The sequence below is a fragment of the Micromonospora sp. WMMD1082 genome, from assembly GCF_029626175.1.
GTDB lineage: Bacteria > Actinomycetota > Actinomycetes > Mycobacteriales > Micromonosporaceae > Micromonospora.
The window spans coordinates 1,320,288-1,377,958 of sequence record NZ_JARUBM010000002.1 but is presented as its reverse complement, the minus strand read 5'-3'; the positions used below and the strand labels follow the sequence as shown (position 1 = coordinate 1,377,958).

52 protein-coding genes (2 of these 52 cut by a window edge) are annotated in these 57,671 nt (G+C 67.8%); 34 read left to right on the top strand and 18 right to left on the bottom strand.

Annotated features, from left to right (window positions below; genetic code table 11):
- Positions 1 to 429, top strand: the 3' portion of a protein-coding gene (locus O7615_RS06455) for a hypothetical protein (RefSeq protein ID WP_278176399.1). 129 nt of this gene lie to the left of the window's left edge; 429 of the gene's 558 nt are visible here — the last part of the coding sequence; the start codon falls outside the window, past its left edge; it ends in the stop codon at positions 427 to 429.
- Positions 430 to 764: 335 nt separating this feature from the next.
- Here O7615_RS06455 and O7615_RS06450 read toward each other — a convergent pair whose 3' ends face one another.
- The 4 genes from O7615_RS06450 to O7615_RS06435 all read right to left on the bottom strand — a co-directional run bounded on the left by O7615_RS06450 (position 765) and on the right by O7615_RS06435 (position 5,826).
- Positions 765 to 1,667 (bottom strand): GNAT family N-acetyltransferase, encoded by a 903-nt coding sequence (locus O7615_RS06450; protein ID WP_278176397.1) that lies wholly within the window; start codon positions 1,665 to 1,667, stop codon positions 765 to 767.
- A 322-nt stretch (positions 1,668 to 1,989) separates the two neighbouring features.
- Positions 1,990 to 3,681: a hypothetical protein gene (locus O7615_RS06445; protein WP_278176395.1), complete on the bottom strand. Its 1,692-nt coding sequence runs from the start codon at positions 3,679 to 3,681 to the stop codon at positions 1,990 to 1,992.
- Positions 3,682 to 4,346: 665 nt separating this feature from the next.
- Complete coding sequence (locus tag O7615_RS06440; RefSeq protein ID WP_278176394.1) at positions 4,347 to 4,685, bottom strand: helix-turn-helix transcriptional regulator; 339 nt, start codon at positions 4,683 to 4,685, stop codon at positions 4,347 to 4,349.
- A complete protein-coding gene (locus tag O7615_RS06435) occupies positions 4,669 to 5,826 on the bottom strand; it encodes a tyrosine-type recombinase/integrase (RefSeq protein ID WP_278176393.1) in 1,158 nt (385 codons plus the stop codon). The genes O7615_RS06440 and O7615_RS06435 overlap by 17 nt, the downstream gene beginning before the upstream one ends.
- A 197-nt stretch (positions 5,827 to 6,023) precedes the next feature.
- Here O7615_RS06435 and O7615_RS06430 point away from each other — a divergent pair, with 197 nt between their 5' ends.
- The 9 genes from O7615_RS06430 (at position 6,024) to O7615_RS06390 (ending at position 11,759) form a co-directional block, all read left to right on the top strand.
- Complete coding sequence (locus O7615_RS06430; RefSeq protein ID WP_278176392.1) at positions 6,024 to 7,010, top strand: DUF932 domain-containing protein; 987 nt, start codon at positions 6,024 to 6,026, stop codon at positions 7,008 to 7,010.
- A 1-nt stretch (position 7,011) separates the two neighbouring features.
- On the top strand, positions 7,012 to 7,632 hold the full coding sequence (locus O7615_RS06425; protein ID WP_278176391.1) for a hypothetical protein: 621 nt from the start codon (positions 7,012 to 7,014) through the stop codon (positions 7,630 to 7,632).
- A gap of 92 nt (positions 7,633 to 7,724) precedes the next feature.
- On the top strand, positions 7,725 to 8,189 hold the full coding sequence (locus O7615_RS06420; protein ID WP_278176390.1) for a hypothetical protein: 465 nt from the start codon (positions 7,725 to 7,727) through the stop codon (positions 8,187 to 8,189).
- Positions 8,186 to 8,518, top strand: a complete 333-nt coding sequence (locus tag O7615_RS06415; RefSeq protein ID WP_278176389.1) for a hypothetical protein — start codon at positions 8,186 to 8,188, stop codon at positions 8,516 to 8,518. The genes O7615_RS06420 and O7615_RS06415 overlap by 4 nt, the downstream gene beginning before the upstream one ends.
- 25 nt (positions 8,519 to 8,543) lie before the next feature.
- The gene (locus tag O7615_RS06410; protein WP_278176388.1) at positions 8,544 to 8,963 is read left to right on the top strand and encodes a hypothetical protein; all 420 of its coding nucleotides are present in this window, start codon (positions 8,544 to 8,546) and stop codon (positions 8,961 to 8,963) included.
- Positions 8,963 to 9,628 carry a hypothetical protein gene (locus O7615_RS06405; protein WP_278176386.1) on the top strand — a complete coding sequence of 222 codons (666 nt, stop codon included), beginning with the start codon at positions 8,963 to 8,965 and terminating at the stop codon, positions 9,626 to 9,628. The genes O7615_RS06410 and O7615_RS06405 overlap by 1 nt, the downstream gene beginning before the upstream one ends.
- Positions 9,625 to 10,023 carry a hypothetical protein gene (locus O7615_RS06400; protein WP_278176384.1) on the top strand — a complete coding sequence of 133 codons (399 nt, stop codon included), beginning with the start codon at positions 9,625 to 9,627 and terminating at the stop codon, positions 10,021 to 10,023. The genes O7615_RS06405 and O7615_RS06400 overlap by 4 nt, the downstream gene beginning before the upstream one ends.
- Positions 10,024 to 10,233: 210 nt before the next feature.
- On the top strand, positions 10,234 to 10,878 hold the full coding sequence (locus tag O7615_RS06395; RefSeq protein WP_278181995.1) for a hypothetical protein: 645 nt from the start codon (positions 10,234 to 10,236) through the stop codon (positions 10,876 to 10,878).
- A gap of 521 nt (positions 10,879 to 11,399) precedes the next feature.
- The gene (locus tag O7615_RS06390) at positions 11,400 to 11,759 is read left to right on the top strand and encodes a hypothetical protein (protein ID WP_278176383.1); all 360 of its coding nucleotides are present in this window, start codon (positions 11,400 to 11,402) and stop codon (positions 11,757 to 11,759) included.
- Between the two features lie 320 nt (positions 11,760 to 12,079).
- Here O7615_RS06390 and O7615_RS06385 read toward each other — a convergent pair whose 3' ends face one another.
- Positions 12,080 to 12,544 carry a DIP1984 family protein gene (locus O7615_RS06385; RefSeq protein WP_278176382.1) on the bottom strand — a complete coding sequence of 155 codons (465 nt, stop codon included), beginning with the start codon at positions 12,542 to 12,544 and terminating at the stop codon, positions 12,080 to 12,082.
- 279 nt (positions 12,545 to 12,823) lie between these two features.
- Between O7615_RS06385 and O7615_RS06380 the strand changes: the two genes are divergently transcribed.
- Together O7615_RS06380 and O7615_RS06375 are read left to right on the top strand one after the other, a co-directional pair.
- Positions 12,824 to 14,749, top strand: a complete 1,926-nt coding sequence (locus O7615_RS06380; protein ID WP_278176381.1) for a hypothetical protein — start codon at positions 12,824 to 12,826, stop codon at positions 14,747 to 14,749.
- Positions 14,750 to 15,015: 266 nt separating this feature from the next.
- The gene (locus O7615_RS06375; protein WP_278176203.1) at positions 15,016 to 16,662 is read left to right on the top strand and encodes an IS1634 family transposase; all 1,647 of its coding nucleotides are present in this window, start codon (positions 15,016 to 15,018) and stop codon (positions 16,660 to 16,662) included.
- A 187-nt stretch (positions 16,663 to 16,849) separates the two neighbouring features.
- On the opposite strand, the gene O7615_RS06370 is transcribed toward O7615_RS06375, so the two are convergent.
- Positions 16,850 to 19,411: a tetratricopeptide repeat protein gene (locus O7615_RS06370; protein WP_347405074.1), complete on the bottom strand. Its 2,562-nt coding sequence runs from the start codon at positions 19,409 to 19,411 to the stop codon at positions 16,850 to 16,852.
- Between O7615_RS06370 and O7615_RS06365 the strand changes: the two genes are divergently transcribed.
- Positions 19,403 to 19,555, top strand: a complete 153-nt coding sequence (locus O7615_RS06365; RefSeq protein WP_278176380.1) for a hypothetical protein — start codon at positions 19,403 to 19,405, stop codon at positions 19,553 to 19,555. The two genes, O7615_RS06370 and O7615_RS06365, sit on opposite strands and share 9 nt — an antisense overlap.
- A 146-nt stretch (positions 19,556 to 19,701) precedes the next feature.
- On the opposite strand, the gene O7615_RS06360 is transcribed toward O7615_RS06365, so the two are convergent.
- From O7615_RS06360 to O7615_RS06350, 3 genes are all read right to left on the bottom strand, one after another.
- Positions 19,702 to 20,106, bottom strand: a complete 405-nt coding sequence (locus O7615_RS06360; protein ID WP_278176379.1) for a hypothetical protein — start codon at positions 20,104 to 20,106, stop codon at positions 19,702 to 19,704.
- 361 nt (positions 20,107 to 20,467) lie between these two features.
- The gene (locus O7615_RS06355) at positions 20,468 to 21,361 is read right to left on the bottom strand and encodes a DUF2637 domain-containing protein (protein WP_278176378.1); all 894 of its coding nucleotides are present in this window, start codon (positions 21,359 to 21,361) and stop codon (positions 20,468 to 20,470) included.
- On the bottom strand, positions 21,358 to 24,114 hold the full coding sequence (locus O7615_RS06350; protein ID WP_278176377.1) for a BTAD domain-containing putative transcriptional regulator: 2,757 nt from the start codon (positions 24,112 to 24,114) through the stop codon (positions 21,358 to 21,360). The genes O7615_RS06355 and O7615_RS06350 overlap by 4 nt, the downstream gene beginning before the upstream one ends.
- Positions 24,115 to 24,409: 295 nt before the next feature.
- Here O7615_RS06350 and O7615_RS06345 point away from each other — a divergent pair, with 295 nt between their 5' ends.
- The 3 genes from O7615_RS06345 (at position 24,410) to O7615_RS06335 (ending at position 27,727) form a co-directional block, all read left to right on the top strand.
- Positions 24,410 to 24,571, top strand: coding sequence for a hypothetical protein (locus tag O7615_RS06345; RefSeq protein WP_278176376.1), 162 nt, complete (start codon positions 24,410 to 24,412; stop codon positions 24,569 to 24,571).
- A 632-nt stretch (positions 24,572 to 25,203) separates the two neighbouring features.
- Positions 25,204 to 26,565: an IS4 family transposase gene (locus tag O7615_RS06340; protein ID WP_278175131.1), complete on the top strand. Its 1,362-nt coding sequence runs from the start codon at positions 25,204 to 25,206 to the stop codon at positions 26,563 to 26,565.
- A 151-nt stretch (positions 26,566 to 26,716) separates the two neighbouring features.
- On the top strand, positions 26,717 to 27,727 hold the full coding sequence (locus O7615_RS06335) for a DUF5954 family protein (RefSeq protein ID WP_278176375.1): 1,011 nt from the start codon (positions 26,717 to 26,719) through the stop codon (positions 27,725 to 27,727).
- Between the two features lie 68 nt (positions 27,728 to 27,795).
- On the opposite strand, the gene O7615_RS06330 is transcribed toward O7615_RS06335, so the two are convergent.
- The 7 genes from O7615_RS06330 to O7615_RS06300 all read right to left on the bottom strand — a co-directional run bounded on the left by O7615_RS06330 (position 27,796) and on the right by O7615_RS06300 (position 37,206).
- Positions 27,796 to 29,868 carry a BTAD domain-containing putative transcriptional regulator gene (locus O7615_RS06330; RefSeq protein ID WP_278176373.1) on the bottom strand — a complete coding sequence of 691 codons (2,073 nt, stop codon included), beginning with the start codon at positions 29,866 to 29,868 and terminating at the stop codon, positions 27,796 to 27,798.
- A gap of 1 nt (position 29,869) precedes the next feature.
- Entirely contained in the window at positions 29,870 to 31,750 is a 1,881-nt protein-coding gene (locus O7615_RS06325; protein WP_278176372.1) for an Hsp70 family protein, read from the bottom strand.
- Positions 31,751 to 31,971: 221 nt separating this feature from the next.
- Entirely contained in the window at positions 31,972 to 32,676 is a 705-nt protein-coding gene (locus O7615_RS06320) for a GNAT family N-acetyltransferase (RefSeq protein WP_278176371.1), read from the bottom strand.
- A gap of 17 nt (positions 32,677 to 32,693) precedes the next feature.
- On the bottom strand, positions 32,694 to 34,187 hold the full coding sequence (locus tag O7615_RS06315) for an APC family permease (RefSeq protein ID WP_278176370.1): 1,494 nt from the start codon (positions 34,185 to 34,187) through the stop codon (positions 32,694 to 32,696).
- 47 nt (positions 34,188 to 34,234) lie between these two features.
- Entirely contained in the window at positions 34,235 to 34,984 is a 750-nt protein-coding gene (locus O7615_RS06310; RefSeq protein WP_278176369.1) for a GPP34 family phosphoprotein, read from the bottom strand.
- Positions 34,985 to 35,212: 228 nt separating this feature from the next.
- Positions 35,213 to 35,488 (bottom strand): hypothetical protein, encoded by a 276-nt coding sequence (locus tag O7615_RS06305; RefSeq protein ID WP_278176368.1) that lies wholly within the window; start codon positions 35,486 to 35,488, stop codon positions 35,213 to 35,215.
- 473 nt (positions 35,489 to 35,961) lie between these two features.
- Entirely contained in the window at positions 35,962 to 37,206 is a 1,245-nt protein-coding gene (locus tag O7615_RS06300) for an IS256 family transposase (RefSeq protein WP_278176367.1), read from the bottom strand.
- Between the two features lie 483 nt (positions 37,207 to 37,689).
- On the opposite strand from O7615_RS06300, the gene O7615_RS06295 reads away from it, so the two are divergent.
- The 16 genes from O7615_RS06295 (at position 37,690) to O7615_RS06220 (ending at position 53,142) form a co-directional block, all read left to right on the top strand.
- Positions 37,690 to 39,027, top strand: a complete 1,338-nt coding sequence (locus O7615_RS06295) for a hypothetical protein (protein ID WP_278176366.1) — start codon at positions 37,690 to 37,692, stop codon at positions 39,025 to 39,027.
- 33 nt (positions 39,028 to 39,060) lie between these two features.
- Positions 39,061 to 39,936 (top strand): DMT family transporter, encoded by an 876-nt coding sequence (locus O7615_RS06290; protein WP_278176365.1) that lies wholly within the window; start codon positions 39,061 to 39,063, stop codon positions 39,934 to 39,936.
- A gap of 412 nt (positions 39,937 to 40,348) precedes the next feature.
- Positions 40,349 to 41,248, top strand: coding sequence for a hypothetical protein (locus O7615_RS06285; RefSeq protein WP_278176364.1), 900 nt, complete (start codon positions 40,349 to 40,351; stop codon positions 41,246 to 41,248).
- Between the two features lie 7 nt (positions 41,249 to 41,255).
- On the top strand, positions 41,256 to 43,223 hold the full coding sequence (locus O7615_RS06280) for a hypothetical protein (protein WP_278181993.1): 1,968 nt from the start codon (positions 41,256 to 41,258) through the stop codon (positions 43,221 to 43,223).
- Entirely contained in the window at positions 43,223 to 44,260 is a 1,038-nt protein-coding gene (locus tag O7615_RS06275; protein WP_278176363.1) for an enolase C-terminal domain-like protein, read from the top strand. Before O7615_RS06280 ends, O7615_RS06275 begins: the two co-directional genes overlap by 1 nt.
- The gene (locus tag O7615_RS06270) at positions 44,260 to 44,703 is read left to right on the top strand and encodes a hypothetical protein (protein ID WP_278176362.1); all 444 of its coding nucleotides are present in this window, start codon (positions 44,260 to 44,262) and stop codon (positions 44,701 to 44,703) included. The genes O7615_RS06275 and O7615_RS06270 overlap by 1 nt, the downstream gene beginning before the upstream one ends.
- Entirely contained in the window at positions 44,700 to 45,356 is a 657-nt protein-coding gene (locus O7615_RS06265; protein WP_278176361.1) for an HAD family hydrolase, read from the top strand. The genes O7615_RS06270 and O7615_RS06265 overlap by 4 nt, the downstream gene beginning before the upstream one ends.
- On the top strand, positions 45,353 to 46,144 hold the full coding sequence (locus O7615_RS06260) for a methyltransferase domain-containing protein (RefSeq protein ID WP_278176360.1): 792 nt from the start codon (positions 45,353 to 45,355) through the stop codon (positions 46,142 to 46,144). Before O7615_RS06265 ends, O7615_RS06260 begins: the two co-directional genes overlap by 4 nt.
- Positions 46,141 to 46,899 (top strand): creatininase family protein, encoded by a 759-nt coding sequence (locus O7615_RS06255; RefSeq protein WP_278176359.1) that lies wholly within the window; start codon positions 46,141 to 46,143, stop codon positions 46,897 to 46,899. Before O7615_RS06260 ends, O7615_RS06255 begins: the two co-directional genes overlap by 4 nt.
- Before the next feature lie 26 nt (positions 46,900 to 46,925).
- The gene (locus tag O7615_RS06250; protein WP_278176357.1) at positions 46,926 to 47,675 is read left to right on the top strand and encodes a phytanoyl-CoA dioxygenase family protein; all 750 of its coding nucleotides are present in this window, start codon (positions 46,926 to 46,928) and stop codon (positions 47,673 to 47,675) included.
- 124 nt (positions 47,676 to 47,799) lie between these two features.
- Positions 47,800 to 48,465, top strand: a complete 666-nt coding sequence (locus O7615_RS06245; RefSeq protein ID WP_278176356.1) for a Sua5/YciO/YrdC/YwlC family protein — start codon at positions 47,800 to 47,802, stop codon at positions 48,463 to 48,465.
- Positions 48,466 to 48,723: 258 nt separating this feature from the next.
- The gene (locus O7615_RS06240) at positions 48,724 to 49,251 is read left to right on the top strand and encodes a DUF6244 family protein (protein WP_278176355.1); all 528 of its coding nucleotides are present in this window, start codon (positions 48,724 to 48,726) and stop codon (positions 49,249 to 49,251) included.
- A 191-nt stretch (positions 49,252 to 49,442) separates the two neighbouring features.
- Positions 49,443 to 49,841: a hypothetical protein gene (locus O7615_RS06235; RefSeq protein ID WP_278176353.1), complete on the top strand. Its 399-nt coding sequence runs from the start codon at positions 49,443 to 49,445 to the stop codon at positions 49,839 to 49,841.
- A 15-nt stretch (positions 49,842 to 49,856) separates the two neighbouring features.
- The gene (locus O7615_RS06230; protein WP_278176352.1) at positions 49,857 to 50,300 is read left to right on the top strand and encodes a SitI3 family protein; all 444 of its coding nucleotides are present in this window, start codon (positions 49,857 to 49,859) and stop codon (positions 50,298 to 50,300) included.
- A gap of 53 nt (positions 50,301 to 50,353) precedes the next feature.
- The gene (locus O7615_RS06225) at positions 50,354 to 50,656 is read left to right on the top strand and encodes an NUDIX domain-containing protein (protein ID WP_278176351.1); all 303 of its coding nucleotides are present in this window, start codon (positions 50,354 to 50,356) and stop codon (positions 50,654 to 50,656) included.
- Positions 50,657 to 52,305: 1,649 nt separating this feature from the next.
- On the top strand, positions 52,306 to 53,142 hold the full coding sequence (locus O7615_RS06220; protein ID WP_278176350.1) for a hypothetical protein: 837 nt from the start codon (positions 52,306 to 52,308) through the stop codon (positions 53,140 to 53,142).
- Positions 53,143 to 54,321: 1,179 nt separating this feature from the next.
- Here O7615_RS06220 and O7615_RS06215 read toward each other — a convergent pair.
- Both O7615_RS06215 and O7615_RS06210 read right to left on the bottom strand, forming a co-directional pair.
- Complete coding sequence (locus tag O7615_RS06215) at positions 54,322 to 55,593, bottom strand: hypothetical protein (RefSeq protein ID WP_278176349.1); 1,272 nt, start codon at positions 55,591 to 55,593, stop codon at positions 54,322 to 54,324.
- Between the two features lie 287 nt (positions 55,594 to 55,880).
- Positions 55,881 to 56,570 (bottom strand): 4'-phosphopantetheinyl transferase superfamily protein, encoded by a 690-nt coding sequence (locus tag O7615_RS06210; protein WP_278176348.1) that lies wholly within the window; start codon positions 56,568 to 56,570, stop codon positions 55,881 to 55,883.
- A 251-nt stretch (positions 56,571 to 56,821) separates the two neighbouring features.
- On the opposite strand from O7615_RS06210, the gene O7615_RS06205 reads away from it, so the two are divergent.
- Complete coding sequence (locus tag O7615_RS06205; RefSeq protein ID WP_278176347.1) at positions 56,822 to 57,097, top strand: helix-turn-helix transcriptional regulator; 276 nt, start codon at positions 56,822 to 56,824, stop codon at positions 57,095 to 57,097.
- A 130-nt stretch (positions 57,098 to 57,227) separates the two neighbouring features.
- Positions 57,228 to 57,671: the 5' portion of a hypothetical protein gene (locus tag O7615_RS06200; RefSeq protein ID WP_278176346.1), read on the top strand. The gene runs 306 nt beyond the window's last position; 444 of the gene's 750 nt are visible here — the first part of the coding sequence; it begins with the start codon at positions 57,228 to 57,230; its stop codon lies off the right edge, out of view.

The following is a 57,671-nucleotide window of genomic DNA, read 5'->3' as shown; positions in this document are numbered from 1 at the left end:
GTGGACTTCACCACGATCAACACCGCTGTCTCAACCCGTCTCGCGGTCGAACGCCGGTGCTCGCTGTGCGGCGACCCGATGGGGTATTGGGTGGCGTTCCTCGGCGGACCCCGGGCCGCTGAGCTGATGCGCTACGCCGACCCGCCGGGACACCCCGACTGCATGACCGCCGCCCTGTCGCTGTGCCCACACATCGCGCTTGGTCGGCACCGCCGCGCCCGCGCCGACCGGCCCGGGGCAGGCATCATTCCACCGGGGTCGCACGGCGACAAACCCGACCGGTACCTGTTGGGCGTCACCCGCGCCTACCGGACCCGGTTCGTCCCCGAACACGGGATCGCCGTGTACCTACCGGCCCCGTTCAAAACCGTGCACACCTATGTGTACGGCCCGGACGGGCGCATCCACCCGGCCGCCGACACCCGGTAGGCCACGCCCCGGCGGCGGGCGTCAGATTCGCCGCAGAAACCTCGATCGGCTCGACCCGATCGTCTTGATCCGCCGGTAGAGGCAGGAAACATTGTTAGTGACGGCGCGGCCCGGGGTCGTAGCCCCGGCCGCGTCGCCCGCCCAAACACAACCTGGAAGGGGTGCCACAACCGGTAGTACCGGGATATTCGAACCCCGGGAATAGGTCTCGCTTGAACGGGCTGCGCCTTGATGCGCTTGCTTCTTGACATTGAGTTGGGTGTGGAGGGCCAGTTGGCCCTGCCCTCCACACCGCTCACATATTGGTCAGTGGTGGGCTGGCCTGTTCTTCCTGGTCAGATCAGGTCGATGCGTTCCTGGACGATCGGGTAGCCAGCTTTGGCGAAGGCGGCGGCCATCGGGTGGTTGGTCTGGTCGGTGGCGGCCACGATGCGGTCTGCGCCTTCGTTGGCGAGCATGTGGGTGGCTTCGACGAGGAGGTCGTAGGCGTATCCATGGCCGCGGTGCTCGGGCACGACTGCGATGTAGCCGATGACCGGGTCGCCGTAGTTGCGGCTGGGGACGCTGAGGCCGACCAGTTCTCCTGCAGGGGTGTAGGCCAGACGCCACCAGTCGCGTGGGCTCGGCTTCCAGCGTAGGTAGTTCAGTGCTTCCTGGGCGGCCGCGTCCAGCCCGGAGCTGGTGATGGTCCGGCGTGCGTGGGCGTCGAGACTGCCCTGGTGGATCCGGCGGAAGACGTCGAAGATCGCTGCGTCATCGGGTTCGGGCCGAAATTCGAGGCGGCCCGGACGTTGGGGCACTCCGCAGTTCGGGGTCCATCGGTACCGGTAGCGCTCGACCAGCGGTGACAGACCGGCGGCCGTGGCCGCGTCGATGCGGGACTGGGCCTGTTGCCGGACCGCGGGGTCCTCGCGCCAGCCGGTGGGCAGCAGCAGGGAGTACTCGGCGTGTAGCGGCGCCGTGCGCAGTAACTGCACTGCGGCGTTTTGGTCGGTGAAGTCGAACCAGTCCAGGGCCAGCGGTTTGTCATCTTTGGGGCCGGCCCACCAGGCGGCACGGGCCACCACGACGTTGTCGCGCAGGGCAACCCAGGTCCACTCCGGGCGGTACTGGCTGGCTGCGGCCATGTCGGTGTAGGTGTCGCCGAACGCGGCGAACCCGACGAGCCCGGGATCGGGCAGGGATTCGAAGAGATCTTCCTCGCCGGCGGCGAGGGGACGTATGACCAGGTCGGTCATGTGAGTTCCTTCCGGGTAGCGATGTGCTCCCGTTCAGATCCTCGACGCCCTCGCAGTCGGGTGGGAGCACGTGACTGTCATCGTGGCCACGGTTCCCACCTCCTTTATGCAATCGAGGGCGCCAGCGAAGGCTAGCAGCATGATCGAATCGATCACAACGGCGATTGTCGAAGGCGGCTGAGCGTATCCAATCGTGCGGGCCAACGGTGGTCGACAGATCCGGTCGGGCTTCCCTCTGGGGCATCCGACCACCCCATCGCCGTGCTCTTCATCCGTCGCAAGAGGTCGACGGTTTGCCAGGCAACTTGGAGACCGGCTCCCGTCATCTGCCGGACGCTCGGGTAGCGGCGTAGCCGGTCCAGTTACCTCCGGCGAGTCTGGTCCACTTGACCGCTGTGGTGGGGTGGATGCCGAGGATCCCGGCGAGCATTGCTGGTGGGATCTCGGCTGCGAGTTGGATCAGTGCGGCTTGTCGCATGGCGCGGACTTCGATGCCGATGCGTCGTAGCCGGGTCGAGATGGCTCTGGGGGTGGCGTGCTTGCCTGCGCGGGCGCTGGGGAACAGCCACTGGTTGGGCAGGTGCGCGCAGGTCCCGACGCGGCGACGGTGTGGCAGCTTGGTGATCAGTGAGGCGAACGGCTCGGGCAGTTCGAGCCGGTCCGCGCCGAACGCGACCGTGACCGTGCCTTCGGCTGGGTGTATGTCGGCGGTGGTGAGCATAACGATCCGGCTGATCGGCTGGGCGTAGAGGACGACGAGAGCGGCGACGACGCGGTCAGCGATGTCGAGGCTGCCGTCGTGCACCAACTGTCTGGCGATGCTCCACCGCTGCTCGGCATCGGCGGGGGCAGCCAGAGCTCCCCGCCGGCTGGGCGGTAGCTGCAGCGTGCCAGGTAGATGCCGGCGGCGCTGTGCCCAGGTGAGAAACGAGCGGATGTGGCTGCTGGTGGACGGCGTTGCGGCGAAGAACTCGTCCAGGTCGGCTTGCTGGCAGGTCGCCAGAGCGCGGTCTGCGCGGTGCAGGTGGGTGACGAAGTCGGTGACCTGTCCGACGGTGGCGCGGGCGTGGTAGATCGGCGCGGTCAGGTCGGCGCCGGTATCGACGGTGCGGCGGAGCCGGGCCAGCAGGCGCCACCGTATCCAGGTATGTAAAACGCGTCGGTCGGGCTCGCCGCAGCCGCCGATGGTGTCGGTCAGTTCCGAGGTGAGCCGGTCGAGGAGCCGGTGCGGGTCGGTGGGCAGTGCCCCGGCCGCGACCAGCAGGGCACGCAAATGCTCCAGGTCCTGGCCGGCGGGTAGCGCATCCAGCGCGGTATGGCTGCATTCGAGCCGGCCGTGGTGCAGGTCGGCGAGGATCGCTGTGGTGCGGGGCCGGTTGAGCCAGGCTCGGGTGGCGACCGGTTCGGCAGCCAGGATCGCCTGGCGGAGCCGTCGTAGTGGTTCGGCGGTCTGTTCGGGTAGGAGCGGGTCGAGGGTGCGGCGCAGCGCGCACCGGTCGCAGACGCCGAGGCCGTCGACATGCCGTACCGGCGCGGCTGGATTGTTGCAGTCGGCGCACCGTCGGTCGGCTCTGCAGTGGTGGCATCGACCGCGGGCGTCGAGGATGCGGTCGGTGCGCTGGCAGGCGGCGCAGTCTCCACGCCGACGATGAACGTCGCGGCGGCATCGGCTGCACATCCGCTCACCGGCACGTCGGTAGGGTCGTGTGCAGCTGGGACAGGTGCGAGCGCATGGTCCACAACGCACACCAGTTGTGGAGGCATGGCCGTCCGGCCCGGCGTGGGTGCCGCAGCCCGTGCAGACCAGCCGGGGTAGACCGGCGACCTCGACGCCGGCGAGCGCGAGGATGAGCCTGGCTAGCGGCAGCGGTGGCTGCCGCAGCTCGGCCGGGATCGCTTCGATGTGTGCGGCGAGCAGCCGTCGGTCCAGCGGGCGCGGCGCGGCGTCCCGGACAATCGCGGTGAGCGCCTTGTCGGAGAGCATTGGGGCGAGGGTGACACGGATGGTGGCCACGATCGCTGCCGTGACGGTGGTGTCCCGGTCGCGCTGTCGCCGCCGATTGACGCAGTTCTGGCAGAGGTGGCCGGACGCGTCGCGTGCGTAGGTCCGGCGAAGCTGACCGCACCTGCTGCACGGTCGCAGGAGGCGGCCATGGCAGCTGCCGCACAGCCAGCCGCCGCCCGCCCGCATATGTGGTGCACGTGACTGCCCACACAAGACGCAGGCGGGATGGCGAGGGCCGATCCGCTGAGCACCGGCGTCGGCCAAGTGTTCAGCCAGCCGGTGCAGGACCGGCACGGGACTGGTCGGCCCGTCGGTCAGCGACTCCGGATGCGCTGCCAGATGCTCGGCGAGCCGCCTCAGCGCACGTGGCGCTGCGGCCGCCATGGTCACGGCGTGTTCGATCGCCGCAGCGTCCAGGTGCGGCTCGACTGCGACGACAGCGACGACGATCTTGTCAAGGTGCTGCTGCACCGTGGTGGCCGCCTGCTTCCGCCGCGCACACCGCTGGCACCAGCGCCGCCCGTCCGGATCTCGGCCGTCGAAACGGCCCGCCTGTCCGCAGCATTCACATACGCCGCTGCGCCGCTTGGCGCAACAGTTCGAACAGATCCGTCCTCGCGGGGTGACGCCGCGCAGCCGCACCCTCCGCCCGCACCAGGCGCACGGCTCACCGCTCACTGGACCCGGCGGATCTCCGCCCGCCGCGGGCGGCGCTCCCGCACGGTAGCCGGCACCTCGCCGCCGCCGGTCGCGGTCGCCCGCGCCTTGGCCGCCTCGACGACCGGTTCGATCAGGTCGGCCGGTGTGCAGTCGAGGATGTCGCACAACGCGACCAGAGTGCGCAGGCTCAGCCGCTCCGGAGTCTGCGCCACCAGCCGATACACCTGCGCCGCGGACAGCACGACCCCACGCTCGGCCAGCAGCGGCGCCAGGTCGGTGGTGGAGAACATGCCCTGCGTCGCCATCAGCGTGCGCAGGTTCCACCGGTACCCCAACTTACGAACACGAGCCATCCGCCGCGCCCCCTTTCATCTCGTCCCGTCCGGCCGGTCCTGGCTCGAAGGCCCGATCCAGCGCACGGCGCAGCGCGGTGTTCTTGAAATCCGAGCCGACGCTGGTGTAGATCGCCGTGGTCGACCCCCACGAATGACCGGCCTGCTGCTGCACGAACAGGTGGTCAAAGCCGTCCTCCAACAGATGCGTCACATACGAGTGGCGCAGGCAGTGCGGGCTGAGGATCGGAGCCAAGTTCAGCGCGTCACGGTAGGCGGCGAACCGCGCGTTGATGTGCTCCACCGAGACCCGCCCGCCCCGCTCGGTCGGCCACAACGCGGTGCCCGCCACGCGGTAAAGCGGCCGAATGTCAGCCATCCACTCGCCGACCGCCTCCGCCGCCCAGCCCATCGTGGTCAGCACCGTGCGCCGACGCGGCGGGCTGCCCCGCATCGCCTTGCCGAACCGCACCGACAACGCCCCGTGCCGACCGAACTCCGGCGCCGCCGCGTTCGCTGACCAGTCCGCCGTGTCCAACTTGGACGCCTCGCGACGGCGCAAGCCCCACCCGTAGACCACCTTGAACAGAGTGGCGTCGCGGTACGCGGCCAGCCAGCCCTTACGCCCCGACTTCGCCGTGCGTTCCACCTCGGCGTCGCAGTGGTCGAAGAACGCCTGCAGCTCGTCCCGGCTCAACGGCCGGTTCCCCGGCCGCGCCTCGGTCTCGCTGCGATGCACGGCGGTGTTCCACTCGTGGAAGACCTGCACCGGGTGCGTACCGAACTGCCGCTGACACACCTCGTCCCAGCCGTAACACTGCGCGGTCACATACCCCAGGAACATCGAGACCGCGTTCTGGTAGCTCCGCACCGTCGAGTGCGCCAACCCACGGCCAACCAGGTCCGAGCTCCACTCCTCGACATCGACCGGCGTCCACTGCCACGGGTAGTCGTTCGTGAATCCCACGAACCGGCGTACCTGCAGCGTCCGCTGCTCGATCGTGTGCGCGCTCAACAGGCGTGAGCGCTGCTGCGCCGCCCACCCCGCCAGCATCGCGTCCAGCACCGCCTCCTCCGGCTGCAAAAACCGAACGCCCGAGGCCAGCACCGCCGACGCTGCGCCAGGCAGCGACTCCACCACGGGCTGGCGCTTGGCACGCACCGCCGCACCTCCGAACGAAGGGAAGACAGACGAACGCATCGTTCATCCAATGCAAACGAGGTCCACCCGCCCAGGTCACGGCCACCAGAACATTGACCACCAACCCGAAAGCTCACCCGCTCGGAATCCCTTTGCCAACAACGACAACGAACACCGAACCCCTCGAATCATTCATCCAATGCAATAAAGGAGAGATCGTGGCACACGAACTGGAAACGTTCGCCAACGGCGAGACCGCGTTCGCCTCCGCGCGGTTGTCGGCCTGGCATCAGCTCGGCACCGTCACCGAGGCGTGCATGACCGCGCAGGAGGTCATGAGCAAGGCGTGGCTCGGCGGCTGGGAGGTCCGCAAGATCGCCCTTCAGGGCATCGAGGTCACCGAGCGTGGGGTGACGAAGGTCGACTGCCCCGACAAGTACATGACCGTCCGCACCAACCCGGTCACCGGTGAGGTCGAGTACCTCGGTGTGGTCGGCGAGGACTACTCGGTGGTGCAGAACGAGCAGGTCGCCGAAACCCTCAACCTCCTGGTCGATCAGTCTGGCGCGCACTTCGAGACCGCCGGCTCCATGCGTAGGGGTCGCAGCGTCTTCGTGACCATGAAGCTGCCGCAGGCGATGCGGATCGCCGGGGTGGACGACATGGACCTCTACCTCGCCGCCACCACCTCCCACGACGGCACCGCCGCGCTGCGCCTGGACGCCACCCCGGTCCGGATCGTGTGCGCGAACACGCAGGCCCTGGCCTACCAGCGCTCGCGCGCCTCGTACACGTTCCGGCACACCTCGAACGTCGGCGCCAAGATCGCCGAGGCGCGGCAGGCTCTCGGCCTGATGTGGCGCGCGTTCGCCGACTTCGAGACCGAGGCCGAGAAGATGATCAACGAGTCGTTGACCCTGGGTGAGTTCGAGAAGATCGTCGCGCAGGTGTGGCCCCTGGACGAGGACGCCTCCGACGTGGGGAAGAACCTTGCGAAGCAGCGTACGAACACGCTGCGGTACTTGATCCGGGACGCGGACACGCAGAAGGCGATCAAGGGCACCCGGTGGGCTGGATACCAGGCCATCACCGAGTACGTGGACCACTTCGCCCCCGCGAAGACCGGCCTTGCTCGGGCGACGCGGGCGCTGACCGGTGCCGGTGCGGACGTCAAGGCCCGCGCGTTCGAGTTGCTGGCGGTCTGAGGTGGGCCGGCAGTGGGGCCGGCGCGGGACCAACCCGCCCGGCCCCGGCGCGCACCCCGCCGCCGGGACCGCCGACACCACCACCGAGCCCACCGAGCCGACCGTGGCGCCGCTGCATGCACCGGCGGTCACCGCCGAGGTGGTGATCGAGCTGGCCAACGAGATGTGCGCGACCTTCGCGGCGGCCGAGGTGGCCCGCGCGATGGCCGGGCACTCGGCCAGCGAGGCCGAACACGCCCACCTGTCCGCTCGGGCCGCGCAGTGGGACGCCCTGGTCAACGAGCGGTGGCCGGCGCTGGTCGAGGCAATCCGAACGGTGCTGCCGAGGGTGGGGCAGGTAGAGCGGTTCCTGCCGGTCCGCCCGCTAACGAACGGCCATGTCGAGTTGCACGTGCACGACACGGCGGTCCGTCGCCTCGTCGTGCTGCTCACCGGGGCGCAGGCCCTCGCCGTGGGCGCGCACCTCACCGCGCACGGGGCCATCGCTCTCGACCGGATCGGCCAGAAACTCGACCCCGGTCTGCCTCACGTGAAGGCCGCCCCGCCGTTCGTCACGCCCGGATTCACCGGCCAACCGGCCACCCCGAACGGTGCCGCCGGACCACCGGCCACCCATCCCTGACCGCCGCGACGGATGCCGCGCGGCCCGGTCCGACCCCGGGGCCGCGCGGCACCACCGGCGACACCCATTCGACTCGTCCATGGAGCATCCGCATGCATCCTGACCAACTGTTCGACCTCGCCGCCGAGTTCGCCCACGCCATCGGCAACGCCGAACGCTTCCACGCCCGCGCGGCCGTCGCCACCGGCGACGACCGCGCCGCCCACCGGAAAGCGGCATCGCGGTGGGAGGGCACCGCCGCCTACCGACGCGAGCAGCTGCGCGCCGCGCTGCGCGAGGCACTACGCGGCACCGTCCACGCCGTGCCGGACGAGCGGCTGCCCGTCGCCACCTGGCAACAGGCCCGCGTCGAGGTCCGCGCCACCACCCTCGACGGCACCCGCACCGTACGCGTGCGCTACACCCCGGCCCAAGCCGCCGCCGCTGGAGCCGCGCTCATCGCCTGCGCCGCCCTCACCGACCACCCGAACGGCAGCATCCTCGCCAGCATCCTCCCCGCCTTCCCACCCACCCCGCCGGCCGACGAGCCGCCCAGCGACGAGGGGAAGCCGGCATGACGCCCTGGATCGACCCCTCGCAAGACACCGACGGCCTCGGCGACAGGCAACGCACCCTCAGCGGCCCGCAGCTCGCGGACGCGCTGGCCCAGCTCGACTCGGTCGACCCCGTCTGCGCCGAGGTGATCGGCCGGCTCAACCTGCGCGTCTACCCCGCCGAGCCCACCGACCGCACCAGCTACGTGGTGCTGGACGTGCACGGCGTCTCCATCGGCGTGAAACGCCGCACCGCCGACCTCTACCTGCACGCCGACACCACCGAGACCAGCGACCGCCTCATCGCCTTCGAGGTCAACGGCGGCGGCGAGATCGACCACCCCACCAGCTAGCCCTCACCCCGTGAACGGAGTTGTGATGTACCGGTCCCTGGAGTACGGCGACACCGCCCGGGTGATCAAGCCGTCCGACGCCACTGAGTACCGCCTCGGCGCCGTCACCGACGTCCGCTATTCCACCCCGCACACCACCTACGCCCGCCGCTACACCCTCCGCTTTCCCAACGGCGTCGAGCGCACCTACCCGGCCGCGAAGGTCAGGCGAGCCACCCGGGCGGACGACCGGGCCGCCCTGGAGGCCGCGTTCACCACCGCGTGCGTGGCGTTGCGCGATGCCTGCCGCATCGCCCACGACTACGACGCCGACCTCAGCAACGGAACGGCGAGCCTGCTGCGGCGGGTGGTCGACCTCGCGAGCCTGCGTCTCGGGCTGACCCTCGACCCGGCCAACCCCGCCTGGCCGCAGCCCACCCGCAACCAGGATGGAGGCGACCAGTGATGCCACCGCACTCCCCGGACCCCGAGGAATCCGGCCCTGGCCCCGAGGCGGTAGCCCTCGACGTGAGCATGGCGCCGGTCCCGGGGTCGCTCTACTGCCGCCGCTGCCGTCGCGCGCTCAACCTCCGCTTCAACAACCTCGGCATGGTCGTCGAGTATCTGCACGCGGCCGAGCAGCGCGGCCAGCGCAGCGACCATCGGCCCGAGCCGGTGCCCATCACCGAGATTGCCGACCCGATCATCGAATGCGACTTCTGCACCGCACCCGACGCCGCCTGGATCTACCGATGCGCCAACCAGGTCACCGACGCCCGCCGAGTCACCGCCCGCGTGGTCGCCGTAGGCGACTACCAGGTGCGGCACCACGCGGCGCGGGTACGCCGCACCGACACCGAGCACGCCTTTACCCAGGCGTGGGGCGAACGCTGGTCGGCATGCCAGGGCTGCGCGGACCTCATCGAAGCCCGGGACCTGTACGGGCTGATCGGCCGGGTGGTCGAGTCCCTGCCCGCGAAGCTCACCCGAGGCAAACACCTGATGCGCACCCGGGGCCAACTCCACGAGCGGTACTCTGACGTGTTCGACACCCTGGCCCCCGGCCGAGGCCGCATCGCCCCCGGTCACCCGCTCGGCATCTGGACCCACCCGGCGGGGGAGGCACCATGACCACCGACACCACGGGGCGGCCCGGCTGGCCCGCCTTGACTCACGCGAAGGCCCGCCGCCGGATAGGGCCGGTGTGCGGCACAGACGGCGTGCCCTTGAGCCGCGTCACCCAGGACCCGCACCTCGTGACCTGCCCCGATTGCGAAGGACTGGCCGACATCGACGCCCTTCCCGACGATGCGACAGCGGGTGACCCACGGGTGATCGAGTTGCTGCGGGAGGCGAAGGGCGGCGCGTGCCGCAAGATCGACGGGGTGCTGGTGGACGCGACCACCGCCGCCGCGATCCTGACCGTGTACGACGCACTCAAACCCGCCACCCGCGCGAAACTGGCCGCACTGCGCATCGACCACATGGCGCAGGTGGCGTGGAAGATACTGCGCCCACGGGAGTAACGAGGTGGGTCGGTGGCCGGCGGGCACACCCGAGGGTGCGCGCAAATCCCGACCGGCCACCTCGCCCACTCCGGGCCGCCTGCGGACACAACGCCGCTTCTACCCAAGCCGGGGCGTGCCGCCGATACTACGGCGAGCCGTATCCGCCTCGACGGCACGGCACCGCCACCGAGCCACCACCGGAGGAAGGACGAGGGCGTGGGACGACGCATGATCGGCGGACGGATCGCCCTAAACCGAACCGAAGTCGCCGCGTTCACCGGTGCGGCCTACACCACGGTCAACCACTGGCACCGCCACCGCGCTCGGTTCGGCTTCCCGGAAGGCTTCCAGCACGACCGCCGCGAGTGGTTCTGGCTCGACGACATCGAGGCATTCCACACCGCGCACCAGGCCGCGAAACGCGCCGCGCTGACCAAGGTCGACCGCCGCGGCGACCCCGAAGACCTCGTCGGCTCAGGCGCGGCGGCGAGGGTTCTCGGCTACAGCTCGTACCGCAACCTGCCCGACACCCTGCTCAACCGCCCCGACCGCATTGAGCATCTGCCGGACGGGCGAATCCGCCGCCTGTGGTACCGGCGCACCGTGTGGGCCGTAGCCGACGCCCGCACCGGACGACAGTCCACCGGCCGCACCCCCGGCACCACCGGTGCCCGCAAACCACACCCCTACGCCGACGACCCTCGGCTACCCGCCGCCATCGCACTCCTAACCGAGGCCGACCGCACCGGGCGCAACCGACGCGGCCTCGGCATCGTACTCGCCGAACAGCTCGGCATCACGCAACGCACCGCGCAACGACTGCTTGCCGCCGCCTGCGCGGCGGACGGTAGCTCCTCCGGGCCAACCGTCTGAGTACCGACAGGTGCCGCCGAGCCAGGTCAGTCCGGCCCCGGCGGCACCCGTCCTACGAGAGCTGTTCAGTCTTCGTCGCCGGCAGCAGCGCGAGGTGCCGGAACCTCAATCAGGTAGCGGGTGAGGTCTCGGTCGGCGGTGGCGGCGGCGCGAAGCAGAGCGGCGGCGGGGGCGGGGGCCTGCACCGGGTTGAGGCTCAGCTGTAGATCGCTCTTGGGCAGGCTGCGGACCTTAAGGAACAGTCACCCAATGTAGACGAACACCTCGCGGCAGAAGCGGATGCAGGGCAAGGCGCTGACTTGGCGCACTCCGCGTGGCGTTGATGACGGACACGACCTCGACGAGCGCCGGCACGTGGCCGGCCTCAGCCTGGGCGATACGGCAGGCCGCCCAATCATGACTACGTCGGGGTGCCACCGACCGGGCAGCCCACCTCACCTCCTGCTACGAGTGTTCGGCGGAAGAGTGTGGCCCTGGTAGACGGGTTCGCTGCCTGCGAGCCGAGGCGGGACGATGTATGGATGACCAGACCGAACGAAGAGACGCAGGCCGAGGTCGGTTGGTTCTGCGTTCGCTGCGTCTTTCGGGTGGGTGGCGACTCGGCGAGCCAGGTGTACGAGGAACGGCTGACGCTGTGGCGCGCCGAGGCTTTCGACGAGGCGATCGCGCTGGCCGAGGACGAGGCGCTCGGGTATGCGGCCGAGCAGTCCGACATGGAATTTGTGGGACTTGCCCAGGCATACCGGCTGTTTAGTGAGCCCGGGCATGGGGCGGAGGTCTTCTCTCTGGTTCGGGCCAGCGCTCTGGGGCCGCCGGCCTACCTGACGAGGTTCTTCGACACCGGCGAGGAGCGACAGGCCGACACTGATCCCGGCACCTGACCGGGCGCACCCCTGTTTCCAGCGAGCTTGCCCGGATCTCGCGACTGCGGCAGATCAGTGCGGGCATCGAGCGTTGTAGCGAACGATCTGTACCTATGGGGGTTGCGGTAGGCCCCTGTCCCACCCTCGCCGTCGTGGATCTGCACTTGGTGGTGTGCTGTGCCCTGTGCGCCGTCACCTGTGTGCTGTGCTGGGCCTGCGTTGTGTGCTGGGGAGTCGAACCCCTGCGCCTGCCCTCGGCGCGCCAGGAGTGAACCGGAATACCCGCCGGCTCTCGGGTTCGTGCACGCCTCCACGTCGGCTACCTGCTCCGCAACCTCTCAGTCCAGCAGGTCGACCTCCCAGTTCGTACGTTGGATCACCGTGTCGACCTCGCGGAGTTGCCGGGCGAGGTCGTCGGCCTGGCTGCGCAGTTGCGCCACCGGCAGGGCCGGGATCATCTTCAGTTCCGACCGCAACTGCCGAAACCCGCGCTGCCCCTCCCCGGCAGCGGCGTCGGCGGCAGAGGTGACCATGCGGTGCCGCAAACGAAGCACGTCGCGACGTGCCAGCGCATCGGTGAGTGTGCCACCGTCAACCGGGGTGGCAGCGTTGGTGCGGTTGATTCGTCGAATTAGCGTCTCCAGCTCACCTAGCACCTCGCCGGCTTCCGCCAGGAGGGCCACAGCGTCCTCAGCAGGCGTCTCACCCTCCTGGTATCGAGCGCTGCCGACGATGCGGGCACGGAGCTGTTCGGCACGACGCGCCGCATCCGCGCGCAGCGCAAGAGCCTCAGCAAGCTTCATGGGCACCAGTATGACCAGCGAAGATCAATCCCGCCTTCCAATTCAAAGACGGCAAGAAGGAGAAGCAAGGGCAGTGCGCCGGTAGCGGCAGATCAGTGCGCGTCAAACTGGAGCCTGCGGCCCGTCGGGATCGAGCCCATGGCGAACGTGTGGTCCAGTGTGACGACCGGCTGCCTCGACCCCGAACGGGTGGCTGTGCGGTGGTGGCTACCGTGGTGACTACAGCTACGACAGCAGGGTCATTGTCGTGGCAACACCCCTCTGAACGGAACGCCCATAATGATCGACCACAACGTCAGCGACCACTGGTCCGATGACGGTCCCGATTGGCCGAAATCCCTGGTCTCATCGCTCGACCGCCGTCACGGCCTCAGCAGCGTTTTGCCGCTCACGGTCATCGTCGAGGAGATCGCCGAGTGGGTCGAGCTTGCCAGCGGCACCGACGCGTGGAAGAGGCGCTACAACCGCGACTCTCTCCAGTTTGACCTCGACGAATCGGTAGCTGCGGTCGGCGCAACCCTCAGCAATCACATCGCAGGGGAGTTGTCCGCATTCCGAGCAGCCCTATTGCAGCTCTCCACGAGCCCCTCGGCGGTACTCGCCCAGCCGCCCGGCACTCGTACTGACGCGGCCTGGACAAACCTGCTCTCCACCGCGCGGGATCTTCTCGCCGAGCTCGGCTCGGACGATGCGGCACGCGCCAGCTGGGACGATCTGGTCGTGACCGCGCAGGATCGGACCCTGGCGCGGCGAGAGTATCGCCCTATCGCTGAGCTTCTGTTCGAGCAACTGCAGCGGCGGGGCCTCAGCGCGGAGAGGGCCTTCCGCGATCTCGTGTCGATCGTGGCCTTCGGCCGCGACCCTAACGATATCCCCATCGGCGAGAAGGACGTGCCCCTCGATCAGCGGCTGACGAACGCGCGTACCTTCGTCGGCACACCTGCCCAGGTCGAACCGATCGTTGTCTGGTTGGGCTACCAAGGACGCCTTCATCTTCATCTCTCTGCCGGGCGTGTGTCCTTCCTCGACGCCCACTGGGCCGTTCCGAACGCCGAGCCTGGCGGGCAGGACTTCGCCCACAAGGCAGAGCTCTCGGAGCTGGTCCGGGACGGCCTTATGTTCCAGGTTGCGAAGATGGTCGACGAGGAGTCCGACGTCGACATCCTTGTGCGCGTCGACCTCGGCAACACGACCGCTGCCGGTGCAGTCTCGCGCGCCGTCGACATCGTGGACACCATCCTGAATGTGTCGATCCACAACGCTGGCGGGATCCGTCTGCGGCTAGCTCAGCACGCCATCATTCGCTCGGGGAAACCCGGCTCTGTTGGCTTCTCAGCCGTTTGGCGTGAGACCGGTTTCCCCGACGACCACTATGGAGCTGGGATCACCGCTGATGCGATCGAACAACATGGACCGCGGATCGCCGAGGCACTTGCCCGAGTAGAACTCCCCAAGTTCCTGGCTGCGGCCATCGAAGTGCAGACGACAGCCGATCACCCCTTCAGCCGCGATATGGCGCTGCGGAAGCCGTCGGAAGCCGACATCAGCAGCGTGATTCCGCTCTCGGACCGAGTGGTGCAGCACATCGCTGCACACGCGGCCATGGACCCGAACAAGCTCTTCGCACTGCTCGGAGAGCACTGGCCGCATGCCCGATGGCTCACGGATCTTCGGCGCGCAGCGGGGATGTGCCTACTCGGCGGTGGTCGGCGCGATGAGCTGCTCACCGAGCTCACGGTCGAATGGTTTTCCAGCCGACCGAAGCAGCCGTGGATCCTGCTTCTCGCCGATCGAGCCGACGATTTCCTGTCGCTGTGCCGCCTTATGCATGAGCGCGCCTGGATCGCGCGAATGTTCACCAGCATTGGCGAACACGCCACCTACAGCGCCCTCATCCATGAGTACACGGCCGAGGGCAAAGTGCTCGAAGCGCGCCGCCGCCGCGTTCGCAACGCATTGGTCCACGGAAACCCCGCGAGCTTCGCGGTGGTGCAGTCCGTCCGTGAGTATGCCGACTTCCTCGGCGGCAGCGCCCTCAACCGCAGTCTCGAGTCCTTCGTCGAAGGCACACCACCCGCCGCAGCTCTGGCGATCAGAACGGACGAGTTCAACGCAATGCAGGGTGGCCAGGATGCCGCAAGCTTCTGGCGTGCTCGGATCGCTGCACAGAACCATTCAGGCGCGACGTATGGCACCGAGCCGTGATCATTTTTTTCCTCGACGGTTTCGTGTCACCCTGACTCCCCGTGATCGTAGAATTTTCGATACGTAGGAGCGCGCTCTTGCCGGCATGGCGGATGACTGGCACCAGTTGTCGTGGACAGTCAGCGTCACGGCCCGTATCCGGTATCTCAAGGCTCCTGAGTTTGGTCACCGCCTCGCGGCGCGACGGGGTGTAGCGCTCTGACCTGGGGTGTTGGGTGCTGGTGGGATGTTTCTGAGGCACTAATTGGTGTCTTACGCTCGGGTTCGTGGCGTGGATTCGGCGGGTGCGGACGGCTTCGGGCGCGACGGCGGTGCAGATCGCCGAGTCCGTTGGCGGGCGTCGGCGGATCGTTGCTCATGTGGGCTCGGCGCGTACCGAGGCTGAGTTGGGGCTGCTGTTGTCGCGGGCCCGCGAGCTTCTCGCCGATCCCGGGCAGGGTGAGTTCGAGCTCGGTATCGAGCCGGTCGCGCCGAGGGCGACGTTGGTCGGCCCGGCCGGTGACGCGGCGCTGTTGGACGCCGACGGTTCACCGGAGCGTGGGCCAGCGGCGGTCGCCGCGCCGCGGGTGGTGTCGACGGCGTCGCGGGTGCTGTACGACGTGCTGGCCTCGGTGTTCACAGCCCTGGGGTTCGACGCGGTGGGTGACAGGGTCTTCCGGGACCTGGTGATCGCGCGGATCGTGGAGCCGACCTCGATCCGAGACACCGGCCGGGTGCTGACCGACCTGGGTTGTAAGCCGGCCAGCGAGAAGACGATGCGCCGCACCCTGACCCGCGCCCACACAGGCGCATACCGCGACCAGATCGCGCAGTTGTGCTTCGCCCACGCCATGAGCAGCGGCGATGTCAGCCTGTGCCTGTACGACGTGACCACGTTGTACTTCGAGGCCGACAAGGAGGACGACCTGCGCAAGGTCGGATACTCCAAGGAACGACGCGTAGACCCGCAGATCGTCGTCGGGCTGCTCGTCGACCGGCACGGGTTCCCGTTGGAGATCGGCTGCTTCGCCGGCAACAAGGCCGAGACGCTGACGTTGCTGCCGGTCATCCGCCAGTTCCAGGCCCGCCACCAGATCACCGGCATGGTCATCGTCGCCGACGCCGGCATGCTCTCGGCGACCAACCTACGCGAACTCGACGAGGCCGGCCTCGGCTTCATCGTCGGCTCCCGCACCACCAAAGCGCCGATCGACCTGGAGTCCCACTACCGCTGGCACGGGGACTACTTCACCGACGGGCAGATCATCGACACGATCACCCCCCGCACCGGCACCAACCGCGACAACGACCCCGCCCTCAAAGCCGAACCGGTGTGGAACCCACGAACCCATACATCCTCGTGGCGGGCGGTGTGGGCCTACTCAGCCACCCGCGCTGTCCGGGACAACAAGACCCTCAACGCCCAAGAGGCAAAGGCACGAGCCGTCATCGCCGGAGAGAAGACGACCCGAACCCCGAGGTTCGTCACCATCAACGGCAACACCCGCACCCTCGACGAAGCGTCACTGGCCAGAGCACGCAAACTCGTCGGGCTCAAGGGCTACGTCACCAACATCGGCCACCACGTGATGAGCCCCAGCAACGTGATCTCCAACTACCACGACCTGTGGCACGTCGAGCAGTCCTTCCGCATGTCCAAAACCGACCTCGCCGCCCGACCCATGTTCCACCACACCAAAGACGCCATCGAGGCACACCTGACCATCGTCTTCACCGCCCTGGCCGTCACCCGCGAAGTCCAGAACCGCACCGGACTCGCGATCCGCAACGTCCTCCGTCAACTACGCCCACTACGATCCGCGACCCTCGCGATCAACAACGCCACCCAGACGTTCCCACCCCAAATCGACCCCGACCAGCAAGCCATCATCAACGCCCTCACGCCGAGCGGACCTCAGGCACTAACGAAATGACCAAACTCAGGCGGTATCTCAAGGCTCGTGTAATCCATCAACTAAAGCCACCGCGTAACGCATCAACCGAAGCCGGACAGATGGCCTGGCAGTGTCCTCCGTCGACCGGTGTGCGACACGCGTCCGCCAACTGATCTGCGACACCTCAGCGCGCTGATCGCGGCATGAGAGTGAACAGCGACTTTCGCTAAATATTCAATCGGAGGTCGGCAATCTGGTTCCTCGTGGTGCGGGTGTCAGCGTGATCCGACCCAAGAATGCGTTCCTGCTCTGCAAGCAGAATCCGGTACATCCGTAATGCAAGTGACTTGTCGCCGCGTGCGGCGAGCCAGTATGCCACATTCTCCCTCACGGTCAGCGTAAGGTAGTCACTTCTTCCAAGTTCTTTGATCGCGAGCCGTAGGGATCTCATGGCGTTGCTTACCGCGTCATCATAGGCACCCACCCTGCCTTGCCAAAGCGCCAAAGAATGAAGCGTTGTAATCAATCCCGGATGATTGTCGCCCCATGCATCCGACTGATTATTCAGCAACTCCGACAGTGCATCTATAGCGCCCCTGATGTCCCCCGCCGTAGCTAGCCAGTGAGCGCGGTTATGCCGTGCAGTAAAGGTTTCCTGATGAACGGCCCCGTGGGCTCGCACATGACGCTCCACCAAGTCAGAATGCAGGGAGAGCGCGGTTGCCGCATCACCCTGCTCTCCATGAAGCCGCGCAAAAGTCGCCTGCACCCTCAGGGTTAATGGATCATGCGGCCCCGATACGCGTCGAGAGTCTTCGAGGGCGACTGCAGTCAGCTTAATCGCCTCCTCTATCTTTCCAGAACGCCCCAGGCAGTCCGCAAGGTTATGCCGAGTAGTCAAGGTCTCGGGATGAGCAGATCCCAATATCGACGTGCGGTCTTTTACTAATTCAGAGAACTCTAAAATGGCGGCATCGAGATCACCCACCTCTCCTAATAATCTGGCGAGCGTGTTCCGAATCCTCAAGACTTCGGGATGGTTGTCTCCTAGTAGTCTTTCAGATTTCTGGCGGACGCCATCAGCTACGCGAATCGCGTCTTCGCAGTCACCCACCCTGCCCCGCCAAATAGCAACCAGGTGCTCGGTTGCGAGTGTCTCTGGATCTTGGGGTCCAAGAATCCGAATTCTGGCTGCCAGCACCTTCTCGTAGGATGCCAAGGCACCAGTAGAATCACCGCTACGACCTCTCGCGCGAGCAAGGTTGCTTCGCGCAACGAGAGTATCATGATCGTCTGCGCCAAAGATTCGCTCAAAGTCGTCGACGATCGTTTGGTAAGCTGCAACTGCTCCATCATTATCGCCGGTCTCGCTACGCCAGTGGGCGGCGTTGCTCCGAGTTGTTAAAGTTCGACGGTCGTCCGATCCCAGCAGACGTGAGAAATCATCGACGAGCAGAGCGAGGGCTTTTGCGGCACCTGCCGAGTCCCCAGCTTCGCCCCGGCAGGTGGCTAAATTGTTGCGGGTCGTCAGAGTGTCTGGATGGTCGACGCCGAGCACTTGTGAACGTTCGCGAAGGATTGCCTCGAATTCAATGATCGCGCCAGCGAGATCTCCAGCCCTTTGACGGAATGTTGCTCGGTTGTTGCGCATGGTTAGCGTATCGGGATGAAGATCTCCCAGCAGTGATTTCGCCTTCTTGTACAGTGAATCGAAGTAACCGAGGGTGGCCGCAAGCTGACCGGTGCTCCCTAGGCTGATTCCAGCCACGTTTAGTACCGGATGTAGATTCGGACGTAAGAGTGAATTTCCCGAATTTTTTAATAGCGCGTTCGTGTTGCTGCGTCGTGCTTGTTCCCGGGCGGCGTCGCGTTCGGTTTCCGGCCAGGATTCGAATAGGGCGTCTGCCGCTGCCTGGGCCGAAGCAGGGGTGGTCTCAGGTGGCGTGTTGTCGCGGACCGCTCGTTGCACGAGGGCGTGGACGCGCAGCATCCGGCCGTCGTCAGCGAGGGTGGCGAGGCTAAGCTGCCGCAATACGTTTAGTGCGTCCCGGACATCGTCGTCGGTCTGGCGGGTGCTAGTAATGCAGTAGCCGAGGGCGGCAGATGTGGTGAATAGCTCGGTAGGGATGCCGTTGGGATCCAGCAGGGCGGCCATCCCCAGGAGGGCTTGGGCGAGGCCGGCGGTGAGACGGTCGGCGCGTTCGATAGATAGTTGCCAGGTCGCGGCGACGATGGCGCGGTGCTGATCGGGCAGTGACAGCGGTGTGAGATCCGGCAGTTGCCGGGTGGCGTATCGGCGGCGGTAGCCGGTGCAGGTGAGATTCCGATCAATCATGTAGGCGACAGCCTGGGCCAGCGCGAGCGGTAGGTGACCGAGGCCTGCCGCCAGCCCGTCAGGATCGTCGTTAAGGTTCGGCAGGCCAACGAGTTTCGCGTTTAGGTAGGCGACCGATTCCTCTGGGGTAAAGAGCTCGACATCAATGACCTCGCGGCCGGCGATCAGGCCGGCGTCGCGGCGGCGTGTGGTCACCACCGTACGCCCGGCGCGAAGGTCATGCGGTGGCCATAGGCCCCTCAGATCATCGGGATCGATTAAGTCGTCCAGGACCACCAACCATCGTCGACTCGTGGTAGCCAACCAGGTCATGAACCGTTCCGCAGCCTGTTCCGGGTCGGTGTTGCCGAACCCCGTGGCCTCAGCAATGGCCTGCGCATAAGCGGCGATGATATTGCTCCGGGAGGTTGCGGTCACCCAGACCAGCAAATCGACATTGCCGTCTTGCCACATCTGGTGGGCAAGGTTTGCGGCCAGCTGGGTCTTGCCAACACCGCCCAGGCCGACCAGTACCTGGCAAACAACCGCCGTATCTCCTTCGGCGACGGCGGCGGCCAGAGCAATATCCGACGGCCTGTGCTGGCGGCAGTCCGCTAGCGGCGGGACTACCCCAACCCGACGAGGCCACTCGATCTGCGGTGGCCCGGCCAGCTGGACTGGCCCGTAGAAGTTTCCAGCCGCGCCATAGTTAGCGGCAACCGTGACCGGGAAGAGATCGGAACGTGTGCCGGCAGGGGGTGACCTCAGCCCGCTGCCGGCGGCGCTGGGGGGACCGAGGGCCCTTGATGGAACGTCACCGGCGCCTGGAACTCGCCCACCGCACCGTTATTGGTCTCCACGGTGATGTTGAAGGCCTTCGCGGCTGGTGGGTCTGCCGCTGCGAGCAGACGTCGCGCGGCGCCCAGGATTTCGGCGTTCTCGGAGGCGCCCGATGCGAGAAGCTGGTCACCGAGACCAGCACGCCATACATCCGGCTGCGTCTCATCTGCCTGCAACACCTGCCACACGTCCTCGCTATCGCCGAACCATCCCCTCAGAGCCTTCTTCAACCCGGCATAGGCGTCCTGCACCGCAGCGGTCGCGGTATTCGTCACCCCTGCACTCGCACCCGCTGCCAACGCCGCCACGATCAACTCAATACCCGACATCAACAGCCTCCGGCTACTCGTGTGAGACCCTGTCGGGGATCACTGTCTGCTGGATTGATCGGCTCCATGCCGCCATCTTGCCAAAGTGAATCGACCCGAGATGCCCGCCGAACGGTTAGCCCGCTTCGAGCCACTTCCGCACTAACATCGGCAGATCCGCACGTCGAGGGATCGGCCGGGCCTAGCAAACCCTCACGCAACGTCACCGATCTGGGTCGCTGTCAAGTTGAGGGGACAGCCGTCGTGCATAGGCTGAGCTTGGTGCGGGCGCATTTCCAGCTTTACCTACCTCTGCGCTCGTACCTGTATGCCGACAGCGGCCTTCTCTCGGGTCTGATCCTGTAGTGAGGTGCCGGCACGCTCACGCCGATGGGGTGGGGCGAGAGCCATTGACCGATCGTGCCTCCCGCCGCAGGGTGGCGAGGAGCTGCGACACGGCGCTGTTGCGGATCGAGTGGCCGTTCTGGCGTAGGCGGCGTGCGAGGGCGTCTCGGCTGACGGTCTGGCGGTCGCGGATCAGCTCGTCGCGGGCTGCGCGGGCGGCTACCAGTAGCGGTGCCAGGTCCATATCGGTATCGCCCGCGTCGTCGGACGAGTCGTGATCGTGGAGTGCGGTGTCGAGGTCATGACTCGTCTCACGGACGTCCGGTATGGGGTCGCCTTGCAGGCGGTTGGCGCTGTCGGGAGCTTCATCGAGGCGTGACGTGTCGGCATGGATGGGAAGGTGTTCGGGTAGCGGTGTCCGGTCGGTCGGTGGGGATTCGCTGGTGTCGGGCGAGGGCTGTACAGGGGCCGCTGCAGCGTGTTCGGTTGGCGGCGGCTCCGCTGGTGCCTCGGCCGGGGTCTGGTGCGGTTGGTGTTCGGCTTCGCGGCGGCGGGCGGCGAGTTCCACCAGGGAGACCGAGGCGACGATGATCAGCCCGTCCACCGACAGTGGCAGGAGGTAGGGCACGGTGCCGGTTTCGCCGTAGCGGGCGACGACTCCGACCATGTGGTGGTAGCTGATCCATGCGGCGATGGCGGCGATAGCCGAGGCGGCGGCGACCCGGATGGCGCCGAGTGAACGCCGGTGCACGGGTACCCGGGTGACCAGTTCGACGGTGATCAGCAAGGCTAGGGGTGGCCATGCTGCGATGGCTTGGGAGATTGGGTTCGGTTGGGCGTGCAGGATGTTGGCGGTGACGGAGGCGGCTACGCCGAGGGCGAGGGTCGCCCGTACCGCCCACTGCATCCGCTGGAGCCGGCTGTCGGTCATGGCCGTTCTCCTGGGACGGGGGCGGCGTGCCGGAGTTGGCGTGCGGCGACGCGGCGGGTGGCTTGTGTTGGTTCGGTGTCGCCGAGGTCGGTCAGGTGCTTCTCCAGTCGGCGTAGGGTGCGCCGGGCGGCGTCGGGTCGCTGTTGGCGGCCGTGGATGCGCATGATGCGCTGGTACAGCTCCTCGTTGACCGGGTCGAGGTCGACGGCGTGTTCCAACGCGGTGACGGCGTGGTCGGGATGGTCGGGTTCGAGGATCTCGGCGATGCGGGTGTAGGCGGTGAGGATCTGGTGTCGGTAGCTGGTGGCGTAGTCGACGGCCCAGGGGTGGTCGTGGCCTTCGGCGAAGTCACCTGCGTACAGCTCGGTTGCTCGGTGTAGCGCGGCGAGAACCATCGCGTCGTCGTCGCTGCTGATGGCTTGGTTGATGGCGGTGAGCATCTGCCAGAGGTCCACGGTGACGGTCTGCGGGTCGAGGTGGTATCTGCCGGTGGCGGGGTCGTAGACGATGAACATGGGCTCGTCGTGGCCGGTCGCGGCGCGCAGGACGCGTCGGGCGGAGGTGATGTCGGTGCGGATGCGTTTGACAGCGGCTGCCGGGTCGACGTCGGGGTGTAGGTCGGCGGTGAGTTGGTCGAGGGTGCGGCCGGCGGGGTGGGCGGCGAGCACGGCGAGGACGGTGTAGGAGCCGCTGCGCATGCCCGTGGTGATGGGGCCGGCGGTGGTGGTGGTGACGGTGATCGGGCCGAGCACCCGGAGGCGGACCAGGGCCGCCGCGTCGTTGGGCTGGGCCGGTACCGGCTCGGTCGTCTCGCCGGCCCCCGCGGCGGCCGGCGGGATCTCGGCGGGCGGGTCGTCGACGTCGGTGCCGGCCTCGGGGCGGGCGAGGGTGTCGGTGAGCATGGTGAGGATCGCGGCGAGGTCGTCTGCGCCGAGGGTGGACAGCTTCGCCAGCGGATACCGGGTGTCGGTGGTGGTGCCGTCGTCGGTGACCTCGACGGCGGGGATGTCGTCGTGCGGGCCGAGGATGACCGGGTGCAGGTCCAGGGCCTCCCGGTGGGCGGCGATGGCGTGGAGGCGGGCGGCGTGCCGGCTGGTGGACTCGATCAGCAGCACGTACGGCGGCTGGGTCTCGGCGTGGTCGGTGCGGGCGTTGAGGCCGGTGATCGTGTCGGCGTCGAAGGTGTCCAGCAGCCGCCGCCGGCTGATCATTTCCTCTTCGGCGTGGGTGATGGCGGCGGCGGTGTCGGCGAGGATGACGAGTCGTTCGCCGTCGTAGGCGGTGCCGTCGGGGTCCAACCCCACCGCCGGGGCGTTCTCGGGTAGGAGCCGGGTGAGTAGGCCGATGGTGGTGACGACGACCGGCCGCAGGACGGCGGTTCCGGTCGCGTTGGTGGTCAGGACGGCGGCGAGGATGGCGCGAGCCGCTGGTAGCGCCCCGGGACCGTGGAGCGCGATGCCGGGGCCGGGGAGGTGGAACAGGCTCACCTCGACGGCGTCGGCGTCGGTGTCGACGCCGACCGGTGCCGGGACGCCGTGCGTGACGCGGTCGTTGGTGTCGAGGCGGCGGCTGCCGATCGTGGCCAGTAGCGGTGGCGGGGGTGGTGGCGGTGCGGTGCTGGTCGGCGCAGAGAGTATGAGCCGGGCGTGGCGGCGTCGTTGCAGGCGTAGCAGGCCGGCGACGGAGACGACGGCGGCGGCTAGGCCGAGGCTGATCCAGCCCCGCGCTGGCAGCGCGACTGCGCCCTCGTTGTCGGACTGGTCCTGGTGCGGCTCGGCGTGGCGTCCGGGCGTGGTGCGACCAGCCGGGTCGCCCGGCGCGCTCGGTACGCCCGTACGCGGTGATGCTGACGGCCGTGCCTCGGGCGTCTCCCGGGTTGACGTCGGCGACGCCGCCGGGTTCACAGCCGCAGGCGGGGAGGCGTCCGGCGCATCCGAGGTCGGCCCCTGGGAGACAGGTGCTCGGCGCGTCGGTTCCGCCGGCTGGGGCGCCGGTGCGGCCTGGTGGGCGGGAAGATCGAGGTTCCATCCGACGTGGATCACATCCGGATCGGTGAGCACGGAGCCGTTGGTCTGCGGCTGTCCCCGGTTGAGCTGGTAGATGTCCCGCCAGCGGTGCGCGTCACCAAGATGCTCGGCGGAGAGATCCCACAATGTGTCTCCGGGAACTACACGGACAGTCATGCCCAGGGCCTCACTGGTGGGGGCAGTCACTCCGACACTGCCTGAGTGATGGGTCGGCGGAGCAACCGAACTGGCAGGCGCCGTCGCAGCCTCCGACGATGCCGTGGGCGCGGCCTCGGCCGGCTGGCTGTGCGCGCCGGGACCAGGGGTGTCTTCGCACGCCGATCGTGGGTCTTTGGGTGAGGTATCGGTGTCTGCCGCTGTGCGGTCGTGCGCGGCGACCGGAACAGCGGCACTGGTGACCGCAGTGGTACCCAACAACGCCGCCGCGACTGCCTGCACCGGGCCAGGCATACGCAGGTCAAGCCGCCACCGCAGGCGAGCGGCAAGGTAGCGGTAGCCGTGGTCAGCGACGGCAGCCGCGAGAAGCGTCCACAGCAGCCACGCGCCAACCTGCCCCAACATGATCAAGAAGCCGGCGGTCAGTGGCTGGTGCACCCACGCCCACACCTGGTCCGCTGAGACATCGTCGACCGTGAGCCATCCCGCCCGGTAGAGCAACAGCAGCGGCGCCACTGCGAGACCAACGGTGACAACGCGTACGACGGCCGTCGAGACCCCCGTTGCCATAGCCCGTCTCCCTCCGACGTTCCGACAGCTGGTCACACCGACCGTAGGAGCGCGCGGCGCCGTTGCCGTCGTGGAAGGACCTGACAGCACCTCACAAGTGCTTACACGGCCTTACAACCGCAGGTCACAGGCCACCTGCTGGTGCGCACGCATCGGCCATCGGTCAGCAGCCAGGCGGGTATTGGACGAGGGGTGTCGGGTACGTCCGGTGCTGCCACCGGTATCCGGCTGCCCTTGACTCACGGGCAGGAAATGGGTGTTGCCGTTCTGTGGGCCCGTCCGGGACGCTTCAGGCGTGACGGATGAGCAGCGTCTGCAACAGATGATCGATGAGTTGCGTCGGATGCGTGAGCGGTGCGAGCCCAAGTCACATCAGAATCCTCGCTACCTGCGCTACTCGAACGCGGTCTCCGCGCTTCGTTGGCTCATCGACGATCTCGCCCGAGAGTCGGCGTAGCGGATGCTTGTCGCTGGTGTCGCGGCGGCTCACGTCGACCCTGCTATCGCGTCCGTGTGGCTTGCGGTCGTGCATGACCTGGCGAGGGAGACCGGTGCTCGTGTGGTCGGGCCGGTGGAACCGCCCACGGTAGGCCGCAACCACTACCGCGTACGACTGCACCTTGACGCAGCACGCTGCCGGTTGCTGCTGAATGCGCGCCTGCCTCTGGTGGCCGCAGCCGACGATACGAATCCGCAGGCCCTCGCCACGGCGTTCCGCGACGTTCCCCACGCCGACCTGTTCCGGACAGTTGGCCTGCCCGTGGCTGCCCCGGGGGAGTTGGAGGAGCCGCTGACCGAGGCACTGCTGCCAGTCTTGACGACGACGAGAGGCGGGACGTCGCATACCACCGTCCGGCGCGAGTCGGAGATGTTGTCTTCAACTGGTTCGACTGACCGCCTCGCGGCCGGCGTCGTAGGGCTGCCCGTAGGACGTGGAGCAGTCTCGGCAGACGACTTGCACTAGCACCAATGCCGCTCAGTTAAGGGGGCGGGGCGTGTGTCAAGGGGTGTGGTGGTAGACGAGGACGGCGGGGTCTCGGTATAGAGGTTTGTCACTCCAAGACAGCCTCTGGACCGGGAGCCCCGCCGTTGGAACAGTCTGCCATCACGTCCACGATCACGGTGGCTGCGGGGCGGTTCGCGCCGGGTCATCTGGGTGAGTTGACGCAGCAGGTGCCGTTCGAGATGGTCGATGCGGTGCTGGCCGAGGCCGGTGGTGTGCAGTCGCGGGTGCGGGATCTGCCGTCGCGGGTGGTGGTGTATCTGCTGCTCGCGGCGGGGTTGTTCGCTGAGGTCGGTTACCGGCAGGTGTGGGCTCGGTTGGTTGCCGGGCTGGACGGGTTGACAGTGGCGCTGCCGACGTCCTCGGCGCTGTCGCAGGCTCGCCGGCGGGTCGGGGACAAGCCTCTGGTGGCGTTGTTCCGGCTGCTGTCGGGTCCGCCGGCGGGGGCCGCCCGGTGGCGGGGTCTGCTGGTGTGCGCGATCGACGGCACCAGCATGTTCGTGCCCGACACTACGGCGAACTTGAGGGTCTATCCGCGTCAGGCGGGCAGCCACGGTGGGTCGGGGTATCCGATGCTGCGGCTGGTCGCCGTCGTGGCGTGCGGCACTCGCGCTGTCATCGACGCCGTGTTCGCGCCGATCAGCATCGGTGAACTGGGCTGCGCCGGCCGGCTGCTGAGCTGCCTGCGCCCAGGAATGCTGCTGCTGGCCGATCGTGGGTTCGCCGCCCGTCAGATGATCGAACAGTTCGCCGGCACCGGCGCTGACCTGCTCATCCGCGACAAGGACGACCGGCGGCTGCCCGTCATCCGCCGCCATCGCGACGGGTCCTGGCTGTCTGTCATCGGCGCGATGACGGTCCGGGTCGTTGACGCCGAGATCGTCGTGAGCATGAACGGTAAACGCCACGTCGGCCGGTACCGGTTGATCACCACCCTCACCGACCAGCGCCGCTTCCCCGCCCTGGATCTGGTCACCCTCTACCACCAACGCTGGGAGATCGAGACGGCGTACCTGGAGCTGAAGTCCACCCTGCTGGGCGGACGGGTCCTGCGGGCACGGACCCCGAACGGGGTAAACCAGGAGGTCTACGCCCTACTGGCCGCCTACCAGGCGGTCCGGCTGGCGATGGCTGACGCCACCGCCAGCCAACCCACGACCAGCCCCGACCGGGCCAGCTTCACCATCGCGCTGCACGCCGCCCGCGACCAGATCATCCACGCCGCAGGTGTCATCGCCGAGACCACCATCGACCTCGTCGGCGCCATCGGCCGCGCAGTCCTGGCCGACCCACTGCCCCCACGCCGCACCCGAGTCAGCCCTCACGTGGTCAAACGAGCAATCTCCAAACACCGCGCCAAAGGCACCATCGACCGCACCAACTACCAAGCCACGATCAACATCAACATCCTCGCCACAGCAGGGTTGACGACCGGCCCAGAACCCTAACTGAGCGGCATTGGCACTAGCACTCGCCCCTACCTCTGCCCAACGACGGCACGTGATCGCAGCCTCGATGTAGAGGGAGTGCCGACGTTGGTGGAGGAAGTGTGGTGGTGGCGGGGCTGCGTTTCGGCGATCGGGGACTCACACTGCGTACATGGTCTATCGCGATGGGCGGGTGCCCGATCACCTGTTGATCAACATTGAGCGGCGGGATGATCCCGTGTCGGCGGTGTCGGAGGATGATGCCCGACGCCGCTCGGTCGCCTATCCCAGGTTGATGTGGGGTGCGCCGATCTTCGGCTGTGCGGGGGAGGTGGACGGCCGGTGGCGGATCGTGGGGCTGGACGCCGAGGAGCCGCAGCATGCCCGGGACAGCCTGGCGTCGCATTTGCGGCGGCTGCTCAGCGAGACGCCGGACACTGCTGAGCACGCGGCCGTGCGGGCGGCGTACAAGACGGCGTACGAGGTGCTCGACTGGGAGCCGGTCAACGAGCTTGCCGTCGGCGGTCGTCGTTACCGGATCATCCGGGCGCAGCCGTTCATCCGGATGGGCCCGGACGGGCCGGAGCCGCCTCGACCCACCGACGCGGATCCGTACCCGCCGGGCGAGGCACAGCGGACCACGTCGCCGGTGAACGGGTTCGTGATCGATCCGGCCGCTGGTACCGGGCTCACCGACGGGCTGGTCCGGATGGAGATGGTCACGGCGTCCTACCAGGCGGAGTCCGTCCCCGAGGACGTGCGTGCCGATTCCCGTCGGGCGGTGGCGACGCATCCGAACGTGGTGCTGCTTCCGGTGGGTTTCACCGTCGGGGGGTACGTGGACGGTAGGTGGCGGCCCCGGTCGTTGGCCACGTACCCGACGCCGCAGGCGGCCCGGGACGCGGAGTCGTTCACCATCGCCGACATCCCGCGGGACGAGAACACCTCGATGGAAGACCTCATGGAGGCGTACGCCCGTGCCCGCGCGGCGCACCGTCCCCCACGTACCGACGACTTCGAGGTGGGTGGTGTGCGGTGCCGGGTGACCCGGGTCGAGACGTTCATCCGGTTCGGCCCGGACGGCCCGGAAGGGCCTCGCCCGTCGGACCGTGACTCGTTTCCGCCGCCGGCGAGTCAGGTGCACCAACTCCGGGCGCAGGGCCTGATGCCCGATCCCGACTGATCCGACCACAGGTGTCCGGCCACGACTGCCGCTCACGCCGATGACCGCGATCGGCTGCTTTGGCGTAGCTACACGTGCTCGGGCCCGTTCGGTGACACCACCGGCGGGCGGTGGAGGGCGCCGCCGTCGAGGCCGGCGTGGGTGAGGGTCCGCTGGTAGCGGTGGTGCAGCTCGGCGGCGGCCTCACTGTCGCCCAGGGCGGTGAGAGCGTGCATGGCGTGTGTGTGCAGGTCAGTGTTGTAGGGGTCGATGCGGATGCCGTCTTGTAGCAGCGTGAGGGCGTGGTGTGGGTCCGGTTCGGCGGCGGCGAAGCAGACGCAGACGTCGATGATGTTCCGGCGGATCGTTTCGCGGATCGGGTCGAGCCAGGGCCAGATGCGTCCGGTCGCGAGGTCGGCGGGGTAGGCGTCGAGGATGGCCTGCCAGGCGCTGCGGGTGTCGTTGATCGCGGTGGCGGCGTGGCGGATGGCGGTGTTCAGGTGCCACAGGTCGACGTCGATGTGCTCGGGGTGGAGCCGGTAGCGGTCGTCGGTGTGGTCGATGACGTGCAGCCCGCTGGCGGTCCGGATCGTGGCGCGTAGGTCGCTGAGTGTGGTGTAGAGCCGTCCGCTGAGGGAGTGGCGGGGCAGTCCTGGCCAGATGGCGTCGGTGAGCTGGCCGGTGTCGGCGCCGGCCGGGTGAGCGGCGAGGTAGACCAGGACGTGAAGGGCGGCGCTGCGGCGCACGGCAACGGGCTCACCGTCGATAAGCAGTTCGGGATCACCCAGGACGCGCAGGCGCAGCCGATGGCCGAGGGCCGGGGACATGCGGCGGGGCTGGTGTCGGGTGGCCTGCCGGGGCAGCCGCCGCTGCGGTGACACCGCAACGGGGCCCGGAGGGCTCGGGGCGGTCGGGTGGGGTGTCGGATCGGGACCGGCGATGACGGCGAGCAGGTCGGTGGCGGCCACCTGGTCCAGGACGCAGAGCTGTGGTCCAGGCGCATCGGGGCGGTGTGGGCCGTGTAGGTGGCCTGCCGGGTCGGCATGCCAGGCCGGCCCAGCCAGCGATCCTCCCAACACGACCGCCACAGCGGTGGCGCTGGCATCGGCGAGTCGCCTCAGGTCATGTCCGTCGCCGTCGGGTTCGCTGAGAAGCACGATCCTGGGATGAGTGCTCGCCCCTTGCGTGTCCTGGTGCTGATCGGCGGTGTTCACAGCAGCGCAGGAGCCGCCGGGTGCGACGAGCTGGACCGCGTCGGCGATGCTGTCGACGGTGGTGAGCGGCAGACGGCGGCCGAGGGTTTCGGCGGCCGGGCCGAGGAGGTTGGAGAGTGTGGCCCTGGTGGTGATCAGCTGTGGGCGCGCCTGGTGATGTTGCCCGGTTAGGAGGGCGGTGACCAGCAGTCCTCGGCCGACGGCGAGAGCACCTGGCCCGGTGAGGCCCACTCCGCCGGCCGGGAGAGCCTCGACCAGCGCCGCGATCCCGCTCGGGGGCGCCGACGGTCCGGGCGAGTCGGCGAGTGCGGCCTGCACCCCGGCGACGGTAGGGGGCAGCGGCGCGAGGTCGGGGTCGTGGCGGCCGTCCGGGCTGATCGGTTGGGGGTGGTAGTCGCGGCGGCGGCGCAGCCAGACCAGCGCGGCGGCAGCGGCGACCTGCACCGCGACGTCGTGGGGCAGCCAGCCTCCGGGCACACCGATCCCACCATCGGACGCGCTCTGGCCACCGCCACCGCCACCGGGCGGGGTGGCCTCGTCGTGCAGCGCGGTGGCGTCTGCCGCTACCGGCTGTGGTGGTGGCGGCGGGGCGGCGGTGACAGTGTTGGTGGTGACGCCGAGGACCGCAGCTCCGGCCATCCCGCTGGCCGTCGCCTGCAACGGCGTCGGCAGCGGCAGACGCCGCAGCCATACCGAGGTCGCGCGGGCCCGGAGGAGGACCCGCACGGCAACGGTGTAGGCGAGCATCAGCCAGACCAGCCACGCCCCGATCGTCAGCGCGGCGGTGAGCGTCTGCTCGGTCAACGGCTGCTGCACCCATGCCCGCGCCTGCTCACCGGTCGGCCACCCGCGAATCGGCGGACCAACCAAGACCAGAAGCACCAGCGGCGGACCCGTCAAGAGCACGAGGACGAACAGCAGCGACATCAGCTGCCGCGGCCAACGCACCTCACCCACCCCCAGGCGGAGAACGACGGGATCCTGCGGTGGCGACCGGGGGATGGACGATGTGCGTCCACACGCGGGACGCCCACCACACCGCTACGGCCACGGCGTAGCAGACGGCGAGAATGCCAGTGGACTGCCGGTTGACGATCGCCGCGCCGATCACCGCGACCGGCGCGGCCAAAATGAGGCGGAACATCAGCGGCGTCACCAGTGCCATGACGATCCCGACGCCCAGGAGCAGCCCGCCGACGCGACCAGCGAGGTCGACCCACACCAGCACGTGCGGCCAGCGGGGCGCGGTCAGCGAGTACTGGATCAAACCCATGCCGAGGGCGGCAGCGACGACCGAGCCGGTCGGCGCGGCCAGCAGCGTCGACCAGCCGCCGTGCGGCGTACGCCACTGCCGGGCAGCAACCACCGCCATCACCATTGCCATCACCGCGATGGGAACGATCGGCCACAGCACCCACCGCAGGTAGCCACCCACCGGCACCGCGAAGTACTGGCTGATGACCACCGCATAAAGCCCCGCGATAGCCGCCCCAACAGACACAGCAGCGAGAATGCCGATACTGACCTTCCCACCCTCCGTCCGGACGTCCGGAGTGGGACTTCGCGCAGCGATCAGGGAACCGAGAACAGTTCCCGCAGCCAGGCACGCCAGCAGGGCGAACACGGCCGCCATCGCCAACCCACCCAAGTTGAACTCGACCCAGTACACACCCAGGAAAATGTTGTTCCGCTCGGCGGTCACGATGCACTGCCAGATCAACGCCAACGACGCGAAGCCCGGCACCGCGATCCCGATAGCTCTACGCACCGGCGGCACCGGCACCACCACCGCAGCCGTCGCACCAGGGCTGACAAAGCCAGCCTCGGCCGCCCCGAACGCCGCAACGAGCTGAGGCTCGGCCACAACGGTCGGCGTGATCCCAGTACGCTCAGCAATAGCCGCGTCCAGCTGCGGCAAGCGAGCACTACCACCCACGCAGAAAATCCCCGCCAGATCGCCGGCAGACAGCTCAGCGGCGGCGATGCACTCCTGCGCCAGGTCCGCGACGCGACGCACCACCGGCCGAGCCGCCTCATCCAGCATGGCACGGTTCGCGACCACCGGCGCCTGACCGGCGAACAGCACCGTCACCGCCGAATACGAGACCAACGCCTCCTTCGCGACCCGGACACACTCCACCGCAGCCCACGGCCCCACGCCGTCCCCAGAAGCATCCTGACCGTCCGTCAGCACCGCCGCCAACGCCGCATCAACGCTCGCCCCGCCCGCTGCAGGATCAGCCAAAGTCGCCAGCACCTCGAAGCCCACAGGACCCCGGCGCAGCACCGTCACCTCCGCACCCGCGCCAACATCAACCACCACAACAGAAGACCCCACAGGCAGCCGCACACCAGTCCCCGCCAGCTGCTCGGCCACCGCCACCGGAACCTCCACCAGACGCGGCTGCACAAGACCCGCACGATGAGCTACCTGCCGCATCCACGTACGCCGACGCGGCCCCCACCCCGCCGGCACCACCAACCGCACATCCCGCACCGGCCCACCAACAACCCGCTCAGCCTCAGCAGCCACCCGACGCAACGGAGCCGCAGCCAGCTCCACCGCCTCCACCCGCGTACCGTCGACCACCAGCTCACCGTCAGCGGGACGACGCGGACTCGGAATCAACCTGCTCGGCTGCTCCTCAGCGGCCTGCCACGCCCGCTGCCCCGTCCACACCCGCCCATCGGCCGCCACGTACAGGGCACTGGGCAGAAACGGCACACCATCAAACGACAACACCGACGCACCACCGTCAGCCCACGCCAACACCCCCACAGTAGTGGCGCCACCACAGTCAATCGACAGCCGAACCTCCGCCGCCCCCATCGACGTAGTCAAACACGAGAATCACACTCACGTCACCTCCCGATCACCCACAGGAACCAGAGGACCTATACGCCCAGTCCGCAGCTGCGGCGAGCCGCGTAGTTGACGGGCCGCCTGCCTGCGAGCACGCGCAGCCGACCGGCGGCACCGGACAGTTTTCCCTCCTCCGCCGCGCTCACCAGGCGACCGCGTCGGTGAGTAGCGCGGCGATGGCGGCCACGTCACCGGCCAGTGCGGGCCGGATCGGTGTGGTGGTCACGGGGCCGGCGGTCACAGGACCGCCGGCGTGGCCTGGTCGGCGGGAACGGGGTACGGCCGCTGTCCGTAGGTGCCCCGCGCCACATCCGCCAGATCGGCGGCCCGGCGGTGGGCAGCACGATGGTGGGGCCGGCGGTGTAGCCGTGGCGCAGGTAGAGGCGCCGGTTGTGCAGGTTGCTGGCTTCCAGGTAGGCGGGTAGGCCGAGTTGGTCGAGCCGGCGGTGGTAGTCGGTGAGTAGGGCGGTGCCGATGCCTTGGTTCTGTCGGCGGGGGTCGACGGCGGCGTAGGCGAGGTAGTGGTGTGGCTGGTCGGGGTGGAAGGCGTCGAACATCTCCTCCAGCAGCACGAACTTCGGCGCGTACGCGCCCGCGATGCCCTCCAACTCCTCCACCCGCCGAGGATTGTCGGTGGGCGCGGGTGCCAGGCGGGGGTACCAGATGGTGACGGCCGTCTGGTCGCCGGTGGTGTAAACCTGTCCCCGCGCCAGGCCCTGGTAGAAGGCGTCGGCGAAGTAGCGGTAGTAGACCGCCCGCCGGTCGCCCGGGTCGGGGATCAGCCACTCGGCGAGTGGCCCTGCGTGGAACGCCTCGGCGAGAACGGCGATCAGTGGTGCGGCGTCTGTGTCGGTGGCGGGTCGGATACGCAGCTCGTTGTTGGTGGTGGTCACGGCAACTCCCTGGTTGGTTAGGCGGGTTGGCGGACGGCGTCGGGGGCGCGTAGCGGACCAATGTCGCTGTCGGCGCCGAGGCCGATGGCGTGGTAGACCTCCGGGTTGGCAGCCCGCAGGACCAGCGCCCAGGCGATGCCGAGCAGTGCGGCGGCGGCGTAGGCGGCGGGGAACGCCCACCGCAGCGGTGAGTCCGGCTCCACACCGAGGAGGGTGGCGAACTCGCGCAGGGTCACGGTGAGGATCCCGCCGAGCGCGAGGGTGGCGGCTGCCGGTGCGATGAATGCTCGCCAGGGTCCTTCGGTGTGGAGGGTGCGGGTGAAGAAGCCGATGACGGCGGCGGAGGTGACGGTCATCAGGATGAGCACGCCGAGGCCGCCGGTGACGGTGATCCAGAAGAACAGGTGCACGATCGGGTCCGCCCCCGCCACGGCGTAGCCGATGAGGACGGCCAGGGCGAGGCCGCTCTGGACGAGGGAGCCGACCTTGGGGGCGCCGGTGCGGCGGCTGGTGCGGCCGAAGACGGCGGGTAGGACCCGTTCGCGGCCGAGGGCGAACAGGTACCGGGCGACGGTGTGGTGGAAGGAGAGCAGGGCGGCGAACAGGCTGGTGATGAACAGGACCCGGGCGACGGTGATGACACTCTGGTTCAGGTACGGCGATACCAGGTTGAAGATCAGGTCGGTGCCGTCGGCGCGGGCCGCTTCGACGATGCGGTCCGGGCCGGTGGCCACGGACATCGCCCAGGCGGACAGCCCGTACAGCAGGCCGGTGACGGCGACGGCGATGTAGGTGGCGCGGGCGATCGTCCGGCGGGGGTCCTTGGTCTCTTCGGAGAACACGACGGTGCCTTCGAAGCCGACGAACCCGGTGATCGCGGTCACCAGGGCGGCACCGATACCGGCGGCGAACACGTGCGACGGGGCGAGGGTGTCGAAGCTGACCGTGCCGTCGGCCGGGTGGGTGACCATGATGGCGTCGAAGGTCAACGCCACGACGCATTCGGCGACCAGCACCACGGCCAGGACGCGACCGTTGAGGTCGATCCGGGCGACCCCGAGCACCGCGACCACCGCCCAGACGGTGAGGGCGCAGGCCCACCAGGTGAGCTGCCAGCCGTACCGGTCGTTGAGGAACGCGGCGGTGACCGCACCCGCCCCGCCGTACAGGCCGATCTGCATCGCGTTGTAGGCCAGCAGCGCCACCATCGCCGCGCCGACCCCGGCCGGGCGACCGAGACCCCGGGTGACGTAGGTGTAGAACGCGCCCGCGTTGACGATCCGCCGCGACATGGCCACATACCCGACCGCGAACAGGGCCAGCACGGCGGCGACCAGCAGGTAGGACACGGGGATGCCGGTGACGCCGGTGACCGCATAGCCGGTGGTCGCACCACCGGCGATCACCGTGAGGGGTGCGGCGGCGGCGATGACGAAGAACACCACCGACGGAATACCGAGCCGCCCCCGCGCGAGCACGGCGGAGACGGTGTCGGGACTGGAACGAGGCATGGGGGTCTCTCTCGGTGAAGGAGGGATGGAGGGAAGGTTGGCCGCACCTAGGAGGTGCGGTGACTGAGGACGGTGCCGCCGACGACGGCGCCGAGGTCGGCGAGCAGGTCGCGGAGCGGCGGGTGGGCCTGCTCGATCTGCTGGCGCAGGAACGCCCGGACGGCCAGGGGTGTGCCGTCGAGCAGGATCGGCGAGAGCTGGGTGTGCAGGGCCACACCCGCGAGGGCTACGTCGAAGGCGTTGAGCCGCTGGTAGTTGCGCAGCTGGAAGGACAGCCGGGCCCACGACCAAGCAGCCGTGTTCATATCGGTCGGGACGTAGACGGTGCGGTGGCGCCACAGCCGGCCCACCTGCTGGGGCTGGAGCAGCCCGAGCTGCCACATCCGCGTCGCCACCTGCTCGTAGGCGGTGGTGGCGAGAAACGCCAACCAGGTCCGGGTGGTGTGACGCGGCTCGGCGACCAGCCGATCGAGGACGAGATGTTGCAGCCAGTCCGTCGGCGGAGACGTGTCGGTCACCCGCAGCTGCCGGCCCTCGAATGTGACCCGGCCCTCGCCATACAGCTCGGCCAGCAGCGCGGCGGCCAGCCCGTGCCCCGTCGCGGACTCGAACAGGCGGGGACGACCGGTCTGGTCGTCGTGCGCCAGGTAGAAGAACTCGTCAGCCAAACGCATGGTGTTCGGCGTGGCGGCGCTGTCGACAGCGCGTACCGGCCGAGCCGGCTCTACTCGTGCCGCATGCTCGGGCAGATGCGGGGCGCCGTACTCACCGGATGCGCCGTGGGGTGGGGTGTTCACCGCGGCTGGCCTCTCTTGAATCGATTCGTCCGTGGGGATGGAAAGCCCGAGCGGCCGTAGGAGTCTTCGGCCGCCGGGGTGGCGGATGAGTTCCTCGATCGCCCGGGCGTGTTGCCCGCACCCGCCGTCGTGGCAGTGGAAGCAGGTGCCGTCGCCGCAGTGCTGGAGCGCGGTGTTGCGTGCCGACTCGAAGCAGTCCAGCGGGGCGATCGCTGTCGTCGGTGCCGATCAAGGAGCGGGGATCTGGCGGTGTAGCGCGGTGACGTTGACCCGCACCTCGATGCACGCCGGATGCCGGTCGACGTGCGGGTACTCGCACTCGGGCCGGTGGCCGATCACCCACACCCACTCGTCGGCACGGTTCGGCAGCTCGCGGACGTTCGCGACCATGACGGCAACCGCAGTGCCGGGAGTGAGATCACGGCCATACGACCAGTCACCCGGCTCCAACCGCAGCAGTGTGCCCGCCGCGACCTCGGGCAACGGCTCGGAAGTCCTATCCACGGCCACGACCCCGCAACCCCCACCAGCGACGCCCACTGACCGCAGGCGCCGAGCCGAGGCCCACCCAGAACGCTCGATTGCGCTGGGCAACGTCCGCAGGCGACGCAACGTCACCGCGGTCCTGGCCACCAAGCGTCGACCCGCCACGGTCGACGTAACGTGTGGCCGCGCCCTCGCAATCGATGCCGAACGGCTTGAACGGCTGCTCACCGTCAGCGGGAACGAACCACTTGACGCGCACTGCCATCACCCTCCTGAGTGGTTGAGATGTGCAGCCGAGCGCTTCCCGGCGGCCGCAGGCTGACCGACTGGACGCAGCACCGGCGCCGGATGGGAAGAACAGGCGCTTGTCCTGCTTGCTCGTGGCCGCCCGACAGGCCCCTGACCGGTGGGGCAGAGGCGGTCGGAGCCCGCGTCGGTCACGTCCGCGCTGGTGGTGTAAGAGACGGCCATCGCGGGATCCCGGTCTGATGTTATGCGGCGATCGGTGCTGTTTCGGTCTGGTCGGTGTCGTGTTGGCTGGCGTCGATCGTGATCAAGCGGGCCTTGGCCAGTATTTCCAGGCCCATGTAGCGGCGGCCTTCGGTCCACTCGTCGGTCTGTTCGGCCAGGACCGCGCCGACGAGGCGGACGATCGCTGGCCGGTTGGGGAAGATCCCGACGACGTCGGTGCGGCGGCGGATCTCCTTGTTCAGCCGTTCCTGTGGGTTGTTCGACCAGATCTGGCGCCAGATCTCGCGGGGGAAGCCGGTGAAGGCCAGGAGGTCGTCGCGGGCGGCGTCGAGGTGCTCGGCCGCGGTCGGGAACTTCGCTTCGATCGTGGCCACGACCCGAGCGAACTGGGCTCGGACGGCGTCGGTGTCGGGCTGGTCGAAGATCGTGCGCACGAGGGTGGCGATCCACGGCTGCGCCGACTTGGGGACCTTCGTCAGCAGATTGCGCAGGTAGTGGGTCCGGCACCGTTGCCACGCAGCCCCGGGCAGGGCCGCGCCGATCGCGCCCACGAGCCCGCGGTGGGCGTCGGAGATGACCAGACGAACGCCGGACAGACCTCGGGCGGTCAGGCTGCGCAGAAACGCCAGCCAGCCGGCCCCATCCTCGTCGGAGGCCACGTCCAGGCCCAGCACCTCGCGCCCTCCGTCGGCGTTGACCCCGACGGCGATCAGCGCGTGAACGTTGACGGTCCGGCCGTGCTCACGGACCTTCATCGTCAACGCGTCCATCCACACGAACGTGTAGTGGGCGGCGTCCAGAGGGCGGCTACGAAACGCCTGCACCTGCGCGTCCAGATGCTGCGCCATCTCCGAGACCTGCGACTTCGACAGTTGCCGGATCCCGAGCTGCTCGACCAGCTTCTCCACCCGCCGCGTCGACACCCCCAGCAGATACGAGGTCGCCACGACCGACACCAGGGCCTGCTCCGCCCGCCGCCGGTGCGTCAACAGCCAGTCCGGGAAGTACGAACCCTGGCGCAGCTTGGGAATGGCCAAGTCAATCGTCCCGGCTCGGGTGTCCCACTCGCGCTGCCGGTAACCGTTGCGAGAGTTCACCCGCTCCTCGCTGCGCTGCCCGTAACCAGCACCGCAGACCGCGTCCGCTTCAGCGGACATCACCGCCTGCGCGAACGCCCTGATCATCGCCTGCAACACATCCGGCGACGCGCTCTCGATCTGCTCGCGCAGCAGGTCAACACGGTCCACACTCTCTGAAGCGGCCATCGCGTCCTCTCATCCTTCTCTGACTTGGTCGTCTTGAAGGATCGACGCGATGGCCGTCTCTCATCTACGCAACACGCCCATCACGGGCAAGTCGTACACCACTCCCATGGACGCAACCCCCGCGTCAAAGCGTTTGACCATGACAACCGGTGTCGGTGGAGTCGAGCCTGCGCCGCCAGTCAGGCAGTCCGAATAGCTCACTCTCCGGGTAATGAACACGGCAACCTTCCTCGATGCGTTGGGTCGAACCGCAGTTCAGCGGCAGCGAGGCCAGTCGGCGCGACTTTGGCTCAGTCAGGCATCAGACCCGAACTGTGATCGAGGTTCGTATCCAGAGCCGAAAAGATCGACCCCCGCAAGTGGGATGCGAATCCAATCGGTACTCCCCGGAGAGCGTGGAGTACGCGTTCGATTGCCTTCCGTTAGGGCAGCGGCGATCGCTAAGGTTTGCCGAATGCGAGCAGGGACACCCTGGGGGTGAGGATGGCGAGGAGCGCGCGTAGCTACCAACGCGAGGCCGACCAGCTTCGTGCCAGCGGCTGGACGTACCGGCAGATCGCCTCACACTGGCAGCAGCGATACGCCTTCAACCCGCGCGTCGCCTTCCGCCTTGCTCATGGGCTGACCCAGGCAGATGTGGCGCAGCGTTGGAACGAGCAGTGGCCCGACGCTGACGCCCCGAAGACCGCAAAGCAGATCTCTTACTGGGAGATCTGGCCGGGCCCAGCGGGCCGGGCACCGTCGTTGGACACGTTAAACAGGCTGGCGTTTCTCTACCGGTGCTCTGCTGGCGAGCTACTGGGCGGTGAGGACCACAGCCACCTGGACACGGTGGACGTTCGCCCAGCCCGATCAAACCATTACGCGGGCGGCTCTGCCGAAGGGCTCACAACCGGTGCGCTTCCGCCTGTGGTCGCCGCGCTGACTCGGGTTACCGAGCGGCTCGTCGATGACTTCGAGATATTGACGGACACATACCGACTTATCGACTACCGAGAGGGTTCGGGCCGGGTGAGCGCGGACATCGCCGCCCACCTGCGCCGGATGCTAGAGCTCAGCAATCGGACGACCACCAGCAGGACGTATCATCGATTGCTGCGCGCTGCCGGGGACGCCGCCCAGCTGGCCGGCTGGCTCGCGATCGACGCGCAGAGATACGACCAGGCCGAAGGCTACTGCCGGTTGGCCGCGTCGCTTGCCGAGAAGACCAACGATCGGGCGCTACACGCGTACAGCCTCGGCGTGATGAGCTATATCCACCTTCATGCCGGGGATGGCAAGGCAGCGCTTGGTGTGCTCGACGCCGCCCAGGGCTTGGCGGGTCGTGGTAGCCCTGCAGCCCTTAGGTCCTGGCTCCACGAGGCCACCGGCGAGGCGTACGGGCTCCTCGGCCAGCCGCGGCCCGGCCTCGTCGCACTGGCCCAAGCCGAGAGGGTCTTCGACGGCGTCGAAGTGAACAGTTCCCCGGTGTGGTTGGGCTTCTACAACGCCGACTGTCATGCGGCACGGCTAAAGGGCAGGTGCCTGATCCGTCTTCGCCGACCCCGCGACGCTACTCGGGCGCTGTACGAGGCGCTCACCTTGTTGCCGCCCACTTTCGTCCGGGAACGATCGGGAACTCTCATCGATCTCGCGGTCGCGTACATGCAGATGGACCAGGTCGAGCAGGCCTGCGATGCGGCGAGCCAGGCCTATACCCTTGCCTGCCGCACCGGCTCGGAGCGTAACCGCAAGCGCCTCCGTGAGCTGCTGGTCGACCTCATGCCATGGACCAACATCGACAGCGTCCAGAGTCTCTACCGTCAGGTCCTGCTTAACTAGGGGCGTGCAGACGGCCTTCCCCGCGAGCGACCGGTGAACCGAAGGGCATGGGTCGAACTCATCGTCCTTGCCGCCTTGTGGGGTGCGGTCTACCCGTTGATCGAGGTCGCGCTACGCGACCTGTCACCCACGGTCGTTGTCCTCGGACGGGTCCTGTTTGCCTGCATCCTCTTGGTTCCGCTTGCCATTCGCCGTAATGCGCTGCCGGATCTCTGGCGGCGGCCACGGGCGATCATCGAGACCGTCCTGGTGCAGTCAACCGTCCCACTGCTGCTGCTGACCTACGGGCAGCGGTACGTCCCAGCGGGAATCGCCGGCATCCTGATCGGGGCTCAGCCGCTGTTCGTCGCGATGCTCGCCTACCGGTACGCCCCCGACGAGCGCCCCCAGGGCTGGCGGGGCGCGGTCGGCATCGCCGTCGGGTTTGTCGGGCTCACCCTGCTCTTCGGCGTCGACCTCCGTGGCGGCCGACTGGCCCTCCTCGGTGGCGCCCTCGTGCTGGTCGCCGCGCTGTGTTACGCCGCTGGCGCCATCATGATCCACCGACGCCACGCCACCGCCCCGCCGCTCGGTGTAGCCACCTCGGCGATGCTCGTCACAAGCGCCGCGATGATCACACCGGCCACCTTGACGTTGCCTGATCAGCTTCCCGGTGCTGGCGTACTGGCCTCGATGGTCTTTCTCGGTGTCGTCTGCACCGGCATGACCCTCGTGCTCTTCTACACCTTGATCGCGCGTACTGGGCCGGCCCGGGCGGCGTTGGCGTTCTATCTGTCACCCGCGTTCGCCGTCGTGTTCGGCGTTGTGTTTCTCCGCGAGCAACTCACGCTTACTGCCGTCGTTGGTTTGGGTGCGATCGTGGCAGGCTGCCTTCTCGCGGCTCAACGTACGGGACCGTCACCCGCCTAGCGATCAGCGCCGCCGCAACTCCACGCTATCCGTGGAGTCACGCGGCCGACCATGGAACGCATGCCGGGATCGGTTTACCGTGCTCGACGCATCATGCTGAAGATCCCTCGTTCCAACCTATACAGGTGCGAGTGATCTTGCTGGTCCCACTGCCTCGTCAGGGGCCTGCAGAGCCGCCGGCCGTTGCCGGGGCCGCCGATGATCCACGATTCGAAGGCAGGCTTGCATGCCAGGTGCGCCCTCCACTGCCACTCAGGACTTGGACGAAGTAGCTCGGTTAGCAGCGCGTTATGAGGTACCGGTCGAAGATGCGGTACTGATCGCGCTGAACCTGTACGGGATCTCGTCCGATCAGCGTAAGCACCGGGCGCGGATGAGCGTCCGTATTGCTTCCGCACCAGAGGTGTCGTGGATGGTGATCGTGCCGTTGAACGCGGTAGGGTCGCCGTTTCGGCTCCAAGGGCAAGATCTCTATCTCCGCGAGTCCCTGGTCGGCACGGTTCAGCGGATGGATGCTGACGAGGCGGTTGGTGGCTACTTCCGGGACGACGGGCGGGCTGCGACGCTGAACCCGAACGCGCGGAGCCGTTGTGTGGGCTGCGCCTTCTGCCCAAACACGCTAGAGGCTGCCGCCGATCCTCGAATGTCTGAGGAGCGAATGCTCACTGAGTTGCTGGCAGCGATGGTCGAGCAGCATCCGCGTCGGGATTTGCGCGAGCTGCGTGAGGTGACTGTCTCGACGGGCTGCTTCGAACGCGAAGATGCCGCCGTTGCACACCTGCGTGGCCTGCGGGCGGTGCTCGGTGTGCAAGGCATCGGCGCTCGGATCGGTTTCCTCACGTCGGTCATCCAGTCAGACGCCGCCTTCGCCGATCTCTCTGCTCGCGTTGCGCCGTTTGTTCTGCGGTTGACCGCTGAGTGCTTCACCCGGCGTGACCTTCTGTTGAAGGCGAGCAAGGCTAAGCTCCGGCGCGCCGAGATGCCTGACCTGCTCCATCGGGCACGCCGCGCGGGAGTCGGCACGTCGTTCACCTACATCGTGGGTCTCGACCCGCTCACCGAGTTGCGCGCCGGCGTGGCAGCACTCGGCGAGCACGTGACCGAGTTTCCCAACTTCCAGGTGTACCAGGCCCATAACTCGATCATGGAAGGCTTGCGGACGTCGGGAGCCGAGCATCTGGAGTTCTATCTGCAGGCCAGAGCAACGATTGAAAACCTGCTGGGCGGACGTGGGCTGCGGCCGCAGGCTTGGGAGTGCTACCGGCCGCTGTGGTACTTCACCTTCGCTGGTGAGCGACTGGTGGGAGCCTGACGTGTCTATGGATCTCGCCCAACGCGCCGACGCGCTGTGGCGGGCGCTCACGTACCTGTCAGTCGCACAGCTGCACCTTCGATCGAATCCACTCGCCGCCGACCGCCTTGACGTGTCCGACGTAAAGCCGCACCCATCGGGTCATTGGGGCACGGTACCCGGCTCGGCTTGGGCTCTGGCGCATGCCTGCCTCGCTTCCGGTCGTGGTGTCGGCGTGCAGATCGTGCCGGTTCTCGGCGCTGGTCACGCCGGCGTCGTCCAACGAGCGCTGGCCTGGCTGACCGGCGATATACAACAAGCGGACCGACGGTACGGCCAGGATGTCAATGGGCTCGCGGCACTGGTGGAGGCGTTTCCCAACGGTGACACGTTGGGTTCGGAAGTCCATCCGGCGTTGCCCGCTGGTGCTTACATGGGCGGGTGGCTCGGCGGCGCGCTCGCCTTCGCCCAGGGCCTCGCGCTGGACTCGCCGAACCGGGTCGTCGTGCCGATCCTCGGCGACGGCGAATGCGAGACGCCATCCACTGCGGCGGCTTGGCTGGCCCACCGGGCGCTGGTCGACGCCGGGGTACTGCCGGTAGTCCACCTCAACGGCCACCGGATGGGCGCACGGTCGCTGCTGGGTTCCATGAGCGACAAGCAACTGAGCGCCTACGCCGTAGGTCTTGGCTGGCAGCCCGTCGTCGTCCAGGTCGGGGCAAGTCGCGGGTTGGCCGAGCATGTTGAGTTCCACCGCGCCCTCGTGGACGGCATCGAGGCGGTCGCCCAGGGAGCGCATCGGGTGGTGTTCCTGCGGTGTGTGAAAGGCTGGTCAGGCCCTATTGGGGCGCACAAGACACCGCTTACGGACCTGGTCGGAGATCCATGCCAGCGGACGGCACTGCGTGCCTGGTTGTCGTCCTACCAGCCGCGTGAGCTGTTCGACACCGACGCGCGGCCGGTGGGCGCGCTCGCGTCCGCGCTGCACACAATCCACATTGGCAATTCGTTCCAGGCCGCCTCCCCATTGCCTCCACCAGCGACGCCTGCCGGTCGGGGGTTCGCAGCGGAGGTGACTGCGGTGCTGCGGGCGCATGCCATGTCGGGTGACTTTAAGGTCTTCAGTCCAGACGAGCTGCGGTCTAACCGGCTTGGCGAACTACAGAGCGAATCGTGGGTGCACGAGGTGCTCGCCGAGGAGGTGCTGGTCGGCTGGCTGACCGGGTGGACCGCGAGCGGCCGCCGTGGCGTGCTCGTCTCGTACGAGGCGTTCGCACCGCTGCTGCTGACCGCGCTGGTGGGGCAGCTCAAGCAGCGGCGACTCATCGGACGCGCGCTGCCGAGCATCAACCTGCTGTTGACCTCCTACGGCTGGCACAACGTGTACAGCCACGGCGACCCTTCACTGATCACTGCCCTGTTGGGGATCAGCGACCCGGCCGTGCACGTGTTCACCCCGGCGGACGCGGACCGGGTCGCTCTCGCGCTTGACGACGCGCTGCGATCAACGGCACGGGTCAACGTCATCGTCGCCGGCAAGCACACCACCGCTACGCACCCTCGGGAGACCGTGGAGGAGGAGCGCCGCTGTGGTTTGGCGGTGTGGCCTCACCTCAGCGATCCAGGCGAGCCGGAGCTCACGGTGGTGTGCGCAGGCGACCTCGCCGCAGGCGTCGTCGCGGAGGCCGTCGTCGGTATCCGTAGCCGTTACGGCTGTCAGGTCCGCGTGGTCAACGTCCACGACATGGCGGCTTTCGTGGATTCGGACCTGCATCATTACGTCGGGACAGGCGCCGCCGTCCTGATCCTGACGCTCGGGCACCCGGCCACGATCTGGGGCCTGCTCGGCGGGCGTCTCCGCCGCGACGTCGCAGTGGTCGGCTGGACAGAGCCTCCCTTCCCAATGCCACAGGCCAGGCTCGCGGCGTACACCGGGCTCGATGCCACCGGAGTCACCTCCGCGGCCGGGGCACTTCTGGCCAGGCGGGAGCATTGATGCCAGTCTGCATTGATGCGGTTCGCGTTGTCGCCACCGAAACCGCGCAGGGCGAGGACTCGACGTTCGTCGCCCTCCGTGCGGCCGGCACGACCGGCTGGTATGGGCCAGTGACCGCCGAGATCGGACGGTACGTGGAGGCGATCCTGGCGCACACGGCACTCGGCAAGCCGGTCGACGACCACCGGGGCCTTCATGCAGCCCTGCGCCGAGCGACTCGAGCAGATACAGGCACGGTGGCGTCCTGGGCCGTCGGCGCTGTGGATTGTGCGGCGTGGGACCTCCATAGCCTCCTCGTCCAGGTGCCGGTTGCTCACCTGCTCGGTGCGACCCTCCAGCGGCGGGTGCCGCTTTACGCCTCATGGTTGGGCCTGGACGTAGCCGGTCGCGCCCCTAATGAAGCTGTCGAGCGGGTCAGCCGCGACGGATGGCAGTTCACCAAGTGGGGACTTCGCAGAAACCCGGCTGCCGAAGACCGCGCGACGGAGGCCATCCGGCTCGCGGCGGCGGTCAAGGCGGTGGCGGCGACGCTCGTGCAGGAAGCCGCATTCGACGCCGTCTTCAGCTGGGATCCGGCGTTCACCAGCCTGTTCCTCGATCGCTTGGACCCTGCATCAGTGCGCTGGTTGGAGGATCCTCTACCAGAATGTGATCTTGGAATCTACCGGGTGCTGGCGATGAGAGCGCCGCTGGCGGTCGGCGAGCGACTGCTCCTCCACGCTGACGCGCAGGCCGTGCTCAACGTCAGGCTGCGGGCGTTCACCCTCGACGTGGTTGCATGCGGCGGCCTCACCCGTGCGGTCGAACTGGTGACCACGGCGCGACGGCTCGGCGTGCCGGTCTACCCGCACGGCCGCTCGTTCGTCCCGGCCGTCCACCTCGCCGCCTCGTATCCAGATGCGGTCGCCGCAGTCGAGTACCGCCTGCAGTGGGAGCCGATCCGACAACAGCGGTATGCACAGCCCTGGCTGCCCACACGCGGAGAGATCATCGTCCCCAACTCGCCGGGCCTAGGCGCCACGCCGAGGAGCTGCTGATGACCAAGACCAACCATCGCCTGCCCATTAACGGCACTGTCGCGGCCGATTCGAGCGGACCCTTTCTCGTGCTGTCCGAACGACTCGAAGGACACGACACCTTCCTGACCGGCCAGCTCCAGCTCTACGACGCCCTGCCGGTCCAGGTGCAGATCCTGACCTTCGATGACGTCACGGTCTTGCGCCTGCTCGATCCGTCGCAGACGCCTCCCACCGGGCCGTGGGCCGGCATCCTGCACCTACCGCGCGGTTGGCGCGCTCGCCCCATTCCCGACGACCTCATGGCCGCAGTCCTTATCGCGCGCCGTGACCTCGCCGTCCTCGACGAGGCGGAGCGCCGCTATGCGCTCACGTTTCTTGGCGAGGCGAGCACCTCCGCGATCCGGCAAGCCAGGATCGACGCGATCGTCACGGCCCTGCCAGCAGCGGAAGGCACCGCGTGACACGATTGCTGGTCAGCGTCGACGTTGGGGGAACCCTGTGCCAGATCGAGGGACCCACTGTCGCAACAACGTTGGTGGCGGCGTCGCCGCTCGGCCAGGACGACGCGCGCCGCGTCATCCGCCAGCAGCTGTACACGCGGCCTTCGATCGATGCTGCGGTCATCGCCGAAGTCTGCGACGCGCTGCAACTTCCGGCGAGCTCCTTCCCGAGCCGTATCCAACCTCCGCAGTTGCGGCTCATGTCAGGCGTGGTTGCGGCGGTGCGCTCTGTGAGTCGTCACGCCACCCTGGTTACGTTATCCAACGTGACCTGCCTCGATGCAGGCACCGACAACATGCACGCCTTGCTTCGGCCGTGGGTAACTAAGCACTTTCCGTCTTACCTGACTGGCTACGTCAAACCTGACCCCGCCGCCTTCCATTGCGTGGCCGACGCATGCCAGAGCAGTCCGGCGCATATGGTGCACATCGGCGACGACTGGGACTGCGACATCATCGGTGCCAGAACCGCCGGCGTGACCGCAATATGGGTGTCGAATGGACGACCAGTGCCTGAGCCCGAACTGCTCAACGACACTGGCGTGCTCGTGGCCGCTGATCTCATCGGCGCCAGCCAGCACGTTACCGATCTCGCACGATGGAGGCGACCATGAGTGTGTTCCGCGGAGCCGTCGGCTTCTACAGGCAGTACCGGCCCGGCATCCCACCGACCGTGGCCGAAGTCCTGGACGCCACAGCCCTCACCGGTACGCCGCGGCGGTTACTCGACGTGGGTACCGGCACTGGTCTCGTTGTGGAGGCGCTGCTTGGCCGGTTCGACGACATCATCGCCATCGACAACGACGCCGACATGCTCGCCGCTGCCGAAGCCGCGCTACGCCCGCAGCTGCCGACCGGCACCCACTTGTTGTTGGCGGGGGTCACGGCGGAGGCGTTCACGCCGCCGGCGGGCTGGCAGGCCGACCTCGTGACGATCTGCCGGGCCTTCCATTGGCTCGACCAAGCCACCGTCCTGGCCCGGCTGGACGCACAGGTCAGCCCACAGGGCGCAGTCGCGATCTTCGGTGACAGCAGCTTCTGGACCGCCACTAGCGACTGGAAGGCCGCGGTTCGCTCGGTCATCCAGGACTTTCTCGGTGAGCAGCGCCGGGCCGGGGAACGCACGTTCCAACACCACAACCGACCCTACAGCGACATCATGCGCGAGTCACCGTTTGATCAAGTCGAGGAGTGCGTCGTGCCGGTTACCCGGATCTGGACCGCCGATAGCATCCTCGGGTACCTCCACTCCACCTCGTTCGCCGCGCCGCAGCTGTTCGGCGATCGGCTAGACGAATTCGACGACACCATCCGTGTCACCCTCACCCGGTTCAGCGACACCGACACCTTCCCCGAGGACAACGAGTTCCTCATCCGAATCGGCCGGCGAGGACGGGCGTGAACCGCTGGTTTGGCTCACTCCCAGCCCCTGAGATCTGCACGCGGCTGACCGAGACATCGATCCTGTGCCTACCGATCGGCTCATACGAACAACACGGCCCGCACCTTCCCCTGCACACCGACACCGTCATCGCCGAGCAGTTCACCAACCGCCTCATCGATCGATACGGCGATCAATACGACCTCTGGGCGCTGCCTGTGCTGCCGTATGGCCTGTCCCTGGAACATGCCTGGTCGCCCGGCACCATCTCGCTACGAATTGGCGCCCTCACCACCCTGCTCGACACCATTGTCGGCGAACTCGTACGAGCCACCCCAGCCCGTCGTCTCCTCATCGTCAACGGCCACGGCGGCAACCGCAGCATTCTCGATGCAGTCGGCTACGAACTTCGAGCCACTCACCAGGTGCGGGTCTGCACCGTACACCCGAGCTCGCTCTCGGCCGTCCGCGTCACATCGGCGCTGCCGGAGATCCACGCTGGCATGAAGGAAACCAGCATGATGCTGGCCCTCGCCCCCCACGCTGTGTATCTGGACCGCCTGCCGGAGACGTTCACGGTCAACCTGGCGCACGGCGATGAGATCCAGCGACTCATCCTCGACCGCGGCGCCACCTGGTCGTGGAACTCGGGCGACGCTCGCATCGCAACGTTTGGTATCACGGGCGGGGATCCGCGGCTGGCCTCGGCCGACCTCGGAGAGGACATCATCACCAGCGCGCTGGACGCCTCCGACCAGATCCTCCAACAGTTGTAAGCCTGTCAACCTGATGGGAGACGACCGTGCCCCTCACCGCCGACGAACTGTCCACCTTCAGCACGAAAGGACTGGTCATCAAACGCGGCTTCGTCCCGGCCCACCTAGTCGACCGCGCGGCGGCGCTCGTAACCGACTGGTACCGAACCGACATGGATCAACACCGGCTCGTCGAATACACCCAGCGGACCTTCGCACCGCAGCTCGGCGACCATCCTGACCTGCTCGCGTTGTTCGCCCATTCCGGCGTCGCCCGCCTCGCGGCCGAACTCGTAGGCGACCTGGCACCGGTTGGTACCACACAGATTCAGATCCGCGTCCCGGAACGGGAACTGGACCGGGCGCAACCCGAGAAGGCAATGCACGTCGACGGCGTCGCGTGCCCGCACCTCGACCCTGCCGAACTGCGCACCTTCTCGCTCCTGATCGGCGTCGTGTTGTCCGACGTCAGCGATCCGAGCGGCGGCGCCCTGCGTTACGTCGCTGGCGGGCATCTCCGAATGGCCGACTGGTTCCGCACGCAGTGGTCGCGAGGCATCACCGCCCAAGTACCACCACACATCGATGTAGAACAGGGCACCACACTGCTCGGCAAGCCCGGCGACGTGCTGCTCATGCACCACCTGGTCCCACACGCCGTCGGCCGCAACCTGACCGCCACACCACGGATCATGGCGTACTTCCGCGTCTCCCACGTCCACCATGCAAGCCGCAGGCTCGACGCACTGCGTGATCCATGGCTGGACTTCCCGCCACTCACCGCGCCCGCGCGGTAGCCGAGCCCGATATCAGTGAACCGCGCTGGCGGCGATAGCTGGCGGTGGGCCTTGCTAGCCCGATTCGTGACAACAACGGCCGTGTACCGCCGATAACGACTCCGCGGGCTGAGGGATTCTGCCGATGAAACTGATCTTTCCTGACGAACTTAACCTCGCAGTCCAAGCAATCGAGGCCGGTGGACTAGTCGTAGTGCCGACCCACCGCTGGTACATGATCTGCGCCAACGCCCGCGACCGCGAGGCCTGCAACCGTATCTATGCAGGCAAGGGCAGACCACGGTCCAAGTCGCTAGCCTACGTACTCCCGTCACGCATCGCCGCTGACGACCTGTTCGTCATGACGCCGGCCGCCCACCGACTTGCTGCGGCCTTCTGGCCTGGCGATCTCGCCATGTTCCTTCGCTGGCGCGACCTCGATCACGCGCAGCGACACGAGCCAGTCGGCGTGCCTAACGCTCTCGTAACCCTCGACCCGGGGCTGCTCGGCCAGCTTGCCGAACAGTGCACCGTCCCCATCGCCGCGACTACCGCCAACCGCTCAGACCCGAGCAGTACAACTGGGCCAGCGATCACGGCCGAGGAGGTGCAACAGTTTGTGACGGAGGCCGGCATCAACGTCGCCTACTGCATCAACGGTGGCATCAGCCCGCTGGCCCACCACCTCACCATCATCGACTGCACCGAACCGCATGCGAAGATCGTCAGGTCGGGTGTCGTGCACGACCGGGCCGTCAACGCCGCAATCGCAGCCGTCGCCACAGGCGCAGGCACAGAGGCTGTCTCCTAACCTGGACGATTTGCGGTGCGCCTGTCGGCTCACCACAGGTGGCTGTGCTCAGCGCCCAGTCGCTGAGCAGGCGGGTGCGGGGTGCCGCTTCTGGCCCGCTATGCAGACGTGGGGCGGCTTGTCCCGAGCCTGCACCTCCCCGCCACGTCACGGTTCGCGGCTGGGCCTGCTATCGAGGGTCTGTGGTGGCCGCGACGAGGAGCGGTAGTTTCAGCGGCCGAGCACCCTTTTGCTGTCCTCGATCGGAAGGCGGGTCACATGTCGCACATCGACAGGATCACCGGTGAACTCCGTGCGCTGATGGCGGGTGTCGAGCGCGCGCAGGGGCTGGCAGCCGCAGCCGACAGGCAGGTGCAGGAGGTGTCGATGCGGGCAGCGGGGTCAGGCTTTGCCGCCGTGGCGGCGGGAATAACCCGGGTAGGCGGCGCAGTCACGGCGATCCAGGGCGGCCTGGGCAGCCTCTCCGGTTCAATCGCTGAGGCGACCAAGACCACCACAGCGGTCCCGCAGCAAGCCACCCCACAGGAGACGATCTCCGGGCTCACACCTGTGCAGGCCGCGATGGGCAGCGCCCGTGACTCGGCGTCGGGGGTGATCAAACAGGTCGGTGAGGCACAGCAACTCGTCACCATGATCTTGCAGGGTGGACAGCCCGGGCCGCTGTTGCAGGCGTTGGAGAGCATCAAGCAGGTCTTGGTGCTGGTGGTCCAGCGCATCGGCACCGGCCGGCAGCACGTAGAAGCGGCGATCGCCGAAGCGCGACAGCTCGGGTCCTCGGGAAACTGAGCGGGGCTGGCGGTCACGTACCGACCAGCCCGATCCCTTCCGCCACACGTGCCCCGAGCCTCCAATCTCCCATCCTTGGTGGTGGCACATCCGATGAACGTGGCAGCCCGTGGACCCGTCAACCCACTGGTGCTCTCGGCGGATCACCGACCGGCCCCCGAACCCGCATCCCACCACGAGAGGACGCAGAAGTGCGACGTTCACTGGAGTTGGAGAACGGGTGTGCCGACACGGTCGCTGGCAAGGGTTACCGGGTCCACCAGAACCCGACCAGGCGGGAGATCGCCGAGGCGCGGCAGAACACCGGCGACGTCGGGAAGCCGGACAAGGACCCGGACTACCTGATAGAGGGGCACGTCTTCGACTGCTACTCCCCGACCCCGGGCAAGGCCGTGCGTGGGATCTGGACGGAGGTGTCGGCAAAAGTGGCCAGCCAGCAGACCCAACGCGTGGCGCTGAACCTGCGGGACTGGCGCGGCGACCTCGGCGCCCTGCAGAAACAGTTCGACGACTGGCCAATCCGCCAGCTCAAAGAACTGACGGCGGTGACCCGCAGCGGTGAGATCATTCAAATCGTCCGGCGAGACTGAGAAGGCAGGCAGCACGTGGCTATCGAGTACCGACTGACGCTGGCGGGCCCCATCCCGCTGGAACAGGTGGCCGAACTCGCCGCCCCGAACGGCGTTGACGAGTCGATTCGACCCGGCTACCCCCGACTGCTGGGCGCGGACCTTGCGCACACGTCTGGGTACAGCCTCAGCATCTACGCCGGCAGCAACGGCTACCTCGACGCCGAAGACGACGACGGCTCCCAGTGGGAATGGGAACCCGACACCTACGTCAACATCGTCTTCCACATGCCCAAGGACGACTTCCTGCCCGCCGCGACACCGAACATGGTCACGGCTGTGGCCCGCGTGCTCGCCGGCCGCCCCGAAGACGCCGCGCTGATCCTGAACGGCAACTGGCTGCTACTGACCCGAGTCGCCGGAACTCTACGGAAACACCGCCCCTCATGGTGGGACACCTACGACATCACCGACCTCTGAACGTTCGAGACCATGCCGAGGCGCGCTTGCGGCCACAACGAGAGGAGTATCGCGTGCCTGAGAGGGTCACCCGAGACAAGGTCGTGTGCCATGTCGTGCGCGACGGGAAGCTGCTGGTCTTCCGGCACACCGACTACAGCTACGAGGAGGTCGGCATCCAGGTCCCGGCCGGCAGCATCCGCGAGGATGAGACACCGGAGGCGGCGGCGCTTCGCGAGGCCCGGGAAGAGACGGACCTGACGAGCTTCGCCATCGTGCGGAAGCTCGGTGAGACGCAGTACGACATGAGCCCCTCACCGGTTCGAGGTCCAGCGCCGGCACGTCTCCCACCTGGAGTTGGCCGAGGCGACCCCTGACCGGTGGAACAGCCAGGAGGACCACGACGGGAACCAGGAGCCCGCCCGTTTCGAGTGCTTCTCGATCCCGCTGGAAGCCGCGTACATCCTTAAGTCCGGCCAAGGTGCCCTGCTGGGACGCCTGTATGACTGATCCACCGGTCCATCCGAGGACGTCGACGGAACAGATGGCCTACCTGCACGTCCCCCGGAGCTGTAGCGGGTGCATGGGGGCAGCTCCGGTCCGGCAAAGACGATGCCCAACAGGATCCGGCCGCCGGCCGCGCCGCCGCCTTGAGCACTCCAGGTCGCGTCGCTACGCTGCCCGATATCCCGCAAACTGCGGAGAGGCTGTACCGCTGAATGGGGTTCCAGCGTCCGGCGTCAAGCTCGCTGGCCTCAACCTAGGCGGCACTGCGCAGGACATCGTGCGGTTATCAGCGGCTGTCCGATCGGCGGTGCGGACCTGTCTACTGGGTGCGCTGGTGTGCACTCACCGGAAAGTAAGCGCCGGATGGGTTTCGACGGCTGACCTGCGAGCGTTAGAGTCGGCCGCGTTCGCGCGACCTATCGTCGCGTGCGAGGGACCGGCCGCCGCTCCGCCTCGGAAACGACGCGGCGACCGATCCACCGGCGGGTTCCCGCCTGCCAGCTGCTCGCTGTCAGGTGGGGATCCAGCCCGTCAGGGCGCCTACAAGAGTGGCCAGCGCACCGATAAGAGCCGCCCAGGCGTACAGCCGTGCGGTCTTACGGTCGGGGGCGTGGTCCTCTCGTTCTGCTCCCAACTCGTCACCTCCCTCCATCTACGTCGGAATCCGGCGACCGCAGTGGGGGGACCGTGCGATGGAGACGGTAACGCGCGGGGGGCTCGGGTTGGAACTAGGGTGCCGGTGCGTGGAAGTTGCGTCGCACGGACTTGGAGATATGTGCAAGTGTCTATAGATCCAGGTCGGAGGGGTAGGGCGAGGTGCGTGCGGGGGTGTGTTTGTCGGGCCGGGCAGCGTGTGTGTGCGATACCCGGCACCGTTTTCGCGTCTGCGGTGAACCAGGAACTTCGAGCGTGTCCATAGCGGCTCCAACTCGTTAAGCTTAAGTCCTGCTGGCGGCGCCGCAGTCGATGTACTAGCCGAAATGGTGCCACACTTTGGGGTGTGTGGAAGGCGTGCCGCACCGGCCGGAAACCCGGCATGGGTACCGACAGCACCTGAGGTCCGACCTACGCATGCATCCCGAACTCGCGCCACCCCGAAAGCGTTCTTGCTGTCCGTAACCGTCCGGCCAGCATGAACGCCGCTACCAGGCCGTCATGGCCGAGCCTCCGCACTAATCACTTTGACGAGGAGTCGGAGCGCCCGGCTCCTCGGCCACGGCCGCGAACATGGGCGTGTCGTCGGGCAATCTCGACCGCCGACAGACCAGCGCCACCGACGGCGATGAGCTCGCTCACCCACGAGTTTCCGGTGCCGAGCGGCAGTGGCGGTCCGCAGTGGCGATCCGCCGCCGGGCTGCGACGGCCGGTGATCCTGTCGGCCGGAGGGCGGATGGGCCTTGTCTGATGGGGCGAAGATCCGCCACCAGTGTTAATGCGTGATACACCTTAAGCCGTCACCTGGTTCGGGGTGGCACATCGCGAGCCATGGAACCTCATGACGATAGCTATGCCACCGCGGATGACGATCGAGATCGAGGCGTACGCGCGCCGACTAACCACAGCGAGCGGCGCACCCGCCGGCCCGATCCGCACCACCCAGGCGAGGATGCTCGCTGGAGAGCTGCGTGCCGCGCACCGCCGTGCCCTCGCAGTACGCGACACTGCCGCCGCTGGCCTGCACAGTCACCACGCTTGGACGCTCACGCAGCTCTGCATCTCCATCTACGGGCGCCCCTCGAAGGTCGCCGCTGTACGGAAGGCCGTCGAAAACGCCGCCCGGCCACGCCGCCAGCCGGAGGCAAACGCCGAGGAAGCACTGCTGCTCGCCCAGCACGACGTGCGGGAACTGTGGGCCCTCTACAAGCAGGCCAAGGAGCTGGAGAAAACGTCCTACTGCGAGGCGAAGCCGGAGATCGCGCTGGACCTGCCGGACGAACCCTCCGCGCTGATCGCGGCGGCCGCCGCGCAGATCCGTGAACTCGCCAGCCGGCATGCCGACCTGGTACAGCGCCGAAACCGAGCTGCCGCCGCACTAACCGTGCACGCCGGCTGGACCAAGCGCCAAGCCGCCCGCTTGGCCGGCGCAGCGGTGCGTGACCTGTACCCGCACGAGCGCAAGACCACGAAGGAAGAGGCCAACCCGAAGCTGGTGGCCAACCTCGCCGGCGAGGCACGGCACCTGGACGCCCGTCGCACGGCGCTGATCCGCGCCAGAGACACCACCATCCGGAAGCTGCCGGCCAGCACCGGCCCGGCCGAGCTGGCCCGGCTGGCAAGGCTGTCGGACGAGCGGGTGATCCAGATTCGTGATGGGATCTGCTCGAACGCTTGCTCAGCGCAGGTAAGGAGCACCTGAGGCGCCGGTCTCCAGGGCCGATGGGCCTACCGGCGGCACCCAGCCCTTGAGTACCGCCTCAGCCACCTGAAACGATCAAGAATCAGGTATCGAACAAACTTGCCTGTCCATGAATGTTAAGAGGGAGTCGCCTATATAGTTTGTTCTGAAGCGTTGTTATAATTCGGTCGGCCGAGCCGCCTTCCGCTAGCGCGGCGGCCGGTGCGGTGTCCAACGCGAAGTGGGAAAGTGATGCTGCGTCCGTCGCAATCGAGCCTTAGTCGATCCTTCTCGGGTCGCGGGGGGACATTCCGCTTTTCCCAAATAAGGTCGTTTCGCAAGATCCAGCGCAGGTCCTGCATTGCGATAGCAAAACGAGCGGGAATCATAAGGAGTTGTTTTTCCTGGCGGAATCCGCCCATTGGTGTCTTGCGGCGAGTCCGAGGGTTGTTGCCTAGGCCCTGCCGGCCATTTGACCGAATGCTCGACCAGCGTGCGAAATACGTGTCTCCGATGTTTACCCACATGCTTCCGCGTGGCTTCAGTGCTGCCGCGCCCCGCTGAAGTATCTCGACGAGGTGGGCAACGAACCACTCTGGCAGAGGTTCAAGCCCCAGGACTCCACCGTGAACGCGGTACCAGTCGTAAGGGGGGCATTTCGCCTTATCGTTGCCCTCGGCAATCCATTCTTCGAGAACTTCCTCATTGTGGTCAAGTCCGTATGCCCTGAGTCCCCAGTAAGGAGGCGACGTGATTATCAGGTCAATAGACGCCGGAGGAAGTTTTGCCATCAAATCGTAGGCATCTCCCTCGCGCACCTCTGCCGTGAGCGACCCTAGCGGGTCGGTGTTGGATGCCGGGATCATGACCAGATCCTACGATGGCCGTGGCGCGTGCCCGACGGGCGCGCGTCTGATAAGAGTTTGTGTATAAATCGCTCATATGTCAATAAACCTCTCTGACTGCCCATCTGATGTGGTCTCGGGTCGACCCCATCGACGCGTAGTCAGCTGCGTCCGTCAAGCTTTGCTGATCTTGACGCTGGGATGCCGAAGCCGAGTCGATCCAACGCGGAAGCTTCAGTGTCGGTGACATCACGTCCTGGCCTGATTGCGCCTCGTTGACTCCCGCGGGCTCCGTTCGAGGCGGGCTCGGTACTACATCGAGATGGTGCGGTAGCAGGGCGGCGGTTAGCGCCGATCACGACCTTGATAACGCTGAGCGATGGCGGGGCGCAGACGGCGCGGTTGGGTCGTCAGGCCCGGGTCGCTTCCCGGTCAAGTTCGTCTCTCCGTAGTACGTCGGGGAGTTCCGGCAGAGCATGCAGGCGGGAACCAGCGGCTGCCCGGCACGCCCGGGCGGCCTCTCGCCGCAGCACGGGGACAGGTTCTCCGCCTCGGGTGCCTCGCTCTGGGCGGCGACCGCTCCGGCTCGGCGTTCGCAGGCTCGTTCGTTCGTCCGGTCGCAGCGTGGGGCGCTTCTGCCCTCGGCCAACTCCAGGGTCCCGCCCCGCTCGGCGACGACCTCCATGTGGGAGGTCGCGGGGATCCAGGTAACTCGGTCACGGTGCCGATACGGCAACCACGACCCCTGCAGGATGCCCTCCAGCAGGTGGTCCAGGTGCGGGCGCGGGCCGCACGGGAACACTGCGGTGGTGGCGGCCTTCTCGCGGCTGTAACTGCGGGGGTTAAAGGTCGGGTAGAGGTGCAGGCACCCGCACGGCACGGCCTTGCGGGTGACCGGGCAGCGGTTCGTGCCGGTCCAGAGGTCCGCCCACCCGCATCGCTGCGCCTCGAACGTGATGGCGCCCGCGCCGATCTCAAGCCGGGGCTCGGTCAAGTACAGGCGATAGTCGCTGAGAGCGGGCACGGACAGGTGCGGCACCGGGTGGAGGAACGCGATGTTGTCGGCGCTGCGGTCGGTGGTCCACACCACTCGGTCGCCCGCCTTGTGGAGAGCCTTTTGCCGGGCCCGGATGTCACCTGGGGCGACCTTGGAGTGCTGGACCTCGCCGGCCACGGTCAGGAGGGGGCCGACCGCCACGACGTCGGGCCGACGGCGGGCGCGCGGTCGCCACACTTCGAGTTTGACGTCGCCGCCGACGGACCGCCGCGTGCGGGCCTTGCGCTCCTTGAGCGCCTTGTGAGTGTCGGTCTCGGGCTCGTGTTCCGGGTGCGGTGAGCGACCGTCCTCGTGCCGGAACACCTGGCCGTGCTGCCCCTCCACCAGCGTCATCCAGACCGGCGACCGACCGAGCCCGTTCTGGCCTCGGTGGCGCATGCAGAGCAGGCAGAGCAGCTTCTGGCCGCGGATGCCGTGGGGTCGATCGTTCGCCAGGCGCTCGCGTAGAGCGGGCTTGTCGGGCTGACCCCAGTCCGGAAGGCGGGGCTGCAACTCGACTGCGGCCGGCACGTAGTACACCCCGTCGTTCATGGCGAGCGGGTCGAGTTGCTCCCAGACTGGTTGGGTCACTGGTCCCCCGGTGGCGGTCCTCGTGCTCGGCCGGAATCGGCCGAGCTGCATCCGCGCTCTGCAAGGGTATCGACCGACGCCGACATGGCGGCCAAATGCGTGGATCTCGCAAGCAACCCCGTCCCGGCTCGCCCAGCGGCGCCGGAGCGGGCACGGCATCAGGATGTGACCGTTGATCTTTGCCTGGCCGGCCGCGACAAGCATCTGCCGCGGCGCTCGCACTCACGCGGCTACCGTGGCTGCCGGCTTCGTCGCCATTGGGCCGATGCGCGCGCCTCCCGGCAGGATTACGGCGAGAACGGGAGAGCGCAGAGGAGTCGCGACGCTGGACGTTCAAGCACGCCAACCGGGGCGGCGGTCAGGATCGCCACTGCTGCGCGGTAGCCCTCCGCCGGGTGCAGGTCTGCCAGGTACGCCGGCAGACGTGCGCGACCCGGGTACGACAGGAGCGCCGCCGGATCCATCGGGCCCGTCACCTGCACGTCGGCCAGCGCGGTGTTGAGGCCGTCGCCGGTGGTCTTGACCACCGCCTCCTTGCGAGTCCAGTAGGTCAAGAAGCCCGACGGGTTCGGCGACTCGGCTCGCTCCGAGGCGTGCAGGACGCTGGGGCTGAGCCCTTCGATGTCGATGCCGGAGACCCGCTCGACGTCGAGTCCGACCGGCGCGGCCCGGGTCAGCGCCAGGCCAACCAGCCCACCGGAATGCGTAATGGACGCGTGTAGCCCAGTACCCGGCAGCGTCGGCCGCCCGTGCGCCTCCGCACACCGGGAGCAAGTACGGTCGACGACCACTGCGCCGGCCGACGCTTCGGTCTGGGAGGCCGCGGCGAGCCGCAGCAGTGCCGCGCCCAGCACCTGGCGAACGCGGTCCTCGGGCTGCCGCAGCCGAGCGGCCCGCGCGCTCTCCACCGGAGACAACAGTGAGTCCAACTCCGGCCGGTAGTCGTCGATGCGGGCCCACCACACCACGCAGTCCACCTGAGCCACGATGCCATGCCTCACACCGAGGACGAACGCAGGCGGGTTGACCAGCGGCAACTGGTCCACAACGCGCCCCCGTCGAGCGACGCTCGATCGAGCAGGTCTGACTGCCGCGACCAGACTGCTGCCTCGATCGAATTCTCGCGAGTGCCTCCGGTGGACCTGACCGCCTCGTCCGGCCCACAGCCTGAACGCGTCGGTGGAACCGACCGGCGAGGGGAGATAAGAATACATGTATTATTAACGGTATGAGCCGCAAGGCAACACGGACGGAAGATCGAGAGCACGGACGACGGCTCGGGGTGCTTATCGCCGCCCGGCGCCAAGAGCGCAGCTGCTCGGCGCCCGACCTCGCGCGGGAGTCGATGGTTGCTATCGACACGGTTCGCAGCCTGGAAGGTGGCCGCGTCGCGACGCCGGCGTTCCTGACGATTGCCCGTCTAGCTGCCGCCCTTGATCTGAGCCTCGATGACCTGCACGCCCAGGCTGCGCGGGGCGTCGACCACGCTGCTGGACGGCCGTGATGGGACCACGGCCGCGCCCAGCTGTGAGCGGCGGTTCGTCCAGGCCGCTGGATGGCCGGCGTCACCCAGCGCGCCGGGGCGTCCGCCCGCCGATCTCACAGGTCACGCCTGTTCCCAGAGGTGCTGGGCGGTGGTACGAACGGTTCGGTGGAGATCAGGCAGCCGTTGTTGTCGGCTCGCTCGTTGTCGGGGGGAAGGGGTCCGCGCCCCACGGTTCACGCCGGGCACACCGGCCAGGTTCGAGGCATTGGGATGCGGGGTGGAGGCTGTGACCGGGGTTGCGGAGACGTTCGCCGCCGCGGCGCACGCAGCGTCGCCGCTGGTTCGGTCCGACGAGGTTCGGCGTGCCGTCATGCCGATCATGGGAACCGAGGCGTTGGTCTGCTACCAGGTCGACGACGGTGAGCACGCCCGACGGCGACGCGCTGGCGTTGGCGCAATCTCGTCGGCCGATGTCCTTGAGTTGCTGCTCGGTCTACCGATCGCCATGCCGGTGCCGATCGCGGCTTTGACCCGTCGGGAACGGGCAGCGCTCCGGCTTTCCCCGAACGGCGCGGTCCAGGTGCGTGACGGA

Coding starts and splice junctions, on each gene's coding strand:
- O7615_RS06400 (WP_278176384.1), top strand. CDS start 9,625: ATGACCACCGACACCACGGGGCGGCCCGGCTGGCCCGCCTTGACTCAC.
- O7615_RS06420 (WP_278176390.1), top strand. CDS start 7,725: ATGCATCCTGACCAACTGTTCGACCTCGCCGCCGAGTTCGCCCACGCC.
- O7615_RS06350 (WP_278176377.1), bottom strand. CDS start 24,114: ATGGCAACGGGGGTCTCGACGGCCGTCGTACGCGTTGTCACCGTTGGT.
- O7615_RS06315 (WP_278176370.1), bottom strand. CDS start 34,187: ATGCCTCGTTCCAGTCCCGACACCGTCTCCGCCGTGCTCGCGCGGGGG.
- O7615_RS06260 (WP_278176360.1), top strand. CDS start 45,353: ATGAGTGTGTTCCGCGGAGCCGTCGGCTTCTACAGGCAGTACCGGCCC.
- O7615_RS06240 (WP_278176355.1), top strand. CDS start 48,724: ATGTCGCACATCGACAGGATCACCGGTGAACTCCGTGCGCTGATGGCG.
- O7615_RS06300 (WP_278176367.1), bottom strand. CDS start 37,206: ATGGCCGCTTCAGAGAGTGTGGACCGTGTTGACCTGCTGCGCGAGCAG.
- O7615_RS06205 (WP_278176347.1), top strand. CDS start 56,822: ATGAGCCGCAAGGCAACACGGACGGAAGATCGAGAGCACGGACGACGG.
- O7615_RS06370 (WP_347405074.1), bottom strand. CDS start 19,411: ATGTGGCAAGACGGCAATGTCGATTTGCTGGTCTGGGTGACCGCAACC.
- O7615_RS06275 (WP_278176363.1), top strand. CDS start 43,223: ATGCCAGTCTGCATTGATGCGGTTCGCGTTGTCGCCACCGAAACCGCG.
- O7615_RS06245 (WP_278176356.1), top strand. CDS start 47,800: ATGAAACTGATCTTTCCTGACGAACTTAACCTCGCAGTCCAAGCAATC.
- O7615_RS06440 (WP_278176394.1), bottom strand. CDS start 4,685: ATGGCTCGTGTTCGTAAGTTGGGGTACCGGTGGAACCTGCGCACGCTG.
- O7615_RS06220 (WP_278176350.1), top strand. CDS start 52,306: ATGACGATCGAGATCGAGGCGTACGCGCGCCGACTAACCACAGCGAGC.
- O7615_RS06390 (WP_278176383.1), top strand. CDS start 11,400: ATGACCAGACCGAACGAAGAGACGCAGGCCGAGGTCGGTTGGTTCTGC.
- O7615_RS06415 (WP_278176389.1), top strand. CDS start 8,186: ATGACGCCCTGGATCGACCCCTCGCAAGACACCGACGGCCTCGGCGAC.
- O7615_RS06285 (WP_278176364.1), top strand. CDS start 40,349: ATGGTGATCGTGCCGTTGAACGCGGTAGGGTCGCCGTTTCGGCTCCAA.
- O7615_RS06385 (WP_278176382.1), bottom strand. CDS start 12,544: ATGAAGCTTGCTGAGGCTCTTGCGCTGCGCGCGGATGCGGCGCGTCGT.
- O7615_RS06405 (WP_278176386.1), top strand. CDS start 8,963: ATGCCACCGCACTCCCCGGACCCCGAGGAATCCGGCCCTGGCCCCGAG.
- O7615_RS06335 (WP_278176375.1), top strand. CDS start 26,717: ATGGTCTATCGCGATGGGCGGGTGCCCGATCACCTGTTGATCAACATT.
- O7615_RS06325 (WP_278176372.1), bottom strand. CDS start 31,750: ATGGGGGCGGCGGAGGTTCGGCTGTCGATTGACTGTGGTGGCGCCACT.
- O7615_RS06270 (WP_278176362.1), top strand. CDS start 44,260: ATGACCAAGACCAACCATCGCCTGCCCATTAACGGCACTGTCGCGGCC.
- O7615_RS06295 (WP_278176366.1), top strand. CDS start 37,690: ATGGCGAGGAGCGCGCGTAGCTACCAACGCGAGGCCGACCAGCTTCGT.
- O7615_RS06355 (WP_278176378.1), bottom strand. CDS start 21,361: ATGACCGACAGCCGGCTCCAGCGGATGCAGTGGGCGGTACGGGCGACC.
- O7615_RS06395 (WP_278181995.1), top strand. CDS start 10,234: ATGATCGGCGGACGGATCGCCCTAAACCGAACCGAAGTCGCCGCGTTC.
- O7615_RS06280 (WP_278181993.1), top strand. CDS start 41,256: ATGGATCTCGCCCAACGCGCCGACGCGCTGTGGCGGGCGCTCACGTAC.
- O7615_RS06380 (WP_278176381.1), top strand. CDS start 12,824: ATGATCGACCACAACGTCAGCGACCACTGGTCCGATGACGGTCCCGAT.
- O7615_RS06360 (WP_278176379.1), bottom strand. CDS start 20,106: ATGTCGGGTATTGAGTTGATCGTGGCGGCGTTGGCAGCGGGTGCGAGT.
- O7615_RS06410 (WP_278176388.1), top strand. CDS start 8,544: ATGTACCGGTCCCTGGAGTACGGCGACACCGCCCGGGTGATCAAGCCG.
- O7615_RS06450 (WP_278176397.1), bottom strand. CDS start 1,667: ATGACCGACCTGGTCATACGTCCCCTCGCCGCCGGCGAGGAAGATCTC.